The 55,630-nt window shown below is 71.3% G+C and carries 56 protein-coding genes and 2 tRNA genes (1 of these 58 only partly in view); 17 read left to right on the forward strand and 41 right to left on the reverse strand.

From position 1 onward, the window contains the following. A protein-coding gene (locus AB0N17_RS13540; RefSeq protein WP_366011417.1) for an arylamine N-acetyltransferase crosses the window boundary here: on the reverse strand, positions 1–822 show its 5' portion. It extends 15 nt beyond the left edge of the window; 822 of the gene's 837 nt are visible here — the first part of the coding sequence; its start codon is at positions 820–822; its stop codon lies off the left edge, out of view. 60 nt (positions 823–882) lie between these two features. After that, complete coding sequence (locus AB0N17_RS13545) at positions 883–3,588, reverse strand: ComEC/Rec2 family competence protein (protein WP_366011418.1); 2,706 nt, start codon at positions 3,586–3,588, stop codon at positions 883–885. A 165-nt stretch (positions 3,589–3,753) separates the two neighbouring features. Here AB0N17_RS13545 and AB0N17_RS13550 point away from each other — a divergent pair, with 165 nt between their 5' ends. The 10 genes from AB0N17_RS13550 to AB0N17_RS13595 all read left to right on the forward strand — a co-directional run bounded on the left by AB0N17_RS13550 (position 3,754) and on the right by AB0N17_RS13595 (position 9,235). Beyond that, positions 3,754–4,119, forward strand: coding sequence for a hypothetical protein (locus AB0N17_RS13550; RefSeq protein ID WP_366011419.1), 366 nt, complete (start codon positions 3,754–3,756; stop codon positions 4,117–4,119). Positions 4,120–4,234: 115 nt separating this feature from the next. Further along, entirely contained in the window at positions 4,235–4,576 is a 342-nt protein-coding gene (locus AB0N17_RS13555) for a hypothetical protein (RefSeq protein WP_366011420.1), read from the forward strand. Next, on the forward strand, positions 4,573–4,947 hold the full coding sequence (locus tag AB0N17_RS13560; RefSeq protein ID WP_366011421.1) for a hypothetical protein: 375 nt from the start codon (positions 4,573–4,575) through the stop codon (positions 4,945–4,947). The genes AB0N17_RS13555 and AB0N17_RS13560 overlap by 4 nt, the downstream gene beginning before the upstream one ends. Then, positions 4,944–5,144, forward strand: coding sequence for a hypothetical protein (locus tag AB0N17_RS13565; protein WP_366011422.1), 201 nt, complete (start codon positions 4,944–4,946; stop codon positions 5,142–5,144). The genes AB0N17_RS13560 and AB0N17_RS13565 overlap by 4 nt, the downstream gene beginning before the upstream one ends. Beyond that, the gene (locus AB0N17_RS13570; protein ID WP_366011423.1) at positions 5,141–5,395 is read left to right on the forward strand and encodes a hypothetical protein; all 255 of its coding nucleotides are present in this window, start codon (positions 5,141–5,143) and stop codon (positions 5,393–5,395) included. The genes AB0N17_RS13565 and AB0N17_RS13570 overlap by 4 nt, the downstream gene beginning before the upstream one ends. Next, a complete protein-coding gene (locus AB0N17_RS13575; protein ID WP_366011424.1) occupies positions 5,392–6,327 on the forward strand; it encodes a hypothetical protein in 936 nt (311 codons plus the stop codon). The genes AB0N17_RS13570 and AB0N17_RS13575 overlap by 4 nt, the downstream gene beginning before the upstream one ends. Then, positions 6,324–6,626, forward strand: coding sequence for a hypothetical protein (locus AB0N17_RS13580; RefSeq protein ID WP_366011425.1), 303 nt, complete (start codon positions 6,324–6,326; stop codon positions 6,624–6,626). The genes AB0N17_RS13575 and AB0N17_RS13580 overlap by 4 nt, the downstream gene beginning before the upstream one ends. Positions 6,627–6,628: 2 nt before the next feature. Beyond that, a complete protein-coding gene (locus AB0N17_RS13585) occupies positions 6,629–6,838 on the forward strand; it encodes a hypothetical protein (protein ID WP_366011426.1) in 210 nt (69 codons plus the stop codon). A gap of 1 nt (position 6,839) precedes the next feature. After that, on the forward strand, positions 6,840–7,025 hold the full coding sequence (locus AB0N17_RS13590) for a hypothetical protein (protein ID WP_366011427.1): 186 nt from the start codon (positions 6,840–6,842) through the stop codon (positions 7,023–7,025). Between the two features lie 86 nt (positions 7,026–7,111). After that, positions 7,112–9,235 carry a cell division protein FtsK gene (locus AB0N17_RS13595; protein ID WP_366011428.1) on the forward strand — a complete coding sequence of 708 codons (2,124 nt, stop codon included), beginning with the start codon at positions 7,112–7,114 and terminating at the stop codon, positions 9,233–9,235. A 178-nt stretch (positions 9,236–9,413) separates the two neighbouring features. On the opposite strand, the gene AB0N17_RS13600 is transcribed toward AB0N17_RS13595, so the two are convergent. After that, on the reverse strand, positions 9,414–10,160 hold the full coding sequence (locus AB0N17_RS13600; protein ID WP_366011429.1) for a GntR family transcriptional regulator: 747 nt from the start codon (positions 10,158–10,160) through the stop codon (positions 9,414–9,416). A 159-nt stretch (positions 10,161–10,319) separates the two neighbouring features. Between AB0N17_RS13600 and AB0N17_RS13605 the strand changes: the two genes are divergently transcribed. Continuing rightward, positions 10,320–10,703 carry a DUF6415 family natural product biosynthesis protein gene (locus AB0N17_RS13605; protein ID WP_366011430.1) on the forward strand — a complete coding sequence of 128 codons (384 nt, stop codon included), beginning with the start codon at positions 10,320–10,322 and terminating at the stop codon, positions 10,701–10,703. Here the strand turns inward: AB0N17_RS13605 and AB0N17_RS13610 are convergent. The 10 genes from AB0N17_RS13610 to AB0N17_RS13655 all read right to left on the reverse strand — a co-directional run bounded on the left by AB0N17_RS13610 (position 10,700) and on the right by AB0N17_RS13655 (position 17,832). Then, positions 10,700–10,987 carry a hypothetical protein gene (locus AB0N17_RS13610; RefSeq protein ID WP_366011431.1) on the reverse strand — a complete coding sequence of 96 codons (288 nt, stop codon included), beginning with the start codon at positions 10,985–10,987 and terminating at the stop codon, positions 10,700–10,702. The two genes, AB0N17_RS13605 and AB0N17_RS13610, sit on opposite strands and share 4 nt — an antisense overlap. A 244-nt stretch (positions 10,988–11,231) precedes the next feature. Continuing rightward, on the reverse strand, positions 11,232–11,522 hold the full coding sequence (locus tag AB0N17_RS13615) for a hypothetical protein (RefSeq protein ID WP_366011432.1): 291 nt from the start codon (positions 11,520–11,522) through the stop codon (positions 11,232–11,234). A 334-nt stretch (positions 11,523–11,856) separates the two neighbouring features. Further along, complete coding sequence (locus tag AB0N17_RS13620) at positions 11,857–12,567, reverse strand: hypothetical protein (protein ID WP_366011433.1); 711 nt, start codon at positions 12,565–12,567, stop codon at positions 11,857–11,859. 10 nt (positions 12,568–12,577) lie between these two features. Beyond that, positions 12,578–12,760 carry a hypothetical protein gene (locus tag AB0N17_RS13625; protein ID WP_366011434.1) on the reverse strand — a complete coding sequence of 61 codons (183 nt, stop codon included), beginning with the start codon at positions 12,758–12,760 and terminating at the stop codon, positions 12,578–12,580. A gap of 27 nt (positions 12,761–12,787) precedes the next feature. Then, complete coding sequence (locus tag AB0N17_RS13630) at positions 12,788–13,450, reverse strand: hypothetical protein (RefSeq protein ID WP_366011436.1); 663 nt, start codon at positions 13,448–13,450, stop codon at positions 12,788–12,790. Between the two features lie 172 nt (positions 13,451–13,622). Then, the gene (locus AB0N17_RS13635) at positions 13,623–13,793 is read right to left on the reverse strand and encodes a hypothetical protein (protein WP_366011437.1); all 171 of its coding nucleotides are present in this window, start codon (positions 13,791–13,793) and stop codon (positions 13,623–13,625) included. Further along, positions 13,790–14,422, reverse strand: a complete 633-nt coding sequence (locus tag AB0N17_RS13640) for an SEC-C metal-binding domain-containing protein (RefSeq protein WP_366011438.1) — start codon at positions 14,420–14,422, stop codon at positions 13,790–13,792. The genes AB0N17_RS13635 and AB0N17_RS13640 overlap by 4 nt, the downstream gene beginning before the upstream one ends. Continuing rightward, entirely contained in the window at positions 14,419–17,418 is a 3,000-nt protein-coding gene (locus AB0N17_RS13645) for a YfjI family protein (protein ID WP_366011439.1), read from the reverse strand. The genes AB0N17_RS13640 and AB0N17_RS13645 overlap by 4 nt, the downstream gene beginning before the upstream one ends. A 97-nt stretch (positions 17,419–17,515) precedes the next feature. Then, on the reverse strand, positions 17,516–17,641 hold the full coding sequence (locus AB0N17_RS13650; RefSeq protein ID WP_366011441.1) for a hypothetical protein: 126 nt from the start codon (positions 17,639–17,641) through the stop codon (positions 17,516–17,518). Beyond that, complete coding sequence (locus tag AB0N17_RS13655; protein ID WP_366011443.1) at positions 17,638–17,832, reverse strand: helix-turn-helix domain-containing protein; 195 nt, start codon at positions 17,830–17,832, stop codon at positions 17,638–17,640. The genes AB0N17_RS13650 and AB0N17_RS13655 overlap by 4 nt, the downstream gene beginning before the upstream one ends. Positions 17,833–17,972: 140 nt before the next feature. Between AB0N17_RS13655 and AB0N17_RS13660 the strand changes: the two genes are divergently transcribed. Continuing rightward, the gene (locus tag AB0N17_RS13660) at positions 17,973–18,458 is read left to right on the forward strand and encodes a hypothetical protein (protein WP_366011445.1); all 486 of its coding nucleotides are present in this window, start codon (positions 17,973–17,975) and stop codon (positions 18,456–18,458) included. A 42-nt stretch (positions 18,459–18,500) separates the two neighbouring features. On the opposite strand, the gene AB0N17_RS13665 is transcribed toward AB0N17_RS13660, so the two are convergent. The 5 genes from AB0N17_RS13665 to leuS form a co-directional block, all read right to left on the reverse strand. Then, on the reverse strand, positions 18,501–19,973 hold the full coding sequence (locus tag AB0N17_RS13665; protein ID WP_366011446.1) for a recombinase family protein: 1,473 nt from the start codon (positions 19,971–19,973) through the stop codon (positions 18,501–18,503). 10 nt (positions 19,974–19,983) lie between these two features. Further along, positions 19,984–21,141 (reverse strand): helix-hairpin-helix domain-containing protein, encoded by a 1,158-nt coding sequence (locus tag AB0N17_RS13670; RefSeq protein ID WP_366011448.1) that lies wholly within the window; start codon positions 21,139–21,141, stop codon positions 19,984–19,986. A 102-nt stretch (positions 21,142–21,243) separates the two neighbouring features. Further along, positions 21,244–22,089 (reverse strand): DegV family protein, encoded by an 846-nt coding sequence (locus AB0N17_RS13675; RefSeq protein ID WP_366011449.1) that lies wholly within the window; start codon positions 22,087–22,089, stop codon positions 21,244–21,246. A gap of 72 nt (positions 22,090–22,161) precedes the next feature. Then, a complete protein-coding gene (locus AB0N17_RS13680; protein WP_366011451.1) occupies positions 22,162–22,830 on the reverse strand; it encodes a hypothetical protein in 669 nt (222 codons plus the stop codon). A gap of 140 nt (positions 22,831–22,970) precedes the next feature. Beyond that, positions 22,971–25,853 carry a leucine--tRNA ligase gene (gene leuS, locus AB0N17_RS13685; protein ID WP_366011452.1) on the reverse strand — a complete coding sequence of 961 codons (2,883 nt, stop codon included), beginning with the start codon at positions 25,851–25,853 and terminating at the stop codon, positions 22,971–22,973. Positions 25,854–26,290: 437 nt separating this feature from the next. Between leuS and AB0N17_RS13690 the strand changes: the two genes are divergently transcribed. Further along, entirely contained in the window at positions 26,291–27,562 is a 1,272-nt protein-coding gene (locus tag AB0N17_RS13690) for a cytochrome b/b6 domain-containing protein (protein WP_366011453.1), read from the forward strand. Continuing rightward, the gene (locus tag AB0N17_RS13695) at positions 27,562–29,172 is read left to right on the forward strand and encodes an NADH-ubiquinone oxidoreductase-F iron-sulfur binding region domain-containing protein (protein WP_366011454.1); all 1,611 of its coding nucleotides are present in this window, start codon (positions 27,562–27,564) and stop codon (positions 29,170–29,172) included. Before AB0N17_RS13690 ends, AB0N17_RS13695 begins: the two co-directional genes overlap by 1 nt. Positions 29,173–29,288: 116 nt before the next feature. On the opposite strand, the gene AB0N17_RS13700 is transcribed toward AB0N17_RS13695, so the two are convergent. Beyond that, positions 29,289–29,361, reverse strand: a tRNA-Ala gene (locus AB0N17_RS13700). 103 nt (positions 29,362–29,464) lie between these two features. Here AB0N17_RS13700 and AB0N17_RS13705 point away from each other — a divergent pair. Next, the gene (locus tag AB0N17_RS13705; protein WP_366011455.1) at positions 29,465–30,709 is read left to right on the forward strand and encodes a glycosyltransferase 87 family protein; all 1,245 of its coding nucleotides are present in this window, start codon (positions 29,465–29,467) and stop codon (positions 30,707–30,709) included. On the opposite strand, the gene AB0N17_RS13710 is transcribed toward AB0N17_RS13705, so the two are convergent. The 9 genes from AB0N17_RS13710 to AB0N17_RS13750 form a co-directional block, all read right to left on the reverse strand. Continuing rightward, a complete protein-coding gene (locus AB0N17_RS13710; RefSeq protein WP_003976229.1) occupies positions 30,678–30,911 on the reverse strand; it encodes a hypothetical protein in 234 nt (77 codons plus the stop codon). The two genes, AB0N17_RS13705 and AB0N17_RS13710, sit on opposite strands and share 32 nt — an antisense overlap. A 3-nt stretch (positions 30,912–30,914) precedes the next feature. Next, the gene (locus AB0N17_RS13715) at positions 30,915–31,088 is read right to left on the reverse strand and encodes a hypothetical protein (RefSeq protein ID WP_014672673.1); all 174 of its coding nucleotides are present in this window, start codon (positions 31,086–31,088) and stop codon (positions 30,915–30,917) included. Positions 31,089–31,324: 236 nt separating this feature from the next. Beyond that, positions 31,325–31,397, reverse strand: a tRNA-Ala gene (locus AB0N17_RS13720). Positions 31,398–31,516: 119 nt separating this feature from the next. Beyond that, entirely contained in the window at positions 31,517–32,185 is a 669-nt protein-coding gene (locus tag AB0N17_RS13725) for a histidine phosphatase family protein (RefSeq protein ID WP_366011456.1), read from the reverse strand. Beyond that, positions 32,185–32,628, reverse strand: a complete 444-nt coding sequence (gene rsfS, locus AB0N17_RS13730; RefSeq protein WP_366011457.1) for a ribosome silencing factor — start codon at positions 32,626–32,628, stop codon at positions 32,185–32,187. Before rsfS ends, AB0N17_RS13725 begins: the two co-directional genes overlap by 1 nt. Positions 32,629–32,729: 101 nt before the next feature. Continuing rightward, positions 32,730–34,466, reverse strand: a complete 1,737-nt coding sequence (locus AB0N17_RS13735) for a LytR C-terminal domain-containing protein (protein WP_366011458.1) — start codon at positions 34,464–34,466, stop codon at positions 32,730–32,732. A 16-nt stretch (positions 34,467–34,482) separates the two neighbouring features. Further along, entirely contained in the window at positions 34,483–35,169 is a 687-nt protein-coding gene (gene nadD / locus AB0N17_RS13740) for a nicotinate-nucleotide adenylyltransferase (RefSeq protein WP_366011460.1), read from the reverse strand. Positions 35,170–35,224: 55 nt separating this feature from the next. Beyond that, a complete protein-coding gene (locus AB0N17_RS13745) occupies positions 35,225–35,380 on the reverse strand; it encodes a hypothetical protein (RefSeq protein WP_366011462.1) in 156 nt (51 codons plus the stop codon). Between the two features lie 121 nt (positions 35,381–35,501). Next, positions 35,502–35,666: a hypothetical protein gene (locus AB0N17_RS13750; RefSeq protein ID WP_366011463.1), complete on the reverse strand. Its 165-nt coding sequence runs from the start codon at positions 35,664–35,666 to the stop codon at positions 35,502–35,504. A gap of 101 nt (positions 35,667–35,767) precedes the next feature. Here AB0N17_RS13750 and AB0N17_RS13755 point away from each other — a divergent pair, with 101 nt between their 5' ends. Beyond that, positions 35,768–36,847, forward strand: a complete 1,080-nt coding sequence (locus tag AB0N17_RS13755; RefSeq protein WP_366011464.1) for a M48 family metallopeptidase — start codon at positions 35,768–35,770, stop codon at positions 36,845–36,847. Between the two features lie 497 nt (positions 36,848–37,344). On the opposite strand, the gene AB0N17_RS13760 is transcribed toward AB0N17_RS13755, so the two are convergent. The 5 genes from AB0N17_RS13760 to proB form a co-directional block, all read right to left on the reverse strand. Beyond that, positions 37,345–38,415: a hypothetical protein gene (locus tag AB0N17_RS13760; RefSeq protein ID WP_366011465.1), complete on the reverse strand. Its 1,071-nt coding sequence runs from the start codon at positions 38,413–38,415 to the stop codon at positions 37,345–37,347. Between the two features lie 89 nt (positions 38,416–38,504). Beyond that, positions 38,505–39,116, reverse strand: a complete 612-nt coding sequence (locus AB0N17_RS13765) for a hypothetical protein (protein WP_366011466.1) — start codon at positions 39,114–39,116, stop codon at positions 38,505–38,507. Between the two features lie 92 nt (positions 39,117–39,208). After that, positions 39,209–40,495, reverse strand: coding sequence for a glutamate-5-semialdehyde dehydrogenase (locus AB0N17_RS13770; RefSeq protein WP_366011467.1), 1,287 nt, complete (start codon positions 40,493–40,495; stop codon positions 39,209–39,211). Between the two features lie 178 nt (positions 40,496–40,673). Further along, positions 40,674–41,102, reverse strand: coding sequence for a hypothetical protein (locus tag AB0N17_RS13775; RefSeq protein ID WP_366011468.1), 429 nt, complete (start codon positions 41,100–41,102; stop codon positions 40,674–40,676). Positions 41,103–41,242: 140 nt separating this feature from the next. Beyond that, positions 41,243–42,403, reverse strand: a complete 1,161-nt coding sequence (gene proB, locus AB0N17_RS13780; protein WP_366011485.1) for a glutamate 5-kinase — start codon at positions 42,401–42,403, stop codon at positions 41,243–41,245. A 258-nt stretch (positions 42,404–42,661) separates the two neighbouring features. Between proB and AB0N17_RS13785 the strand changes: the two genes are divergently transcribed. Next, complete coding sequence (locus AB0N17_RS13785; protein WP_366011469.1) at positions 42,662–44,080, forward strand: polysaccharide pyruvyl transferase family protein; 1,419 nt, start codon at positions 42,662–42,664, stop codon at positions 44,078–44,080. Between the two features lie 4 nt (positions 44,081–44,084). Here AB0N17_RS13785 and AB0N17_RS13790 read toward each other — a convergent pair whose 3' ends face one another. The 8 genes from AB0N17_RS13790 to rplU all read right to left on the reverse strand — a co-directional run bounded on the left by AB0N17_RS13790 (position 44,085) and on the right by rplU (position 55,424). Continuing rightward, entirely contained in the window at positions 44,085–45,245 is a 1,161-nt protein-coding gene (locus AB0N17_RS13790) for a glycosyltransferase (RefSeq protein ID WP_366011486.1), read from the reverse strand. A gap of 357 nt (positions 45,246–45,602) precedes the next feature. Beyond that, positions 45,603–47,723 (reverse strand): hypothetical protein, encoded by a 2,121-nt coding sequence (locus tag AB0N17_RS13795; protein WP_366011470.1) that lies wholly within the window; start codon positions 47,721–47,723, stop codon positions 45,603–45,605. A 157-nt stretch (positions 47,724–47,880) separates the two neighbouring features. Next, positions 47,881–49,377: a bifunctional cytidylyltransferase/SDR family oxidoreductase gene (locus tag AB0N17_RS13800; RefSeq protein WP_366011471.1), complete on the reverse strand. Its 1,497-nt coding sequence runs from the start codon at positions 49,375–49,377 to the stop codon at positions 47,881–47,883. A 429-nt stretch (positions 49,378–49,806) separates the two neighbouring features. Further along, the gene (locus AB0N17_RS13805) at positions 49,807–51,351 is read right to left on the reverse strand and encodes an alkaline phosphatase D family protein (protein WP_366011472.1); all 1,545 of its coding nucleotides are present in this window, start codon (positions 51,349–51,351) and stop codon (positions 49,807–49,809) included. 243 nt (positions 51,352–51,594) lie between these two features. After that, the gene (locus AB0N17_RS13810; protein ID WP_366011474.1) at positions 51,595–53,070 is read right to left on the reverse strand and encodes an FG-GAP-like repeat-containing protein; all 1,476 of its coding nucleotides are present in this window, start codon (positions 53,068–53,070) and stop codon (positions 51,595–51,597) included. A gap of 195 nt (positions 53,071–53,265) precedes the next feature. Then, positions 53,266–54,714, reverse strand: coding sequence for a GTPase ObgE (obgE, locus tag AB0N17_RS13815; RefSeq protein WP_366011476.1), 1,449 nt, complete (start codon positions 54,712–54,714; stop codon positions 53,266–53,268). Positions 54,715–54,835: 121 nt separating this feature from the next. Next, positions 54,836–55,090 carry a 50S ribosomal protein L27 gene (gene rpmA, locus AB0N17_RS13820; protein ID WP_010041940.1) on the reverse strand — a complete coding sequence of 85 codons (255 nt, stop codon included), beginning with the start codon at positions 55,088–55,090 and terminating at the stop codon, positions 54,836–54,838. A gap of 13 nt (positions 55,091–55,103) precedes the next feature. Beyond that, positions 55,104–55,424 (reverse strand): 50S ribosomal protein L21, encoded by a 321-nt coding sequence (rplU, locus tag AB0N17_RS13825; protein WP_100826193.1) that lies wholly within the window; start codon positions 55,422–55,424, stop codon positions 55,104–55,106. Positions 55,425–55,630 lie beyond the last annotated feature (206 nt).

Below are 55,630 nucleotides of genomic sequence, written 5' to 3' on the forward strand. Positions count from 1 at the left end.
CGGGTCCCGCACGGCCGGCACGCGGCTCAGGTCGATCCCGAACCGCTCCCGGTACACCCGCAGCACCTCCTCGTCCGTGTCCAGCTCCCGCGTCCCGCGCGTGCCGTCGGCCGCCGTCGTCGTGAGCGTCCGCCCGCCGAGCGTGATCCTCCCTCCGTCCCCGGTGATCCGTGAGCAGACCAGCGACCGGGTGAAGTGCGACAGGGGCGAGGTGCTGTGCCACCAGGCACCGGCCGTGAAGTCCCCGAGCGCCCGGGGCCGCGTCTCCAGCCGGTACTGCGGGCTGCCGTTGCGCAGGACGTCCAGGTCACCGGAGCCCGCGTGGCCGCCGCCGCTCACCCCGGCCGCGTCCGGCCCGGCCGCCGTCACCAGGAACGTGCCGCCGGGATCCTTCTGCTCCACCCCTTCCTCCAGCGCCAGCGGATAGTGGCTGTGCGCCCCGAACCCCACGTCGGCCAGCCAGGCGGCCCCGTCCGCCGTCCGTACCCGCAGCGCGAGATGGTCGTAGGGAAGCCCGAGCCGCTCCTCGTCGCCGTACACGCGCCCCGCGAGCAGCTCCACCTCGTAGCCGAGGGCGGCGAGCAACGTTGCGAAGGCGCCGTTCAGTTCGTAGCAGAAGCCGCCCCGCCGGGCCGTGGTCACCTTCTCCAGCAGCCGCCCCTCCTCCAGCACGATCTCCTCGCCGAGGTGAATCGAGAGGTTCTCGAAGGGCACGGTCCGCAGGTGGCGCAGATGCAGCTCCCTGAGTGCCTCGCCGGTGGGCGCTGCCGGGTGTCCGGCCCCGAGCCGGCGGAGGTAGGCGTCGACCTGTGCTGAGTCCATGCGCCCAGTCTGCTGCCGGCTTCCGGTGTCTGTCGGTGGCTTTCTCCCTTCGGTGTCACGTCAGTGCTCGCTCGTCACCCGCACCTGTCCGCCGGCTCTCCCGGTCCCGCCGCCTGCCGCTCCTGTGCTGAGCGTGACCGCGAGTGCTCCGTCCCGGTCGGTGCGCAGCACCGTCGCGCCGCCGTCCCGCAGCGCGGCCACGGTGGCCGCTGCCGGGTGGCCGTAGGGGTTGCCGGCGCCGACGGAGACGAGGGCGACCCGGGGCGCCGCGAGCCGTATCAGCTCGGGGTCCTGGTAGGCGGAGCCGTGATGGGCCACCTTCAGGACGTCCACACCGGCCAGCTCGGCCGCCGCCGGGGTCCGCAACAGCGCCTGCTGCGCCGGGGGTTCGAGGTCGCCGAGCAGCAGCAGCCGCAGGCCGCCCGTGCGGACCAGCAGCGCCACACTGGCGTCGTTCGGACCGTCCGGCTCCGGTGCCGGACCCGGCCCGGCCGGGCCTGCCGACGCGTCCTGGGGAGACCCGGTGCCCGGCGGGGGCCACAGCACCCGCCAGGCGAGCGGCCCGGTGCGCCGCTCCTCGCCCGCGACGGCCTGTGTGACCGGGATGTGCCGTTCGGCCGCCTCCCTTCTGACGAACTCGGCCTGGTCCGCCGGTTCCTCGAACCCCGTCGTCTCGATGGCGGCCACCTGGCGGCCCCGCAGGACACCGGTCAGGCCCGCCACGTGGTCGGCGTGGAAGTGGGTCAGCACGAGGAGGGGGATGCGGGTGATGCCCAGCTGTCGCAGACAGCGGTCGACCGGCTCCGGGTCGGGTCCGGCGTCCACGACCACCCCGGCGCCCTCGCCCGCCGCCAGCACGGTCGCGTCCCCCTGCCCCACGTCGCACATCGCGAACCGCCAACCGGGCGGCGGCCACCCCGTGATCACGCGGGTCAACGGCACCGGCCGCACCACCGCCAGCAGGAGCAGCACCCCGAGCACCCCGCACCACCACGGGTGCCGCAGCAGCCTCCGTCCGGCCAGGACGACGGCCACGGTGACCGCCGCGAGCAGCAGCGCCCCCGGCCAGCTCCCCGGCCAGTCCAGCCCCGCGCCGGGCAGCGCCGCCCCGGTCCGGGCCACCCCGGCGATCCACCCGGCCGGCCAACTCGCGCACCATGCGCACGCCTTGGCCACCGGCATCACCACCGGGGCGGCCGCGAGCGCCGCGAACCCGAGCACCGTCGCCGGCGCCATCGCCAACTCGGCCAGCAGGTTGCACGGCACCGCGACCAGGCTCACCCGCGCCGACAGCACCGCCACGACCGGCGCGCACACCGCCTGCGCGGCGGCTGCCGCGCCCAGTGCCTCCGCCAGGCGCGGCGGCATCCCGCGGCGGCGCAGCGCCTCGCTCCAGCCGGGCGCCAGCACCAGCAGTGAGCCGGTGGCCAGCACGGAGAGCAGGAAGCCGTAACCGCGGGCCAGCCACGGGTCGTACAGCACCAGCAACAGGACGGCCGTGGCCAGCGCCGGGACCAGTGATCTGCGGCGCCCGCTCGCCAGGGCGAGCAGGGCGACCGCCCCACAGGCGGCGGCCCGCAGCACGCTCGGGTCCGGCCGGCACACGACGACGAATCCCAGCGTGAGTCCCCCCGCGAGCAGGGCGGTCCCGCGCAGCGAAAGCCCGAGGCGGGGCGCCAGCCCTCGGCGTTCGACCAGCTGGGCCAGGCCGGGCGGCCCGATGAGCAGGGCGAGCAGGACGGTGAGGTTGCTGCCGGACACCGCGAGCGTGTGCGCGAGGTCCGTCTCCTTGAAAGCGTCGTCCAGCTCGGGCGTGATCCGTGAGGTGTCCCCGACGACCAGCCCCGGGAGCAGCGCCCGCGCGTCCCCGGACAGGCCCTCGGTCGCCTCCCGCAGCCCGGCCCTGAGCCGCCCCGCCAGCCGCTGCGCCCCGCTCGGCCCCGCCACGATCCGCGGCCCGGGCCGACCGCGCACCCGCAGCATGGCCGCGGTCCCGTCCCCACCTGCGAGCGCGGGCGCCAACCGCCCGCCCACCCGCAGCCGCGTCGACGGCAACAGCCCGAGCCAGGCCGCACGCCCGCTCCCGGCTCTCCGGCCTGCCGGGCCTTTCGTGCCCTCCGGGCCGGCCCGCACCGGCTGCGACCCGGAACTCCCGCCCCGGACCGCGTCCCCGTGCGGCTGCCCCACACTCCCCTCGGGCGCCGGGACGTCCGCGTCGACGACCATCAGCACCGGAGTCCGTGTCCGTACGCTCCTCCCCTCGCTCTCCTCGACGCGCCGCACCTCCGCCCGGACCAGCACCGCCACGGGTGCCGCGTGATCGCCGCGCACCCGCGGCCGGCTCAGCCAGGGATCGCCGGTCACCTCGACCTCGGCGGTCACGGTCGTGAACCGCCGGGCCAGCTCGGGCACCGGCCCGCGCCGTACGTCCGCCCCGTGCAGCCCGGCGGACACCGCGGCAGCGGCTACGCAGAGCAGCACGGCGGCCCCTGAGGCACGGGCCCAGGCGAGCGGGCCCCCTCCTGCCGTCCCGGTGCGCACGACCTGCGGATTCCGCCGGGGCCTTTTCCGTATCGACAGCAGCACGACCCCGCCGGCCAGTCCGGCGACCGCGATCGCGGTGGTCCAGCCCGCCGGTGTGTCCAGTGTCAGAGCCGCCGTGGCCCAGGCCGCGAGCGCGGGTGGCACAAGACGCAGGTCCATGGGGTTGGGGCCGGCTTCCGCTCCCTCCGCCCCCGGCCGCGCGTCGTCGAGCACCCGGCTCATGGCCGTACCAGGTCGCGCAGGTCCGTGAAGCGGCGGTCGCCGAGGGTTCTATGGGTATCTAGCAAACCGCAAAGTCCGCACCTCAGAACGTGCGGCGGCCCCACCAGGTGTTACCAGCACCGTGATGGGGCCTAACGGATCTACCTGCAGCAACAGGAGACCGCTATGGCACAGTCTGCCATCAGCCAGCACATCGCCGCTCTGACCAGCATCCCCTCGCAGCCGACGGCCGCCGACATGTCGCGCGCCGAGGCGAAGCCGTCCGTCGACCACCTGATGGACACCCCGCTGCCCGTGCTCGTCAACGAGTTGGGCGTCACGCTCATCGACTCCGAGATCACCGACCGGGAGTTCTTCGGCGCGGTCGTCCAGCGGAAGACCGGTGAGCTGCTGCTGACCATGCCGCGCGACCGCAGCGAGCTGGAGCACGACACCGTCGCCCGCTACCTGCTGGCCCAGGCGCTCGGTGTGGACGTACCGCCGATGTCGGCGCCGCTCACCACGACTCGCCTCGAGGGCGGTGCAGTCTGATGCCGCGCCGTAACGGGAACGTCGTCCGGACCCGTGAACGGGTCGACGTCGACCAGCTGCCGAAGCGGGACGCGCGCCGTCTGGCCGCGAAGGCTCGCCGCAGGCGGTGGTCGGTGTGAGCGAGCAGCTGCCCGTGTACGGGCCGTCCGAGGTGTTCAACGTCTACGACACCGACCCGGCTGTCATCGTGCGTGTGGCGATCGCCCTGTCGCGTGAGCAGTTGATGGCGGCCCTCTCGATCGGTTTCACGGAGATCGCCCCCGATCGCAGCGCCGACTCGCTGACGGTCGAGGAGACCCGCGCGGAGGTCGAGGGCTGGCTCGCATCGACGGCCATCGTGGAGCTCGATCGCTACGTCCGGCAGGGCCAGCTGACGGCGTATCCGCCGGAGGCGCAGCCGACGATGGATGCTCTCGCCGAGGCGCTTCTGCGGGCGTACCCGGAGGCGGGCCGGTGAGCGCGGCCCTGCGTCGGTGGACGCTGGACACGGTCGACTACGGCCCGGTTGAGGTCGAGTGCCCGGCCTGGTGTGTGGGGCACGGCTCCGAGCGGGACGGCGAGACGTACCGCGGCGATATCACGCACAACAGCGTGCGGGTGAAGGCCGGTACGGCGCTGGATGACGACGAGTGGGTGCCGGTCATGACGGCGTGCATCTCGTGGGCGCCGTTCCGTGAGCTGGTGCCGGTGATCTCGCTGGTGCTGGAGGCGGAGGGCGACTTCGCCGCCGAGGACGGCCGCCATATCGCTGAGGGACTGCGCCTGGCCGCCACCCGCGTCGAGGCCCTGGCCGTGGAGGCGATCCGCCTGCGGGAGGGGATCGCGTGACCGCCAAATGGCCGGTGCGCCGGCCGACCGAGCATGCCGCCCTGCGTGCGGTGTGCCGGTCGGCCCGGCCCCTCCCCCCTGTACCTGCCCTGATGGCCGCGCTGGTCGACGCCGTCGACCGCAGCGACCTCGAGGGCGTCTGCCTCGCCGCGCACCGCGTGGTGCGCCGTGCTGCCCCCAAGGAGTTGGGCGAATGAGCCTCCGAGACCGGGCCCGCGACGCCCTGTACGGCGCGATGAACACCAGCGACGGATCGCCGGCTTCGGCCCGTCGCGCCACCCAGGCCGCGTCGACGCTGGCGCAGGCCGCCGCGCACCACGGGCACACCGGGACGGCCGCAGCGATCGCCACGCTCGGCGCTGCCGCCGTGGCCGCCGAGGGCGCCCTGACCAACTACGTCTACCCGCCCGGCGAGTACGCCGGATTCCGAGAGGACGGGAAGAAGTGAACCGTCTGAAGAAGGCGGCGCCGTGGGTGCTGCCGTCCGTCCTCACGGCGATCGCGGTGGCGTGGGCTGTCGACGCGATCGGCGGGATCCTCGCCGACCAGGCTGCGCCGCCGTTCGCGTACAGCGTGGCCGTTCTGTACGACGCCGTGTGGCTGTACGCCCTGGCGCAGGAGACCGCGCACCGCCGGCAGGGCTCCAACGCCCGGCTGCCGAAGGCGATCGGCTGGGTGTTCCTGCCCCTGACGGTCGCTGTGCTGGCCGCCCGCGGGCTGCTTGCCGGTGACGTCCTGGCCGCCGTGGTCGGCGCCCTGATCCCGGTGCTGGCGAAGGTGACGCTGGTGATGGCCATCGACCGGGACCGTACCCGGATCAGTGCCCGGGCGCAGGCCGCCATCGACCGGACCCGTGCCGCGACCCGTGACCGCATCGCCGTCTCCCGTGCCGTGGCCATGGCGCACGCCGACGAGACGAAGGCCGCCGCCGACATCCTGAAGGCTACCCGTGAGGCCGAGGCGGAGGCCGTCACGGTCACCCATGACGCCTACGAGCGGTACGCCGAGGTCATCGACCGGCACCCCCTGCCGGAGCCTGCCGGGGAGTTGCCCGGGCTCATCTCCGACACTGAGCTGAACGCCCTCCTCGCCGGGGGCGTGCCGGAGGGTGTTCCCGCACTTGGCACGGGGGGTGACGCCACGTCCGGCACGGGTGGCGGCACGCCCTCGGCACAGGCGGCGAAGGCCGCCAACGACCAGGCGGTGGCGCTGCTCGCCGCGCAGCTGTACGCGACGAACCCGCCGCCGTCGAAGCGGAAGTTCCGGGAGGCCATGCGCGCCGAGATGAACGCCCGCCAGCTGACCGGGTCGTGGGAGACCATCGACGCCCTGTACGACCGGGAGAAGGCCCTCGCCGGCCCGGGCGGGAGCCAGCCGTGAGCAACCTGGAGAAGGCCGCCCGCGACGCCGTCGAGGCCGCCGACAACACCGAACTGACCCGGCAGATCGTGGCGATCCTCGCCGCGCAGCAGCTGCTCAACCAGCAGCAGCCCGCGCAGCCGGCCGCACCGGCTCAGCCGTTCGACGCGAAGAAGTGGGTCGTCATCGGCGGGGTGGTCGTCTCCGTCGGCCTGGTCGGCGCCCTGTTCGCCATCGCCATCGCCATCGGCGCCACGTGCGCGACCGCCTGCCTGCTGATCCTCCGATCCCTGTACCGCGACTACCTGAAGGGGAAGTGACCATGACTCGTGAACAGGCCCTCGCTGAGGCCATCGATGCCGCCGCCACGGCCAAGCGTCTCGCCAACAAGGCCGCGGACGCCGCCTACGGGACCGAGAGCATGCAGCGGACGACGCTGTACGCCACCGCGAGCGGCGCCTGGTCGGACGTGGCCCGCGCATACACCGGCCTCGCCGCCCAGCTGACCGCCGCCGAGAAGCCGGAGGCCTGACATGCCGGTCTCCAAGCACGACCCGTACAACGCCCGCGAGATCGCGCAGATCATCACCCTCGGTCTCCGCATCGAGCGACGCCGCGCCTACGGCAAGCCGACCGCGGCCCTCGAGAAGCAGGCCGACCGAATCCGCGAGAAGGCGCAGGCCCGCGAGGACGACCGCACCAAGGCCCGCAGGAAGTAGCTACGCCACGGGGCGGCCGTCACCGGCCAAGGACAGCCGGCCGCCCCGTGCCTCCCATCACTCCGCAGAGAGAAGGAACCATCATCATGACGGAGACCCTGCCGTCGCCCGTCGTCAACGGGCACGCCAAGCCGAAGGTGACCCTGGTCAAGTGGGAACCCGAGCTTGAGCCGGAGGCCGTCGAGGCGCCGGAAGTCGAGGCCGTCGACCAGCCCAACAACCCGCTCGCCGACTGGCTGACCGTGCCCGACGTGCCGATCCTCCCGGTGTGGGCCCGGTCGGCGCAGTCCATCCAGGCGAACGTCACCGCGTTCGGGCGACTGTGCGTGTGGCACTGCCAGTACCACGCGTTGCGCGTCCCGAAGTACGCGTTCCGCATGGCGTGGCTGGCTCTCAAGGGCATGTGGCGGGCCGTTCGCGGCCTGTGGCCCACCCTCGCCGCATCCGACCGCAGCGCGGCCGTCAAAGCCCTGCGTGCCCAGGTCAAGGCGCAGCCGGAAGACGTCGACCTGGCCGTCCGCCTGGCGCTGCTGCACCGCGAGCGCACCGTGGCCCGCCGCTGGCGGTGGGGAGCTGCAGCAACTGCCGTCGCCGCCACGGCTGTCGGCTGGGAGCTGGCGCCGCCGCTCGTACAGGCCGCGATGGCTGCGGCCGTCGTGGTGCCGCTCGCCCACCTGGGGCGCGGCGAGGGCGCGCAGCTGCTCGACAACCCGACCCCGCCGCTGCGGGTGGACATGTCCGCGCAGCAGCTCAACGACGCCCTGCGGGCGGCCGGCCTGCTCAAGCAGGGCAAGGGCGACGACGAAGGCCCGCGCGTCACCTGTGTGATGGGTCCCGTGAGGGACGGCCGCGGCTGGTCCGTCATCTTCGACCTGCCCAAGGGCGGCGGGAAGACCGCTGCCGACGTCCTCGCGAAGCGCACGGCGATCGCCGCCGAGCTCGGCGTCGACGAGATCCAGGTCATCATGAGCCGTGTCCGCGCTGCCGGCGGCGGCCACGCCGGACGGGTGTCCCTGTGGGTCGCCGACGATGACCCCTACCTGGGCGATCCGGTGAAGTCTCCGCTGGAGAAGGCCGAGACGTTCAGCGTGTGGGATCCGATCCCGTTCGGGCAGGACGCCCGCGGTGCCCGGATCACTGTTCCGGTCATGTGGCAGTCCCTGTTCTTCGGCGGCCTGCCCCGCCGCGGCAAGACGTTCACGCAGCGCCTGATGACCGCGGCCGGGCTGCTGGACCCTTTCGTCAGGCACTACGTCGCCGACGGCAAGGGCGGCGCCGACTGGATGCCGATGAAGGCCGTTGCGCACCGGCTGGTGATGGGCGCCGAGGACGACGCCGTCGAGGCGCTGAAGGCGATGCTGAAGGAGCTGCTGGCAGAGATGGAGCGCCGGTTCGTGCTGCTGCGCGGCCTGCCCGTCTCCGTCTGCCCCGAGGGCAAGCTGACCCCGGGGATCGTGGAGCGGTACAACCTGCCGGTCATCTTCGTCACAATCGATGAGCTGCAGGAATACTTCACGGCGATGGAGCGCGACGACCGGGAGCAGGTCATCAACGACCTGTGCCGGATCGCCCGCCGTGGGCCGGCAGCCGGGTTCGTGAGCAACTTCGCCTCCCAGCGGCCCGACGCGGAGAGCGTCCCGACGAAGCTTCGGGAGATCATCACCCTGCGGTACTGCACGCAGGTCGTCGACCAGACCAGCTCTGACATGGTGCTGGGCAAGGGGAAGGCTGCGCAGGGCGCGGACGCCTCGGTGCTGTCCGAGGACCACCGCGGTACCGGTGTCCTGGTGACCGGCCCGGCGTCGTTCGTCACGGTGCGGGCCGACTTCCTCGACGGCCCGGCATTCGCCGAGCTGTGCCAGCGTGGCCGCGTGCTGCGGCAGAAGAATGGCCAGCTCACCGGCGATGCGGTCGCCGACGTCACCGCCGCGGCCGACCAGGCCGGCGTCAGCATCGCCCCCGTGCTCTCTGACTGCCTCACCGTGATGCGGCACACCGCCCGCCTGCACACCGTCGACCTGCTGCAGCGCCTGGAGAACCTCGACGAGGACTATGGCGACTGGGACGCCGAGCGCCTGGCCCGCGAGCTGGAGGCGGCGGGCGTGAAGCGGACCACGAAGCAGGTGAACATCGGTGGGAAGAACCTCGCCGGCTACCGCCGCGAAGACCTCGAGGCGGCCGTTCCTCCCGAGCTGCTCGACGCCCGGTAGACCCCCGCCCCTCTACAATCGGCGCCCGGAACACCCCGCGGCCCCCCTCTATCCACTCCGGTGGATCTAGAGGGGGGCCGCTATTCGCATATAGGGGGGTGTAGTGGCCGCTGACCTGCGAAGTAGCGGCCCTAGAGGGGGTGACGCGAGGCCTAGAGGACGGGGGCCTTGCGTGTTTTCAGGGCGCGTCGGGTGCGGCGTCGAAGCTGTATTCGTAGCCGATCGCCAGCCGGAACGGCAGGCACCACTCGCCGTACTCGATGACGCCCTGGTCGTCCCAGAGCCGGTGTACGCCGGCCAGGATGGGCGATCCGATCCGCAGCCCGAGGAAGTTGGCCTCCCGGGCGTCGGCGTCCCGGCCGTGGACGTCGTCACGGCCCGCCTGGACACGGCGTCCGGTGGCCTGCTGGATCTTCAGCAGCAGACCGGGCGACGACTGCCGTGACGTGGACAGCAACTCGGGTACGGCCGCGGCGAAGTGCGCCGGATACCAGGTGACGAACAGACCGGTGCGCTGCTGGCCCTTGCCGGTGTGCCACTGCCGGCGCACCACCTGGTCGCCGTCGTCGAGGTCGAACAGCTCGGCCACGTACTGCGGAGGCTTGACCAGCTCGGCGGCCGTCACGATCATCGTCTCGCCGTCGGCGAGGATCGAGCCGGTGCGCAGCACGCGGGTGATCCGGTCGTACCCCGACGGAGCGATCTCGGGGGCGTTGGCTACGAACGTTCCTCGGCGTGAGGTGGTGATGTAGCCCTCGACCTGCAGTTGGTCGAGGCTGCGTCCCAGGGTGGCGACGGATACGCCTTCCTGCTTGGCCAGTTCGCGGACGGGCGGGAGTTTCTCGCCCTCCTTCAGCTTGCCGTCGAGGATGCGGCGCCGGATGCGTTCGGCGACCTGCATGTACGGGTGTTCGTTGTCCGGCATGGCGTCTCCTGCGGGGCGCGTCCTAGGTCACAGGCGACTGTACTAGGACACGCGTAATCCGTGCGAGGGAAGTGATGCCACGACGTGGCGCCCTGTCCTAGGTCACGCTACGGTCTGACCTAGGACACGCTCGGAATCGACGCCGACAGGAGCGCCAGCATGGCCACGCCCGCCACAGGTTCGACTACCAGCGAAGAGCTTGACCAGCTTCCGCCGGACATCGCCACGATGCGCGCCACGGCCCGCCGGCTGCTCGCCGAGGACGCGGCACCGATCGGCCCCGACGAGCTGGAGACGCTCCGGCTCACCCTGCGCGGGCACCTGCAGCTACTCATCCCCGTCATCGAGGCGATGACCCTCGGCCTACCGAAGGACGACGTACCCAGGGCGTGCGCGCTGGCCGGAGCGCGCGAGGCCACCATGCGGCTGCGGCTGGGCGTCGGCGACTACCCGCCCGTGCGCATGTCCGTAACCATGAAACTGGCCCGCTCGGTCAACGCACTGTGCGACCACTACGAAAACCTCAGCGCCTCTCGAGCCTAGGACGGCCGCGGCCGGCGCAGGATGCGGTGCGGTTCCTCGCGCTCGATCCGCTTGAACTCGTGGTACTGCACGTTCACACCGTCGATGACCAGGCCACGCTCGTTCAGCCACCGGCGGCACCGCTCACGCCACTCCTGGTACGCCTCGTAGCGGCCCTCGACAGAGCCGCCATGGTCGCGGACCCAGCGCCGCGCCCTGAACTCATCACCCCACACCCAGTCCGGGACGTCTCCAACAGGTTCCGCGGCAGGCTGCATACGCGCCCTGCGGCGCTCGGAAACCATCAGGGGCTCACCATCCCCGGTCGGGCATCCGACTGCCCGCTCTCGGCCAGCCAGCGCTTACGGGCAGCCTGGCGACGGCGACGAGCCCGAATCTCCTGCCACAGCCACACGGGGGAACTCTCCCAGTAGGGCGGCGGCTTCTCGTCAGGGTCCAGCCAGTCCGCCAGCTCCCAACTCGGTGCCGGGGACACCGGCACCACCTCGGCGGCCTCCGCCATACGGGCCGCACGCCGGGCCGACACCATCACGCCCCCCGCAGCGGCACCACCGGGGCCGGCGCCGACGGCGGCAACTGCCAGCCGAGCGCCGCCATGCCCTGCGGTGTGAGGCCGAGGCGGTCGCCCAGATGCCGCGCTTCCTGCGCGTGCCAGGCCGAGGCCTGCGAGCTGAACACCGCGAACGTGTGGGATACGTACATGGCCACGGCCATGATGAACGAGTCGTCCCACTCGTTGGCCTGCGGGCCCTCCCACAGCATCTCCCACATCTCCCGCTCGGCATCCGACCAGTCACGGCCGGGCGGCAGGTCGGGCACGGGGTCGGTACATACGGGCGGCAGAACGATCCGGCGACGGTTCCCGCCGGCTCGCTCGCTACTGCGGCTGGCGGTGTACCGGGAACGGTCTTTCCCTGGATTCGGCAGGGGTCCGGGCATCCGAGACACCTCACTTTCCGTTACTGATCAGCTATGGGCCGGAAACCGGCTTGGTCTATCTGGGATCGCGACCAGCGACAGCCCTCCCCGGCGGTCCGGAGCGCGACGCCCTGGACCGTCCCTCCCCACCCCTCTGGGTCCTCGCTGGTCACGGAGGGTGGCGGCCGGCGCAGAGGAGGAGTAGGGCCCCGCGCCGGCCGCCGGTCTGTGGGTGTCAGGCGACCCGGGCGCGGGTTATGGCCTGCGGGTGGTAGCGGTGGTAGGCCTCGGTCTGCTGGTCGGCGGTGGGCAGCCAGATCTTGCCGCCGTTGTCGAGGAGCCAGCCGAGCTTGATGTGCAGGTTGTGGGAGTGCCACGGCCACGGGGCCTGGCCGGCGTGGGACTTCCTCCAGTCGGCGTGCAGGTCGACGATGTTGGCGACCTCGGCGAGCGGGCTCAGCGTGCCGAGCGGGTCGCTGGTCTCCTGCATCGAGCGGCGGCGACAGATCTCCCAGCTGGTGCGCAGGGCGCCGTAGCGGGGCACGAGGCTGTGCAGGCGGACGATGGCTGCGCGCACGTCGTCGGGCTGCTCGAGCATGTCGATGCTGGGCGTCTCCTGCATGGCGTACTTGGCTGCGGTCTGGCGGTCGGCGCGGACCTGGTCGAGGAGTTCGGCGAGTGCGGGCTGCAGGTGCTGGGTGATGACCTGGTTGGCGCCGCCCCAGGCGAGGAAGCCGATGACCTTGCTGGCCATGGGCTCGATCTCGCGCTGCTGCTTGGCGTTGAGGTGGACTTGGCTGCGTCCGTCGCGGTGGGCTTCGAGGTACTGCTCGACGGCCGCGTAGTCGTCGAGCATTGCGTCGGGCAGCGTGTGGTAGCCGAAGCGGGCGTTGCCGAGCAGAGCGGTGGTGCCGCTGTCGTTGAGGTCCTGGACGACGTCGTACATGGTGGTCTCCTCAGTGTTCGGGGCGGTATGCGCCGGTGTGGCGGCCGTACTGCGCGAGGGCGTCGGCGACTTCCCACGTGGGGGTGTTGTCGCGGGCGTAGTAGCCGTCGGGGACGAGCTCGGACTGGGGGCCGTCCGCTTCGGGAATCGCCTCGACGACTTCCTTCATGGCCGCGTAGTGCTCGGCTTTCATGGGGGTCTCCTGTTCAGTCGACGAACGTCAGGTGGCTGGCGTGATGGTCAGTCCGCGGGTGTCGACGGCGTATTCGTCGAAGCCGTCGGTGGACCAGGCGGTCGCGCGGCACATGAGGGCTGTGGGCGGGGCGAGGGTGCGCCACAGCTGGCCGGTCCGGGCCGTGACGTAGCGCTCGGCGTAGGCGCGGTGGGAGGTCCAGTAGTGGCCTGCCCGGGTGGCTGTCGGTGCGCCTCGCCAGAGTTCGACAGGCTTGCGGGGGCGCGGGACTGCGTGGCCGTCGTCGGTGTATCCGGCCTCGGCGAACAGCTGTCGCCATTGGTCGAACGGCAAGGATCCGGGTAGGGAGTAGCACCACGCGCCGCCGATGATTGGGGTGAGCGTGCCCGGGGCGAGTCTGTTGCTGGTGAACGCTTCCCAGAGAACCGCTGGTTTCGTGGCCAGGTTGGCGCGTTGGAGATACCGGATGAGGCGTTCCTGGTCGATGAAAGGTTCGCGTGCGACGTCCCGGAGCAGCCTCGCCTGCAGTTGCTCGTCGTCCCAGAGTTGGACCACGGACCGGGCGTGAGCGTCGGCGTCTTGCCCTGGCTTCCTGGGGGGAGCGAATGCCAGGGCGATTGCCCCGGCCGGCGCCCGGCGAGTGGAGTCCCGCGCGTCGTCGACCAGCTGCTGTACAGCGTCGGTGGTCATGGCGTCTCCGTGAGGTCGGGGAGTTGAAGGTTCGGGCACATGCCGCCGTGCAGGTCGTTGCACGGCGGTCGGTGAGGTGCGCGGCACAGTTGGGCACCGCAGCTGCGGACGCACGGCCTGCCGCGTCCGGCCTTCAGCGGGCGGTCGCAGACGGCGCAGCGGCTGCGGGCGGTCACTCGGGGTCCTCGTCCTTCTGCCAGCGGGCGAGCTTGGCGGTGTGCCGGGCCTGCAGCCCGTGTGCGCGGGCCTCGGCCAGCTCGGCGCGCTGCCTCCTGCGCCGTGCCTGCTTCTGCTTCGCCGCGGCTATGCGCGCGGCCACGGCCGCGTCGACATGACTGGTCATGGGGTCTCCTGTCGGCCGTGGCAGCGCTTGTAGCGCCGGCCGGAGCCGCAAGGGCACGGGCTCTTGCGGGTGATGGCGTGGACGTACTCGGCGGCCTGTACGGCGTCCTCTGCCATCAGGGCAGTGCAGGCGCGGCACAGGTGTCCGCTGATGCTGAGCGGGCCGAGGGAGGTCAGGTGCGGGGTGACGGTCTCGGTGTGCTGGCCGCAGCAGTCGCAGTGGTGGTCCCACAGGAACTGGGTGGCTTCTCGGCTCTGCTGCAGGCGGGTGATGCACGCGGGCTGCATGCAGACGAGGGTCGGCGGGTCGCACAGGATGAGCACGGGGCGGATCTGCCGTGTGTGATCGCACAGGTGGGTGACGTGGCCGGTGCTGAAGGCGGCGAGCAGCATCCGCAGTCTGGGCTTGACCATGCGCCGGATGAGGGCGACGTCCTTCGGGGCGTCACCGAGGAAGGCCCATCCGCCGCGGGCGATCGCCGCTAGGGCCATGTTCTGGCCGAGGGCGCTGGCTTCGCGGGTGGCCGCCTGCAGCTGGTCGAGCGTGGCGACGGGCAGCGCGTCCGGCCCGGGCATCGTGCCCATGATCTCGTCGAGTTGTTCGTCGGTGAGGAAGTGGCGGGCGGTCACGCTGACTCCTTGGGCGGGTCGTAAATCCAGGGGTGCACGTCGTACTTCGGAGAGGGCTTGCGACCGGTCTTGCCCTCCCTGTCGGGGTCGGGTTTCCGTGCGACCCAGCCGAGGTCTTCCAGGTGGTTGACGGCTGCGTGGATGGCGTCGGCGCCGCCGTCCAGGGCCCACTTCTTCTGGACGCCGCGCTGTACGTCGCGCAGGGAGAAGGGCTCTGCGGGCTTCTCTCGGCTTCGCAGCCACGTCAGTACGTCACGACCCGGGGTGAGTTGGGCGTCCCGGTTGGCGCCCATCAGGTCGAGGCAGAGACGGGCGTGCGCGATGAAGTACGGCGCCATGCTGATGGCCGCAGCGATGTACGGGCCGGTGACCTCGGTTGCGTCAGAATTGTCATAGAGGGTCAGCGCTGCCGCGATGCGCGCGAGCTTCGCCGGCAGCTTCGACGCCCACGACATGATCGAGCGCAGGTCACCGAGGTTCCCCATACGCGGCTCGAGGTGTTCCTCGAACCGGTACATGAACTCATTGGCCTCCGGCGTGAAGGCCAGGACGCGCGGCGCCTCGGCCTCCCACAGCTTCGACACCAGGTTCTTGATGCGCAGGCTGTAGTCGGCCTCGATCGTGTCCGGCACGGGCACGGCCGCCCTCGGGTCGCGCTGCCCGAGATTCGACTCGGGGTAGCTGTAGAGGGGCCGCTGCACGAACCCGTTGTGCAGAACCTCGTCGTCCTCGCTGCGGGCCAGGCCCTGCAGGATGACGGGCTGCACCAGCAGACCGAGCGTCAGGTGCGCGGCCGTCAGCTCGGTGCTGCCGCGCTGGACACGGTGAACCGGTACGGCTTTGCCGTCGTAGGCCTGCAGGGCGAACGTCGTATCGGGCGAGCCGTTTCCGAACCGGCGTCCGGTGACGTTCGCGAAGAACACGCCCTCGCTGTCGAGGACGGCGCCGCGTCCCGCATTCTCGGAGGCCTTCACCGGCATCGCGGCCGGCGTGATGTCTCCCCAGAACAGCGAGGGAAGCGCGGGAGGCTGGCCGATGTCCTGAAGCGACTTCAATGCGATCACCGCGTCATCGGCCGCCAGCTGGGCATTCTCGGGCTTTGCCTTGATGGCGTTCTTCTCGGCGTCCTTCAGCCGTTCCTCGGCGATGCGGATGCGCTGCTTCGTCTGCTCGATGACGGGTTCCGTCTCGGCGCGCAACCGGATCTCTTCCTCGCGCAGAGGGCCGGTGAGCCGTTCCTCTACGCCGGTCTTGCGCTCGCCGGGCAGGGCGACGCCGACAGTCCACAGGGTGACGGGCTCACTCCAGCCGGGCCGGATCCGCACGTAAGCGCGTCCGCCGATGGCTGCGGTGATGCACGGCAGCGCCATCATCGCCGGCAGGTCGGGCGCCACCTGGGTGGCCTTTGCGACCGCCTCGACCATGCCGGAGAGGCTCTTGCCAAGCAGCATCAGGGGGAAGCCAGGCAGGGGCGGCCGGTCGATGGGGACAGGGGCATCCCACGCGGGCTCAACTCCACTGACAGAACTGACAGAACTGCCGTCGTAGTCCGCATCGTGGTCCCCGGCACGGGTTGCGTCAGTTTTGTCAGGCACTCGGGTCCTCTCGGTGGTCGCTTCGCGGACCTCGGCCAGAACCTCGGCAGGAAGCGCCGCGGCGGCCGAGGTCGACGACCGGCCGTGCGCAGCGCGCAGGATGTCCCGGGCCGCCTCGGACTCGCTGCCGTTGTGGTGCAGATGCGCGAACAGCTGGCCGGCACTCATCACGTGGCCGGTAGGCAGCCCGGGGGTTTCGGACCACACGGTGATCGCCGCACCGTCCTTGTGGACGTTGGCGCCGGTCCCGGAGGTGTGGGCGTCCCAGCCGGGATAGCTCCAGAGCTGGTCGGAGCCGCCGCAGTAGCCGCAGCTTCCGGGCGCCTGCTCGCGGTACGTCCAGCCGGCCGCCTGCAGCACGTCGGGCACGGCGTTGTGTTCGCCGAGGATGCCGAGCGGTCCCCGATTCCCACTGACAGAACTGACAGAACCCTGCTTGCGGTCCGTCTGACGAGACGCCACCGGAGTTGTGTCAGTTTTGTCAGAGCGTCGCGGGCTCGGCGTTTTCGGCAGCAGCCCGTCGACGGTCTCGCGGAGCTCGGCGAAGCTGTAGCGGGGGCCGCCCGTCTCGATGACCCTGCAGGGCCGCGGGTCGGTGACAATCTTCCGGTTGACCGTGCCGGGGACGCGCAGGACGCGGGAGAGGTCTCCGACCCCGGTTCCGTAGCTGACTCCCAACCGCTCAGCGGACAGGCCGAGGACGCGCTGCCAGTCCGCGGCGAGCCGCGCGGCTTCCTCGAGGTCGACGTCCTCGCCGACGATGAGCGGCACGGTGAAGCTGGTCCGCACGTACAGGCCGCCACCGGAATGGATGAGCTGCGTGTGCGGCGGCAGGCCGGACTCGGTGTAGACCTTCAGCGCCTGGTCGTCGTCGACGGGCAGGCGCTGGTCCTTGTGCCCGGGGCCGGCGATGTCGATGTCCGACCACATGTCGATCAGGGTGTGCGTGTCGGCCGCGCCCCCGCGCTTCCCCGGGGCGAGCCGTTCCCGCACGGTGGTCGCGCGGGCGTAGATGCCGGTCACGCCCTGGCCGTTCCAGCGGGAGATGACGTTCAGCGCCTGGTCGACGGACTCGACCTGCACGCCGGACCAGTCGCCCACGCAGCTGAGGGCGATGAGGCCGCCGGCCTGCCCGAACTGGGTCTTCAGCCACTCGCCGGTCACGCTGTTGTCGGCCAGCGCGGATGCCGTCTTGAGCCTGGTCATGCTGTCACCGCCTGCGGGCGCAGGACGACGACGTACTCGAGGCCGCACGGTGCGAGCTTCAGGACGGACGCCACCAGGGCCAACGGCGCCCGGTGCAGGTGGGGGTGGCCGCAGCGCGGGCAGCGCTCGACCTTGACCTGCCTGTGAAACCTGGCGGAGCGCGACCGGTACGTGTCGAGTCGACCCGCTACGCATGGCGGGCCTGCCTGCGATACGGTGGGCTCAGCTTCGCCCGCCGCGAGGTTTTCCTGAGAGGGTGCCGGTCCGAACGGCACCCTCTCCGCGTTTGTGGTCATGCAGCCTGCTGCCCTTCTTGCGGGGGCTCTTCCGGCAGCTGTCGCAGTCCCATCAGGGCCGCTATGCGCCGCAGTTGCTCGTCGGTGGGTTCGCCGATCGCGTCGGCCAAAGGGTTGTTCATGCCGCACGCCCGCTCTGCTCTTCGAGGCGACGCTCGAAGTAGGCGCGCACGCTGGCAGCGATGACCAGCCGCCGGCTTCCCTCCTTGACGCTCTGGAGGTCACCGGAGCGGATCAGCTCGTAGACCTTCGACCTGCTCAGGCCGGATGCCTGAACGGTGTCGTCCACGGACATGCCGATCTTCTCGACCATGGATCCCTCCCAATGAGTCCACGGAGCCTCATGGCCCGTTCTCGGCAGAGTACACGCGAGATCATGCCTAAGTCCACGGAGTCTCATGTACACACTCACGGACGTTGACGCACACGAGTGGACGCCCGTACCGTTCCGGCATGGCTGATCAGTGGCAGGACATGGATGAGGGCCAGATCGAAACGGCCCTCACCAGGGCTTTCGGCGGCATGTGGCGGTCGTGGGTGTCAGAGAAGGCGCCGTTCAAGCGAGCTGCCGCGCAGTTCACTGAGGGCAAGGACGGCCGTCTGGTCATGTCCGGTCTTCTGGTGCTCGACGACGCGATCACGACGGACCGCCTCAAGTCGGTGCCGGTCCGGGCGCTCGAGAACAGTTGGAATCTGACGAAGAGCGAGGCCGCCCGCGAGGAGATCAGGGGTCTCCCCAAACTGGAGCGCGGCGGCAGGGCCCCGGAAGAGTTCGCCCAGTTGGTCGCCGAGCACTACAAGGCGTGGGCCGCGATCGTGCCGCATCCCGTGGCCGCCATGGCGGCGGACGCTGGCGTGAAGCCACCTACCGTTCACGGATGGGTGAGAGAGGCGAGGCTCCGCGGGTTCCTGCCGCCAGCGTCGCGCGGGAAGGGCTGACCCACTGCAGCAAAAAGCCCCCGGCCTGCGCCGGGGGCTTCGCTATTTGGACTTGATCGGTACGAGTCGATCCGGGTTGAACTTGTTCCCGTAGCTGCGATCGTGCGGCAGGACGTCGTACCCAGGGATGAGAGCGAGGATGACTTCACGCTTGTCTGCTGGGGTCAGCCGCTCCCATCCGGCCTGAACGTCGCCAGCAAGCAGGCCGCGAAGAATCCGCGGGGTAGCGGACACGACCAGGGCGCGCGACGCCTTCACGCGTTCGTCGATGAGAGATCGGGCCTCCCTGTACTCGGCGAACGTGATCTCGCGCTTCGCCCACATGCGGGCGAGCTCCTTCAGTTGCTCTTCGTCTTCTGCGAGCTCCTGACGGGCAGTCTCGGACACCTCAGTCGTGGCGACCCGCTGCAGCCGGTGCAGGATCTTCGGACGTGACAGCAGGTCGAGAACCTGGCGCTCAACCTCGTCCTCGACGAACGACGCCTTGACCGCGATCTTCCCGCAGCCGCCGCGGGGCGTGGCGCACCAGTAGCGAGGGCCGCCGTTGCCGTGCGAACCCTCGAGCATCCGGCCGCACTTGGAGCAGCGCAGAACCCCGTTGAGCCACCGCTGCAGCGTCAGATCTGTCGTACCGGCCCGCTGCGCGAGACGCAGACAGATCTCTTCCCATCGGTCCTTGGGGATGATGGCGTCCCAGACGGCCGGCCCTACCACCTCACCCTTGTGCGAGCGCAGGCCCGCGACGGATGCCTTGGAGACCACGGAGCCGACGCTGCGGCCAGACCAGGGCACGCCCGTAGCGGTAGGCACTTCCCGATGGTTGAGGTCTTCGGCGATGGAGTGCAGGCTCTCGCCGAGCTCTGGGTCGATGCGCCCCCTCTGCTCGTCGGTCCAGCCGTCCCAGTCGCCGAGGATGCGCGCGCCGATCTCCCGCAGCACCTTCGCCTCGTCCTCGACGACCTGGTGCCCTTCCGCAGTGAAGCCGTAGCCGCGGAACCCTCCCCCGCCCGGCTTGCCCTCGGCGGCGAGTGCCTCATGCTTCCGGGCGACTCGGCGCGCAGTGTCTCGGCTCGACTTGTTGGCCACAGCCACGAGGACGCGCGCCATGGTGATGTCGCCGTCGGTGTCGAGCCTGAGCGAGCCCGTGACGGACGTGACGGGGATGCGGGGAGTGCGTGATTCGACGATGTCGATCAGGTCTTCGAGGTCGCGGGGATCGCGGGCGGTGCGGTCGAGGTCCCAGGCGAGCAGTCCGTCACGCTCCCCCGACGCCAGTTTGTCGAGCGCGCTTCGGAATCCGGGGCGCACGGTGCGGAGGGCTGTCGTACCGTCAGGAAGGCGTACCTTCCGCCTCTTGTAGGCGCTCGTGTCGTTCTCGACGATGACCTCGGCGATAGTCCATCCGAGCCGGTCAGCAAGGGTGCGGCCGTCATCTTCCTGCCGTCCAACCCCAGCAGCATCACCAGCTTTGTCGTCAGAGATCCGCACGAGGAGGATCGCGGCTCTTGGCTTCATGGTTCGTAGATTAGCATTGACATCTCGGATCGCCGATGCCGTTGACCTCGCGCAGTTCGTCCACCGAGCGGAAACCGCCGTGCCGGGTGCGGTAGTCGACGATGTGCCGGGCCAGCACGGGGCCGACGCCGGGAAGGGTGTCGAGCTGGTCCACGGTGGCCGTGTTGAGGGACACCGGTGCCGTGGGGCCGGGGCCCGCCGGTCCGGAGGCCGCCCCGTCCGCCGGGCCGGGCGGGGGCACGGCCCCGGCGGGTGCGCCGACGACCACCTGTTCGCCGTCGACCAGGAAGCGCGCCCGGTTGAGCCCCTCGGTGCTCACGCCCGGCCGGACCCCGCCCGCCGCCCGCAGCGCGTCCGCCACCCGGGACCCGGCCGGCAACCGTCGGATCCCCGGTGTGCGGACCTTGCCGCTGACGTCCACCACGATCTCTCCTCCGGGCTTCGCCGAGGGCTCCACGGCCGCACCGTGCTTCGCGCCGTCGTCCTTCCTTGCGAACGGCTCCTCGGCGCGCACCACTTGAGGGGCGCTCACGGACTGGGTCCGGCCCGTCCAGAAGTGCTGCGCGGCGAACACGGCGGCGGCCACGAGCACCACCGCGAGCGCCACGACTCCGCGCCGCTCCACACCGCACCGCGCCTGCAGCCACACGGGCATCCGCTCCCGCAGCGCCAGCCCGGCCCGCTCCCGCCAGCCGGGGCCGGTGGAGCCCTCCGACTCCACGGGGACGCCGAGGCCTTCCGGGGCCGCCGGTCCGGGACCGGTGGACGGGCTCGGCGCCGGCGTCGGCTCGGTCGCGGTCACGGGCGGACCGGGTGACGCACTGACCACCGTGGCCACCGTGTTCGGAGGTCCCTGCGCCGCGCTCGGCCGGGGTGCCCGACCCGTGACCGGCGTCGCCGCCGCCGTCGCCGGCGGGCCCAGGGCCGGGGTCGCCTGGCTCGCGAGGCCCTCTCCGTCCGGCGGGCCGTTCCCCGACTCCCGGCGGCGCACGGCTCGTTCGCCGAAGAGGAGCTCCGCTCGGCGGCGCAGTTCCTCACCCGGTGCCGGCGGGTGGTCGCCCAGGCGGCGGCCGACGCCACGGCGGTGGCGGACACGGCCGTCGGAGGCGGGACCGCGGCCGGGGCCGCTGGTCGCGGTGGCGGTGCGTGAACGTGATCGAAGTGCCATGCGACGAGGATGGAGGAATCCCCCGCCTCGCGATGATCTTGGTCAATTTCCGGGGATCAGCGCCCCGTTGTGGAAAACTCCGCCACCCACACGAGTGAGACGTCAGCGGGGCGAGACCACCGCGCCGAGCAGCCCGGGCCCGGTGTGGGCCCCGATCACCGCGCCGACTTCGCTGACATGCAGGGCGGCCAGGCCCGGCACCCGGACCCGCAGCCGGTCGGCGAGCGCGGCGGCGCGGTCGGGGGCCGCGAGATGGTGGACGGCGATGTCGACCTCGGCGCCGCCCGCCCGCTCGGCGGCGATCTCCTCCAGGCGCGCGATCGCCCTGGACGCCGTACGGACCTTCTCCAGCAGCTCGATGCGGCCACCGTCCAGCTGCAGCAGGGGTTTGACGGCGAGCGCGGAACCGAGCAGGGCCTGTGCGGCGCCGATGCGGCCACCGCGGCGCAGATAGTCGAGGGTGTCGACGTAGAAGTAGGCGGACGTGCCCGCGGCCCGTTTCTCGGCGGCCGTGACGGCCTCGTCGACGGTGCCGCCGGCCTCCGCGACCTCGGCGGCGGCGAGCGCGCAGAAGCCGAGCGCCATCGCGACCATGCCGGTGTCCACCACACGGACCGGCACCGGCGCCTCGCGGGCCGCGAGGACCGCCGCGTCGTAGGTGCCGGACAGCTCGGCGGACAGGTGCAGGGAGACGATGCCGCTCGCGCCGGACTCGGCGACCTGGCGGTAGGTCTCCGCGAACACCTGGGGGCTCGGCCGCGAGGTGGTGACGGCGCGCCGCTTCTGCAGCGCCTGGGCCAGGGAACGGGTGGAGATCTCGGTGCCCTCTTCGAAGGCCCGGTCGCCGAGGACCACCGTCAGGGGTACCGCTGTGATGCCGTGGCGCTCCATCGTCCGTGGCGGCAGGTAGGCCGTTGAATCGGTGACGATCGCGACATGGCGGGACATGAGCTGGAGGTTACCTGCCGTAGTGCGCGCGCGGCAGCCCGGCCCCTGTGCCGCGATGCCCGCGGGGTGTGCTCAAGCCGTGCTCTCGGGGCGGGGCTTCTTCTGCCAGGGGTGGGCGGGACGCCGCGAGGGCGGGGTGATCGCCTGCGGGGCCGGCTCCCCGGAGGTCCGCTCAGGGGGTGTCTGGGCGGGGCCGGCCGGGGTCCAGTGGCGCAGGGCGTCCGCCTCGATGTCGATCTGGCTGCTGAGCGCGCTCAGGTCGTCGTCGCCGAAGCGGCGGGCGCGGTCGCGGACGGCCCGGCGCAGGGAGTCCGCGGACCGGGTGACGCGCTCGGTGCGGGCACGCAGCTCGGGCACCCGGGCCGCGAGCTCGGCCCGGTCCGGCTCGGACTCCAGGCGTCTGAGGTCGGCGTCCAGCTCGTGTCCGTGCGCGCTGAGCCGCCCGAAGAGGCTGAGGGACTCCTTCAGCGACTCGTCCTCGGCCGCGCCCGCGTGCAGCACGTCCTGGGTGGCCCGCATGGAGGTGCGCAGCGTCAGCCGCAGCTGCGCGATCTCGGCGGCCGGGCCGGTCAGGGTGAACGACTTGGCGCGCAGGGTGTGGTCCTCCACCGTGCGGCGGGCCTGCGCGATGGTCCGGTCCACGCCGCGCTTGGCGGCACCGACCGCTCTGACCGTGGCGTACGCGCCCAGGCCGATGAACAGCACGAAGAGCAGGGCGAACACGGCGATCACTGCTTCCACGACGCTCCTCCTCCGCGGGCCCGGCACAAGCCTCTGCGCTCTCCACGGTAAACGCAGCGGGCAGGCCCGGAGTTCCGGAAGAACCCCGAACCTGCCCGTAGGGGACTACCCCGATGCCGGACGCGCCCGGCGTCCGGTCGTCACGCGGGAACGATGTTGACCAGCTTCGGGGCGCGCACGATCACCTTGCGGATGCCCGCGCCGTCCAGTGCCGCGACGACCTTCTCGTCGGACAGGGCCACCTTCTCCAGCTCCTCCTCGGAGATGGCCGGCGGCACCTCCAGGCGGGCCTTGACCTTGCCCTTGATCTGCACGACGCAGGTCACGGTCTCGTCCACCACGTAGTCCGGGTCGGCGACCGGGAAGTCGCGGTGGACGACCGAGTCGGTGTGGCCCAGCCTGCGCCACAGCTCCTCGGCGATGTGCGGGGCCAGCGGCGCGGCCAGCAGCACCAGCGGCTCGGCCACGGACCGCGGCAGGGCACCGCCGGCCTTGGTCAGGTGGTTGTTCAGCTCGGTGACCTTGGCGATGGCCGTGTTGAAGCGCAGCCCCTCCAGGTCCTGGCGGACGCCGTCGATCGCCTTGTGCAGGGCGCGCAGGGTCTCCTCGTCCGGCTCCGCGCCGGTGACGGTGACCTCGCCGGTGTTCTCGTCGACGATGTTGCGCCACAGCCGCTGCAGCAGCCGGAACTGGCCGACCACCGCGCGCGTGTCCCACGGGCGGGAGACGTCCAGCGGACCCATGGCCATCTCGTACAGGCGCAGGGTGTCGGCGCCGTACTCGGCGCAGATCTCGTCCGGGGTCACCGCGTTCTTCAGGGACTTGCCCATCTTGCCCAGCAGGCGGCTGACCTTCTCGCCCTCGTGGTAGTAGGCGCCGTCGCGCTCCTCCACCTCGGCGGCCGGCACGGCGATGCCCCGGCTGTCGCGGTAGACGTAGGCCTGGATCATGCCCTGGTTGAACAGCTTGTGGAACGGCTCGGCGGAGGAGACGTGCCCCAGGTCGTACAGGACCTTGGACCAGAAGCGGGCGTACAGCAGGTGCAGCACGGCGTGCTCGGCGCCGCCGACGTACAGGTCGACACCGCCGTGCGGCAGGCCCTCGCGCGGTCCCATCCAGTACTGCTCGATCTCGGGGTCGACCAGCTGCCCGTCGTTGTGCGGGTCCAGGTAGCGGAACTCGTACCAGCAGGAACCGGCCCAGTTGGGCATGGTGTTGGTCTCGCGGCGGTACTTCTTCGGGCCGTCGCCCAGGTCCAGGGTGACGTTGACCCATTCCTCGTTGCGCGACAGCGGCGTCTCGGGCTGGGTGTCCGCGTCGTCCGGGTCGAAGGTGCGCGGGCTGTAGTCCTCGACCTCGGGCAGCTCCAGCGGCAGCATCGACTCGGGCAGCGCGTGGGCGGTGCCGTCCTCGTCGTAGACGATCGGGAACGGCTCGCCCCAGTAGCGCTGGCGGCTGAACAGCCAGTCGCGCAGGCGGAAGTTGACGGTGCCTTCGCCGATGCCCTTGTCCTGCAGCCACCCGGTGATGCGGGCCTTGGCCTCGGCGACGCCCAGGCCGTCCAGGCTGATCTCGTCGTTGGACGAGTTGATGATCTTCGCGTCATAGGACGTGAAGGCGTCCTCCCACGTCGAGGTGTCGGTGCCGCGGCCGTCGGTCGGCTCGACGATGCAGTGGATCGGCAGCTCGAAGGCGCGCGCGAACTCGAAGTCGCGCTGGTCGCCCGCCGGGACGGCCATGATCGCGCCGGTGCCGTAGCCCATCAGCACGTAGTCGGAGATGAAGACCGGGACCTTCTCACCGTTGACCGGGTTAGTGGCGTAGGCGCCGATGAAGACGCCGGTCTTGTCCTTGGCCTCGGCCTGGCGCTCCACGTCGGACTTCGAGGCGGCCTGCGCGCGGTAGGCGCCGACGGCCTCGGCCGGGGTGGCGTGGCCGCCGGTCCACACCTCGTGCGTGCCCTCGGGCCAGGCCTCGGGGGTGAACTTCTCGACCAGCGGGTGCTCGGGCGCCAGCACCATGTAGGTGGCGCCGAACAGAGTGTCCGGGCGGGTGGTGAAGACCGTGATCCGCTCGCCGTCGATCGGGAAGTCGACGCGGGCGCCCTCGCTGCGGCCGATCCAGTTGCGCTGCTGCAGCTTGATGGCCTCGGGCCAGTCCAGCTCCTCCAGGTCCTCCAGCAGCCGGTCGGCGTAGGCGGTGATGCGCATGTTCCACTGGCGCAGCTTGGCCTTGAAGACCGGGTAGTTGCCGCGCTCGGAGCGGCCGTCGGCGGTGACCTCCTCGTTGGCCAGCACGGTGCCCAGACCGGGGCACCAGTTGACCGGCGCGTCGGAGGCGTAGGCCAGGCGGTACTCGCCCAGGACGTCGGCGCGCTCGGCGGCGGTCAGCTCGCTCCACGCGCGCGTGGTGCCCGGGACCGCGCGCTCACCGGACTCGAACCGGGCGATCAGCTCGGCGATCGGACGGGCCTTCTTCGCCTCGTCGTCGTACCAGGAGTTGAAGATCTGCAGGAAGATCCACTGGGTCCACTTGTAGTAGTCCGGGTCGATCGTGGCGAAGGACCGGCGCTTGTCGTGGCCCAGGCCCAGCCGGCGCAGCTGGGCCTTCATGTTCTCGATGTTGGCCTCGGTGGACACGCGCGGGTGCGTGCCGGTCTGCACGGCGTACTGCTCGGCGGGCAGGCCGAAGGCGTCGAAGCCCAGGGTGTGCAGGACGTTGTGGCCGGTCATGCGCTGGAACCGGGCGTAGACGTCGGTGGCGATGTAGCCCAGCGGGTGGCCGACGTGCAGGCCCGCACCGGAGGGGTAGGGGAACATGTCCATGATGAACTTCTTGGGCCTGGCGACCAGCTCGGCGTCGCCCGCCAGGTCGCCCTTGGGGTTGGGCGCCCCGTAGGTGCCCTCGGCGTCCCAGAAGTCCTGCCAGCGTGCCTCGATGTCGGCTGCCATGGCGGCCGTGTAGCGGTGCGGCGCGGCCTCCGCGGACGTAGCAGCGGTGGCAGCGGGGTTCGTCTCGCTCATGATCCTCAAAGCTCCATCGATCGTCTCTGCCTGCGGCTGTGACATTCCAAGAAACGAAAAATCCCCTCGCACAGGAGGGGACGCCGCGCCGATGCCGACCTCACGGTTCGACCGGGGGTCGGTACTGATCAGCGCGGCCCGCTAAGCAGAAGGCGTACGGCACGCATGGCGCTAGGGTACCGCAGGCCTCGAGCAAGCCGCGACGGGCTTGAGCAAGCGGCGCCGCGCTTCCGTATCCCTTGTGGACATGCCAGGAACCCGCCCGGCACTGAACCAAGGTCAGGGATTACTTCGCGTACCACCCACTAAGGGACACCCAGCAATCAGATAGTGCGTTGATAACAACGCAATAACGCAAACACACGTACTGATCGGTATGACGCCACTTAGAGTTCGGCAGCGGGACCGCTTTCCCGAAACTGCTCGGAGTTGCCCCCATGAACCCTCGTCGTAGTACCAGCTCCCTCCCCAAACCCGGCCGCTCGGCCTATGGGGTGGCGTCGGCTGTCGTCCTGCTGCTGATACCCGTGGTCGTGCTGGTCGGAGGCAACCAGTTCCGCGACTTCCTGAACTTCGGCGCAGGCGTGCTGTCCCTCGTCTCGCTCAGCTGCTCGGTGATCTGGGGCCTGTTCGCCCAGGACCGCATCTTCCTGAACACGCGGCAGCGCATCGTCGGCCAGGCGGTGCACCGCACGACCGCGGTCGCCTCGATCGCGTTCCTGCTGCTGCACATCACCACGAAGATCGCGATGGGTCACACGGAGGTGATCGCCGCGATCATCCCGTTCTCACTGGGCGTGACCGGGATCGGCGGCCTGATCGGGCTCGGTTCGCTCGCGGGCCTGCTGATGATCTTCGTGGGTGTCACCGGCGCCCTGCGCAGCAACTTCGCCACCCCGGCCCCGGTCGCCGCCCGCTGGCGGGCCATGCACATGCTGGCCTACCCGGCCTGGTGCGCCGCCCTGATCCACGGTCTCTACGCGGGTCGCTCGGCCAAGCCGGTCTTCGTGATCCTCTACAGCCTGTCCCTGCTCGGCGTCATGGGCGCCCTCGCGCTGCGGGCCGCCCCGCGCCCGGTCAAGCGCAAGGTCGCCGACCGCCTGGTGACGATGTTCGGCAGCTCGGAGCGGCCGGGTCTGGAGGACCTGGACGCGAGCCGCTCCCGGGTCGCCGAGTCGGGGCTGCCGGGCTACGAGGGCCGGCGCGAGCCCAGGGAGAGGGCCACCTCGTCCACTCCGCTGTACCAGTCCCCCGTCGCCCCGGCCCCGGAGCCCGCCTCAGGCTTCGCCGCCGCCTACCGCGCGGTGTCCACTCCGGGCCGCTCCCCGCAGTCGTACGCGGTCGGCCGGAACACCCGGACGGACCTGCCGCTGGACCTGCAGGCCACGGAGGCCATGCCGCGCGTGGACGGGCCCTCCAGCACCTCGGGCAGCTGGCCGGTCCCGTCCCCGCCGCCGGTCGGCGAGGCCCCGCCGTCCGCGTACGACCCGCTCCAGGACACCGGATACACCATCCCGGCCTATGGCAATCCGGGCGCCGCCGGATACGGCGGAGGTGACATGTACGACACCGGTGAGACAAACGGCTTCTACGGCACGTACAACGCCAGTGACACGTACAGCGGTCCCGCCACCGAAACACTGCCCGGCACGTCCTTCGACGGACCGGGTACGGGCGAACCTTGGAACACGCCGTCCGGAGGCTTTTAGTGAACGAGGCCCTGCCCGACGTCCCCGAAGTCCGCGTGGTCGGCCTTCCCCAGCTCACGTCGGGCTTCGACCTTGTGGAGCGGCTCGATCTGCCCATGCACCTGAAGGTGCACGGACCGCTCGACCCGCTCGGCGGCGAACAGCTCGCCCAGCTCGCCGAAGGCATCAACCTCCGGGGCCGCGGCGGCGCCGGTTTCCCCTTCCACAAGAAGCTGCGCTCGGTCGCCGAATCGGCGATCAAGCGCGGGGTGCGGCCGGTCGTCGTGGTCAACGGCAGCGAGGACGAGCCGGCGTGCCGCAAGGACACGGTGCTCATCAACCGTGCCCCGCACCTGATCCTGGACGGCGCGCTGCTGTGCGCGGAGGCGCTCGGCGCGCGCACCCTCGTGATCGGTGTGACGCGCGAGTCCACGCAGCGCTCCATGGAGGCCGCGCTCGCCGAACGCGGGCTGAGCAACAGCCGTAGATCGGCGCTGCGCGCGTGGGTGCAGCGCAATCCGGTGCGCATGGTGACCGGCGCCGCCGCCTCGCTGATCCGCTCGGTCGACGGCGGCCCGGCGATCCCGCCCGGCCGCAAGATCAGCGCCTCGCAGAGCGGTGTCGGCGGCGCGCCCACGCTGCTGTCGAACGCGGAGACGTTCGCGCAGCTGGCCATCGCCGCCCGCATCGGCCCCGAGCGCTACGGCAACACCGGCCTGTACGACGAGCCGGGCACCGTCATGCTCACGGTGTCCGGCGCGGTCGCCCGCCCGATGGTGATCGAGGTCCCCACGGGCGTGCCGCTGCGCTACGTGCTGCAGCTGGCGGGCGCCCCGCCGGTGCCGCAGGGCGTGCTGACCGGCGGCTACCACGGCAAGTGGATCGACGCGGCGACCGTGAACGAGGCGATCGTCTCCCGCAACTCGCTGGACGCGGTGGGCGGTTCGCTGGGCGCGGGCGCGATCCTGCCGATCACCCAGGAGACCTGCCCGCTGGGCGAGTCGCTGCGGGTGGCGCAGTGGCTGGCCGAGGAGAGCGCCGGCCAGTGCGGCCCCTGCTACCTCGGGCTGCCCGCCGCCGCGCGCGGCATGGAGGACATTCTCAACGGCGGCGGACCGGCCGCCCTGGAGGCGCTGAAGCAGGTCGCGAAGAACGTCAAGCGGCGCGGGGCGTGTTCGCACCCGGACGGCTCGGCGATGTTCCTGGAGTCGACCATCAAGGCGTTCACCGACGACCTGGCCGCCCATGTCCTCGGAAACGGCTGCGGACGGCCTGTGGAGGGCGTTCTGCCGCTCTTCGAGGGAGGCAGGGCCCCCACGGGCATCCCGGGCGGCGGCGAGCCCGAGGAGACCGGCGGCAGCCGCCAGAAGATCTACGTCGACTGGACGCTGTGCCGGGGCCACGGACTGTGCGCCGACATCCTCCCGGAGGTGTTCGAACTCGGCGCCGACGGTTTCCCGACGGTCGCCCAGGCGCAGGTGCCGCGCTATGCGGAGGCGAAGGCCCTGCGCGCGGTGCGCCGCTGCCCGGCGCTCGCCCTGCGCATCGAGGAGGACACGCGCGGACAGGCACCCTCCCGCAATCTGCCGGTCGTCTCCCAGGGCCGCGGCCGGCGCGCGCTCGGCCGCTGAGCACACAGCAAGGGCGGGTCACCCGGCTCGGTGACCCGCCCCCTTCATCCAGCCGCGTGGACGCGCAACACGCCGAAGGCGGACCATCCATAGGAATGATCCGCCTTCGATTTCTGTGGAGCTAAGGAGAATTGAACTCCTGACCTCCTGCATGCCATGCAGGCGCTCTACCAACTGAGCTATAGCCCCTTGTTTTGTTGTTTCGCCCGGTTCCCCCGGCGACGTCGTAAACATTACAGGCCCGGGGACGCAGCGCAAAATCGGTTTCAGGTTCGCACCGATACGGCAGCTAATGTCGGCTTTCGTGACCGTGATCGCGCCCTCCGCACCCCGCCGCCGCGTACCGATGGCGGCGTGCGTGTGCCTGCTGTCGTTCACGGCGTTCTGGGCCGCACAGCGGGCCGCGCACGTGTCGATGATCGACCTGATGGTCTACCGGGCCGAGGGCGCCACCGTGCGCGCCGGCGGCGACCTGTACGCCCTGCGTGCGACGGCCGCGCACCTGCCGACCACCTACCCGCCGTTCGCGGCCCTGCTGTTCACCCCGCTGACGCTGCTGGACACCGCGCCCCTGCGCGCGCTGGCGACGGCCGGGAACCTGGCGCTCCTGCTGGTGTTCGTACGGCTGTCGCTGAAACTCGTCGGCCACGCGCGGGGGGAGACCGTCTGGTGGGTCGCGGCGCCGGCCGTGTGGTGCGAACCGGTGTGGACGACCCTGCGCTACGGCCAGATCAACCTGCTGCTGGCCGTCCTCGTGCTGTGGGACCTGTGCCGCCGTCCCGCCGGCGGCCACGACCGCTGGACGGGAGTGGGACTGGGCCTGGCCTCCGCGGTCAAGCTGACGCCCGCGCTGTTCCCGGTGTTCCTGCTCGCCACGGGCGTCGTCGCCCACCTGGGGGGCGGGAACGGGCGGCCGTGGCTGCGGCACGCGCGCGGGGCGGCCGCCGTGTTCGCCGGGGCGACGCTGTCGGCGGCGGCGGCCCTGCCGTACGACTCGTGGCGGTTCTGGACGGACATGGTGTTCCGCGTGGGCCGGGTCGGGCACGCCGAGGAGACCGCCAACCAGGCCCTGCGGGGCGTGCTGGCCCGCTCGCTGCACACCCCCGACCCGGGAGCCCTGTGGACCGTCTGTGCCGCCGTGGTGGCCGCTCTGGGCCTCGCGTCGGCCGTGCGGGCGGAGTTGCGCGGGCGGCGGCCCTGGGCGGTGTGCGCCTGCGCGGTCACCGCCCTGCTGGTCAGCCCGGTGTCCTGGACGCACCACTGGGTGTGGTGCGTGCCGGTGGTGCTGCTGCTGTGGACCCGGGGGCACCGGGCGCCCGCCCTGGGCACGCTGCTGGTCTTCTGCTCGTACGTCCCCTGGTGGGTGCCGCACGGATCCGGACGGCCGGAACTGCGGCAAGGGGGCGTGGAGTTCGCCCTGTCGGCCCTCTACGGAGCGGCCGGTGCGCTTCTCCTCGTTTTGGCATGGACATCGTTGCCGAAGCCCGGACGTGGGGTGGAGCGCGTCAAGCCGTCACGAAGGAGTAGAACCTCTTGAGCGTGCAGTGTTCCTCGAGGAGCCGGCCGTAGATGGGCTCGCCCTCCAGCTCCCGGTACGTCTCGATCGGGTCGCCTTTTATGATCAGCGCCCGCGCGCATTCCTCGCACCAGTACTGGTAGTCGGGGTTGACCGGTTCCATGTCACGCACGATCGGCGTGCCGCTGCCGCACCAGTCGCACTTTCGCCTGTGTGCACCCATCGATCAGCTCCAGCTGTGGCCGCAGGCCGTGCACACGTAGGAGATCCCGCCGTTGTCGCCGAGGACCTGGGCGACGTGCGCGGAACCGCAGGAAGGGCAGCTGAGCCGGGTGGTCGTGTCCCGTATCAACGCCGCACCGAGGAGGTGGCCGACCTCCTCAAGGATGCTCGCAGGCATCGCTACTCCCTCCCGTCGGGCCGCGCCCCCTTCCGGCCGTTTGATTCTGCCACGGCCGGACCAATACGGTCAGCGACGCCTCAGTACCAGTCCGGACACAGCGCCGAGAACGCCTCCGCAGGGGTATACGCGCGCGGGGCCACGAGTCACTCAACCCGGGGCGGGAGCGGCACGCGGTCCGGCCCCGGCCGCACATGCAGAAGATCCCGCCCCCTCAGGGGACGGGATCTTATCTGTGGAGCTAAGGAGAATTGAACTCCTGACCTCCTGCATGCCATGCAGGCGCTCTACCAACTGAGCTATAGCCCCTCGTGCCACGCGACCGGAGCCGCATGGTTTCTCGCCCCGCTCGGCGGGGCGAACAAGAAGAACTTTAGCCTGTGACCTGCCAGAAAGTGAAATCCGGGGTCCTGAGGGCCTCGGGACGGTCAGTCGTCGTCGCCGAGGACGGGCTCCGGGAGGGTGCCCGCGTTGTGCTCCAGCAGGCGCCAGCCGCGGGCGCCCTCGCCCAGCACGGACCAGCAGCAGTTGGAGAGACCGCCGAGGCTCTCCCAGTGCCGGGCCTCCAGGCCCAGGAGCCGGCCGATGGTGGTGCGGATGGTGCCGCCGTGGCTGACCACGACGAGGGTGCCGTCCTCGGGCAGCTTCTCGGCGTGCCGCAGCACGACCGGCGCGGCCCGCTCGGCGACCTCGGTCTCCAGTTCGCCGCCGCCGCGGCGGACCGGCTCGCCGCGCTTCCAGGCGGCGTACTCCTCGCCGTGGCGGGCGATGATCTCCTCGTGCGTCAGCCCCTGCCAGACGCCCGCGTACGTCTCCCGCAGGCCCTCCTCGCGGGTGACGTCGAGGCCGGTGAGGGCGGCCAGCTCGGCGGCCGTGTGCGCGGCCCGCACGAGGTCCGAGGAGACGATCGCGTCGGGCCGCAGCGAGGCGAGCAGCCGGGCGGCGCGGCGCGCCTGGCCGATGCCGGTCTCGGTCAGCTCGACGTCCGTGCTGCCCTGGAAGCGGCGCTCCACGTTCCACGACGTCTGGCCGTGCCGCCACAGGATGACGCGGCGGCCGCGGTCCTTGCGGTCGGTCACCTCACCGGTGGCGCTCATCACCACTCCCCGCCCGGCTCCTGATCGGCCTCGGCGGCCTGCAGCCTGGCGTGCTCCTGGGCCTTGCCGCGGGTGGCCTTGGCGTCGGCGGGCAGCTCGAGCTCGGGGCAGTCCTTCCACAGCCGCTCCAGGGCGTAGAAGACGCGCTCCTCGCTGTGCTGGACGTGGACGACGATGTCGACGTAGTCGAGCAGCACCCAGCGGGCCTCGCGGTCGCCCTCGCGGCGGACCGGCTTGGCGCCGAGGTCCTTCAGCAGGCGCTCCTCGATCTCGTCGACGATGGCCTTGACCTGGCGGTCGTTCGGCGCGGACGCCAGCAGGAAGGCGTCGGTGATGGACAGCACGTCGCTGACGTCGTAGGCGATGACGTCGTGGGCAAGCTTGTCTGCCGCCGCCTGCGCGGCGGTGTTGATCAGCTGGAGGGAACGATCAGTGGCGGTCACTACATGGCTTTCCGTCGGCGGTCCTTTGCCCTCAAGGGTCTCACGGACCGCCGGGGGCACCCCACGTGATTACCGCGGCACGTGGGGCGCCCGGGCCGCGCTCAGGAGGAGCCGGGCCGGTAGTCGCCGCCCAGGACGACCGAGACGTCGGCGCCGGAGGAGACCGTGCCCTTGGTCACGGACCCGGCGGGCAGGCCGAGGGTCTTGGCGACCTCGGCGGCGTCGGCCTTGTGGGAGACGTCGGCGTACGTGACCTTCGAGACGGCCTGCGCGCCGGAGGCGCTGCCGCCCTCCAGGAAGGTGAAGCCGCCGTTGAGGAGCACCACGCGGGCCTTCTCCGTGTCGTCCTTCACGCCGGTGGCGTTCTGGACGGAGACCCGGACCGCCGCGCCCGCGTCGGGGCTCTTGGCGGTGCCGCCGAGGATGTCCTTCACCACGCTGTCGCTGGTCCCCGCGCTGAGGGTGCCGTCGGACTGCACCGGGAGCAGGGCGCTCCGGTAGGCGCCGCCCTTGGCGAGGTCGGCGAGCTTGGCGAGGAAGGTGCCGAGGTCCTTGTCGGTGAGCGACGGGTCCAGGATCTGCGCGAGGGTCTGCACGGTGGTCGTGGCCGACGACGGGTCGGAGGACATCTTGCGCAGCACGCCCTGCATGACCTGGCCGAACCGCTGCAGCTGCGCGTTCTGGGACTCGCCGGCGGCGCGGTAGGTGGCGTAGGCGACGGCCATCTTGCCGCTGAGGGTCTGGGCGCTGCCCTTGTGGACGAGCGGCTCGGTGCCCTTCTTCTTGGTGTCCGGGTCGGGTACGTCGGTGTCGGTGTCGATCTCGATGTTGCCGACCAGGTCGACGAGGTTCTGCAGGTAGGGGGTGTCGAGGCGCCAGGTGCCCTGGATGCTGGTGCCGAGGACGGTGTCAAGCTGGTCGCGGGTGCCGGAGGAGCCGTCGTCGTCGACCGACTTGGCGAGGGTCGTGGTGGAGCCGTCGTCGTCGGTGAGCGCGAGGGAGTTGGGCAGCAGGACGGTGGTGCCCCGCTTGGTGGTGGTGTTGTCGACCAGCAGGGCCGTGGAGGTTCCGCCCTTGCCGGTGTTGTGCAGGTGGACGACGATCACGTCGCGCTTCTGGGCGGCCACGGGCGTGCCCGCGCCGGTGGTGCCGCCGGAGGAAGACAGACCGGGCAGCTTTCCGGCGTACCACAGGTAGCCGACGCCGCCGGCGGCGACGACGGCGAGGACGACGAGGAGGGCGATGATCCGGCTGCGGGCGCGGCGGCGGGCCTCCTCGCGGCGCTCGGTGCGGTTCTCGGTGAACTTCAGCCAGTCGATGACGTCCTCGGAGTCGCCGTCCGGCTCCTCGACGAAGGCGAACTGCTCGGTGTGGTAATCCGGTTCGCCCTCGTCCCCCGGCCGCTCGCTCCGCTCCGGGGCGTGGGTGCCGCCGGCGGCCGGGCCGGGCTGCTGCGGGATGTGGGCGGTCTGCTCGGCGACACGGGGCTGCTGTCCGCCGGTCGCGGCCTGCCCGTAGGGGTCGTGGCCGCCCGCGTTCCGGGTGCCGGTGCCGGTGCCGGTGCCGGTGCCGTAGGCGTCGTACGGGGCCTGGGAGCCGTACCCGTCGTACGCGGGCGGCTGCTGCCCGGGGCCGTACGGCTGCACCGGCGGCTGCTGGCCGGTGGCGTAGGGGTCGTAGCCGTAGCCCTGCTGCCGGCCGTACGGGTCGTAGGTCTGCTGCGGTGCCTGTTGTGCCGGGACCTGCCGGTACACGGGCTGCCCGTACTCGTCGTAGCCGACGAGTTCGTACGGGCCGGCGCCGTAGCCGGCGTCACCCGCGTCGTATCGGTCGTTCACCGGTGCCCCTCTCGGCTCACTCGCCGCGGTACAGCTCGCGCTTGTCGATGTAGCGCACGACTCCGTCCGGCACCATGTACCAGATGGGGTCTCCCTTGGCGACTCTCGCACGGCAGTCCGTGGAGGAGATGGCGAGGGCCGGCACCTCGACGAGCGAGACGCCGCCTTCCGGCAGGCCCGGGTCGGTCAGGTGGTGGCCGGGGCGGGTGACGCCGATGAAGTGCGCGAGGGAGAACAGTTCCGCGCTGTCGCGCCAGGTCAGCAGCTGGGCGAGGGCGTCGGCACCGGTGATGAAGAACAGGTCCGTGTCCGGATTGAGGGCGCGCAGGTCGCGCAGGGTGTCCACGGTGTAGGTGGGGCCGCCACGGTCGATGTCGATGCGGCTGACGGAGAACTGGGGGTTCTCGGCGGTCGCGATGACCGTCATCAGATAGCGGTCCTCGGCCGGGGAGACCTTGCGGTGGGACTTCTGCCACGGCTGGCCGGTGGGGACGAACACCACCTCGTCCAGCTGGAACTGTGCGGCGACCTCGCTGGCCGCCACGAGGTGCCCGTGGTGGATCGGGTCGAAGGTCCCGCCCATGACGCCCAGGCGCCGCTTGCCCGTGTGGACGGGGCCGTTGCCCGGTCCGTACTGCGGCCGCTTCACCGTGCCGTCGGCGTGCTCGTGCGCCGGACCGGTAGGCATGTCCTGCTCTCCCATGCGTGCAGACCCTACCGGCCCGGTCTCGGACGTCCGGCCGGGGACGGGGTCCAGGTCAGCGGTCGCGGTTGAAGCGGGTGGTGATCCACAGCAGGAGCAGCAGGATGCCGAGGGCGACACCGCCGGTGACGGCCGGGTTGAGGCTGTTGTGGTGGCCGCCCTCGGCTTCGGCGAGGGTGACCAGCTGGGTTGCGGCGCGGTGAAGGCTCATCTTCGGCAGGACCTAACGCGTGTGGGCGGGATAAAGATGTCGGCTCATCGTATGCGGGCGGCCTCGCAGCGATCACGCCGACTCCGCCGACGGCGGCGGCGGGCGGAACTTGTGCCGCTTCTCAGTCGTCTTTCCGCTTGTAGCCGCTGAGCAGGAACCAGGCGGTCAGTGCACAGCCCAGGAACATCACGATCAGGACGATGCGGAGCAGATTGCCCGAACCGTGCTGCTGGACGGCGCTCGCGGTGGCCTCGGTCAGCCAGGCGGCTGCGGGGTGGTGCTCCATGGCGTGGACTCCTTCGGCTGTACTGCCCGTCCACGGTATCTCCGCCTAGGCTGGGCCCTGCTTCGGGGGCACGGTGAGCACTCATACGCATGGGGGAAGACATGTCCGACGACGGCCGGCAGCACAACGGGCACGAGCGCGTGCCCAGCAGGCAGCGCAGGCGGTTCCCCGGGATCTCGTCGCGCGCGTACGAGCATCCGGCCGACCGGTCGGCCCTGGTGGCGCTGCGCAAGCTGAGCGGATTCGACACCGTTTTCAAGGCGCTCAGCGGGCTGCTGCCGGAGCGGAGCCTGAGACTGCTGTTCCTGTCCGACTCGGTGCGGGTCTCCGAGCGGCAGTTCCAGCACCTGCACGACATGCTGCTGGACGCCTGCTACATCCTGGACCTGGAGAAGGTCCCGCCGATGTACGTCACGCAGGACCCGCAGCCGAACGCGATGTGCATCGGCCTGGACGAGCCGATCATCGTGGTGACGACGGGGCTCGTGGAGCTGCTCGACGAGGAGGAGATGCGGGCGGTCGTGGGCCACGAGGTGGGTCACGCGCTGTCCGGCCACTCCGTCTACCGCACGATCCTGCTGTTCCTGACGACCATCGCGCTGAAGGTGGCCTGGATCCCGCTGGGCAACCTGGCGATCATGGCGCTCGTCACGGCGCTGCGGGAGTGGTTCCGCAAGTCGGAGCTGTCCGCGGACCGGGCGGGGCTGCTGGTGGGGCAGGACGTGCGGGCGTCGATGCGGGGCCTGATGAAGACAGCGGGCGGTAACCACCTGCACGAGATGAACGTGGACGCGTTCCTGGAGCAGGCCGAGGAGTACGAGTCCGGGGGCGATCTGCGCGACTCCGTGCTGAAGATCCTGAACGTGCTGCCGCGCTCGCACCCGTTCACCACCGTGCGGGCGGCCGAGCTGAAGAAGTGGGCCGAGTCCCGGGACTTCCAGCGGCTCATGGACGGCCACTACCCGCGGCGCAGCGAGGACAAGGACACCTCCGTCAGCGACTCCTTCCGGGAGTCCGCGGCCAGCTACGCGAGCGATGTGAAGGGTTCCAAGGACCCGCTGATGAAGCTGGTCACGGACCTCGCGGGCGGCGCGGGCGACCTGGGCGGCCGGGTGCGGCGCGGCTTCGACGGCTTCAAGAGCCCGCCTCCGGCGAAGGAGGGCCCGACGGACGCGGAGTAGAGCGGACCGGCGGCGGTACGGCACCCGCTGAGCCGGTCAGGGCGTTCCTGGGCTCGGCACCGCGGGGCTGTCCATCGCGGGCTCCGGCACCGCCGAATGCCACTGGGCTGAGCACCGTAGGGCGGCGTCGCGGGGCTGGACGCCACCCGACCCGGCATCGCCGGGCCGTTCGCCGCAGGGCCGCCCGTCGCGGGGCGTACCGCCGGATCCGGCCGCGCCCCACTCCGCCTCACCGCGCTGCGCGCCGCCGGACTGTGCGTCACAGGGCTCGGCCCCACCCGATCCGGCGCCACCGGATTCGGCACCGCAGACCCGGCATCGCGGGGCCCGGCACCACCGGATTCGGCCCAGCGGGCCGGGCGCTGCCCGGCTGACCGTCACGGGTTGGGCGCTGCCGTACCCCGGCTCCGCCCGCCCGCCGGCGTACGGTCCCCCTCCCGAGCGTCTTCCGGACGAGTTCCGTCAGCCCCGGCAACCCCTCCTCCCCCGGTTCCGTCCTAACCCCTCGGCTGAGCCGCAGTGGCCAGCGTTCCGCACAGGGCCGTCGGGCTGTCCGTGGCGTAGGGGTCCGTGCCCGCGGGGCCGCCTGCTCGGGGGGTCTGGCCTGCCAGGAGGGGGCGGAGGTAGGACGTGGAGTCCTCGGCGCAGGACAGCGGGCCCGCCTGGACGGAGGACGTGACCAGCTGGACCTGGTGGGTGCGCAGGTCGTCGCGGCTGAAGTGGAAGGTCAGCTCGCGGCGGACGGTGAAGAGGGAGACCGCCGCGTCCGCACCGGCGCCGGTGCGGCGCAGGGCGTAGACGAAGGTGTGGTCGGCGCTGACTTCCAGCGTGGCCGCGTCGCTCTCGGTGGCCCGGAGGTCGCCCTGGACGCGGATCCTGTCGTCGGCCAGCTGGGCACGGGAGGGGTCGAGGCGGACCAGCCAGCCGGTCGCGGCGTGCCGGCCGTCCGCCGCCGGGTGGTCGAAGCTCTGGTCGAACTGGTCCAGCTGGTCGGGGTCGAGCAGGGACCGGGCGGGCTCCGCCTGGCGGCCGGTGAGCACCTCGGGGTAGAGCGAGGAGCGGACGAGGTAGTCCTTGGCGGTGGTGAGCGCGGCCACGATCTGGCTCTCGGAGAAGTGGGCGGTGCTGCGGGAGGCCGGCAGCGGGATCCCCTCGGCGCCGATGTCGTAATGGGCGGCGGGGCTGTGCCGGTACAGGGTCTCGGCGTCGGCGCCGCCGGGCACCTTGCCCCGCGGGGCGAGCGGGATGACCGTCATCCGCAGGGGCTCCACGGGCCGCCGGGTCTGCGGGGAGCTGTAGGGGTGGCGGACGCCCATGTAGATCGCGGTGCCGAAGGCGATGGCGATCAGCAGGACGAGGACCAGGGCCTGCCGGGTGAGGCCCCGGTGCAGGGACGAGCGGCGGCGTACGGCGGGGGCGTGGTCGGCCATCCGCTCCCGGGCGGAGTACTCCTGCAGGCGGGCAGCACGGACGAACGATTCGTCGAAGACGACGGATCGGTACTCGTCCTCTGCACCGCCGGGGCCGCCCTCGGGTGTCCCCTCCGGTGGGTCTCCAGGCCCGCCCATACTTTCAGGGTAGGTCTCGGGCGCCTCGGGTAAACGCCGTGGTACACGACAAGTTCTGACAGGTTCTCACCAGGCGGCGCCCCCGGCGCTCAGGGGGAGCGCGGGATGGCCGAGGCGGCGGGCTGGGCCGGCTGGGAGTAGTCGGCGGAGACGGAGGGAGCCGCGGCGCTGCCCTGCTCCAGACCGGTGGAGGCGGGGGTCGGGACCCCGTCGCGGGTGCTGGAGGAGGTCCCCCGGTAGACGGCGGCGAACGCCAGGGCGACCATGCCGATGCCCATGACGACGGCGAGCACCCAGGCGACCGGGCGGTGCCAGCGGACCTGCTTGCCGTAGGAGCCGAAGGGGCCGTGGCGGTCGCCGAGGACGTAGGTGTCGTCCAGCTCGTCGTCGTCCGGATCTTGGCCGAATCCGGCGCCGTCCGGGCCGTAGGCGTCGTCGTAGCGCTCGCCCGCGGTGTGGGCGCGGCGGGCGGCCTCCGCCTCCGACGCCTCGGCTCTGGCCTGGGCGGCGGCCAGGAGGCGCTCGACGGCGGTCGGCTCATGGAAGGCGGCCGCCTGTACGAAGGCCTCGTCGAAGACCACGGAGGCGAACTCTTCGTCCGACACCCCGCGGTCGTGGTCGTCGTCGGGCTCCCAGCCGTCAGGGAACGGCGTGCCCCCCACGTCCTCCGGCACGCGTCCAGAGTAGTCCTGGGGGGTCAATTTGGGCAGACGGTAGGGAAATTCGTCTGACTGGTGAGACACCTTTCGGACGTCCCGGGGCAGCCCGGCGGGTCCGCCCGGCCGGGTGGACCTCAGCGGCGTACGTGCCCGTCGCCGGTGACGATGTACTTCGTGCTGGTCAGCTCCGGCAGGCCCATGGGGCCGCGGGCGTGCAGCTTCTGGGTGGAGATGCCGATCTCCGCGCCGAAGCCGAACTGGCCGCCGTCGGTGAACCGGGTGGAGGCGTTCACGGCGACGGTGGTGGAGTCGACCAGCTGGGTGAAGCGGCGGGCGGCCTGCTGGGAGGTGGTGACGATCGCCTCGGTGTGGCCGGAGGTCCACAGCCGGATGTGCTCGACGGCCTTGTCCAGCGAGTCCACCACCGCGGCGGCGATGTCGTAGGACAGGTACTCGGTCTCCCAGTCCTCGGCCACGGCCTCGACGACGGTCGCCTTGGAGTCCTTGGCGTAGGCCATGACCCGCTCGTCGGCGTGCACGGTGACGCCGGCCTCGGCGAGGGCGTCGAGGGCGCGGGGCAGGAACTCGGGGGCGATGTCCTGGTGGACGAGGAGGGTCTCGGCGGCGTTGCAGACGCTGACCCGGTGGGCCTTGGAGTTGATCAGGATGTCGACGGCCATGTCGATGTCGGCACGGGCGTCGACGTAGACGTGGCAGTTGCCGGTGCCGGTCTCGATGACGGGCACGGTCGACTCGTTCACGACCGTCTGGATCAGGGAGGCGCCGCCGCGCGGGATGAGGACGTCGACGAGGCCGCGGGCGCGCATCAGCTCGCGGACGGAGTCGCGGCTCTCGCCGGGCACCAGCTGGACGGCGTCGGCGGGCAGCCCGGCGCCGCCCACGGCGTCCCGGACGACCCGGACGAGGGCGGTGTTCGACTCGTAGGCGGAGGCGGAGCCGCGCAGCAGGACGGCGTTGCCGGACTTCAGGCAGAGGGCGGCGGCGTCGACGGTGACGTTCGGGCGGGCCTCGTAGATGATGCCGACGACGCCGAGCGGGACGCGGACCTGGCGCAGGTCGATGCCGTTGGGGAGGGTGGAGCCGCGGACCACCTCACCGACCGGGTCGGGCAGCTTGGCGACGTCGCGGACGTCGGAGGCGATGGCGCGGACCCGCTCGGGGGTGAGGGTGAGCCGGTCGACGATGGCCTCGCTGGTGCCGTTCTCCCGGGCCTTGGCCACGTCCTTGGCGTTGGCCTCGACGATCTCGGCGGTCCGTACTTCCAGGGCGTCGGCGACGGCGAGCAGCGCGTCGTCCTTCACGGCGCGCGGGAGCGGCGCGAGGTCGGCGGCGGCGGCCTTGGCCCGGTAGGCGGCCTGGGTGACCGGGGACATCGAGTCGTACGGCGAGAGCGTGGTCATGAGGGAAGGGTAGTGCGCCGGGCGGGCCGCCCACCGCTCGTCCCACAGCACGAGACGAGCCCCGGGGCGCGCGGACGGACGCTCGGACAGGTGCTCGGACCGACGCTCGGACAGGTGCTCGGACCGACGCTCGGACAGGTGCTCGGACCGACGCCCGGAACGGTGCTCGGGCGGCCGCTCAGAAGGGGTGCACGCCCACCGGGGTCGCCGGCGCGGGGCCGTATCCCGCGGCGATCCGCTGGTGGTAGGTCTCGCGGTCGATGACCTCCAGGCCGACGATCTCCCAGGGCGGCAGCCCGGCGCTCTGCCGGTGCTCGCCCCACAGGCGCAGGGCGACCGCGGCGGCGTCGTGCAGGTCGCGGGCCTCTTCCCAGTACCGGATCTCGGCGTGGTCGGTGGCGTATCTGCTGGTCAGCAGGAAGGGGTGGTCGTGGGCGAGCTGTTCCAGGGACCGCCGCAGGTCCGCGAGCGGGACCGTCTCCCCGGAGACGCTGAGGGTGACGTGCCACAGGCGGGGCAGATCCTGGGGTTCCTCGTAGGCGTCCCCGGCCGCGACACTCGTCAGAGCACCGCGGGACGCCGCCGTCCCAGGGCGCACTCGTCTCACGACGGCCTCCTTCACACACCGCTCGGGAACGTGTTCCTGAGTCACAGTTGAGCAGGCCCTATGGCTCCGTGGGGCGGTTTTACGGAACGTCCCCCACCGGGGGCCGCCGGCACGCCCCGTTTACGAGCGGTTTTGCGAGGTCACGCGTGCAGCAGAACCAGGTCGTCCCTGTGTACGACCTCGCGTTCGTACGCCGGGCCCAGTTCCCGCGCCAGCTCGTGGGTCGAGCGGCCGATGAGCCGGGGGATCTCCTTGGCGTCGAAGTTGACGAGTCCGCGGGCGACGGCGTGGCCCGTCGTGTCGCGCAGTTCGACCGGGTCGCCGGCGCTGAACTCGCCCTCGACGGCGGCGATTCCGGCGGGCAGCAGCGACGTGCGGCGCTTGACGACCGCGTCCACGGCCCCGTCGTCCAGGGTCAGGGCGCCCTGCGGGGTGGAGGCGTGCTGGAGCCAGAGCAGCCGGTCGGCGGAGCGCTTGCCGGTGGGGTGGAAGTAGGTGCCGGTGTCGCCGCCGGACAGTGCCTCGGCGGCGTGCACGGCGCTGGTCAGCACGACCGGGACGCCGGCGGCGGCGGCGATCCGGGCGGCCTCGACCTTGGTGACCATGCCGCCGGTGCCGACGCCGGCCTTGCCCGCGCTGCCGATCTCCACGCCGGCGAGGTCGGAGGTGTCCCGCACCTCCGCTATCCGGGAGGTGCCGGGCTTGCTCGGGTCGCCGTCGTAGACGCCGTCGACGTCGGAGAGGAGGACGAGGAGGTCGGCGTGGACGAGGTGGGCGACGAGGGCGGCGAGGCGGTCGTTGTCGCCGAAGCGGATCTCGTCGGTGGCGACGGTGTCGTTCTCGTTGACGATCGGGAACGCACCCATCGCGAGGAGCTTGTCGAGGGTGCGGGAGGCGTTGCGGTGGTGGGCGCGGCGGCTCATGTCGTCGGAGGTGAGCAGCACTTGGCCGACACGGACGCCGTAGCGGGCGAAGGAGGCGGTGTAGCGGGCGACGAGCAGGCCCTGGCCGACGCTGGCGGCGGCCTGCTGCCTGGCGAGGTCCTTGGGGCGGCGGCGCAGGCCCAGCGGCGCGAGCCCGGCGGCGATGGCACCGGAGGAGACGAGGACGATCTCCCGCTCTCCCCCGCCCACCCGTCTCCCGCCACCACCCTCAACGGAGGCCCTTCGGGCCGCCCACGCCTTCCGGCTCTTGGCGAGGACGTCGACCAGAGCGTCGACGCGGTCGGCGTCCAGGCCGCCCGCGGCGGTGGTCAGCGACGAGGAGCCGACCTTGACGACGATCCTGCGGGCCTCACCCACGGCCTGCCTTGCGCTTGCCACCTTGCCTGCTGTCCCCTCTGTGCCCGCGACCCCGTCCCCGCGTCCGCGTCCCGCGAGCGGTTCCGGCTGCCTTCCGGCAATCTACGCGAAGTGGATCGTGCGGCGCGCGCCGGTCCAGCCTCCGGACATGCGGGAACGGGCACGAGCGTAATGGTTTGCTCACGCGTTGCGTACGGCAAAAAGGTTGTACTGGTTGCCTATAGAAATTAAATCCCTGACAAACTTAACTTGACCATCGTGTCACCTACTGTTCGCCAGCCGAAGCGCATTCTGCTCAGATCGGGCAAGAGCCCGTACGACGTGCTGTCCGTGGAGGAGGCCCTCCACCAGGACGTCATCGCCACCAACTCGGGCAACCTCATCTTCCAGGACGCCGCGCACAAGATCCTGGAAACGCCGGACACCGAGGTCGTCTCGAACGGCGGACGGACCGAGGTGGCGGCTGCCGCGCGCATCAACGAGGAGTACGACGCGTTCGTCGTCCCGCTGGCGAACGCCTTCCGGCCGTCCTTCGAGACCGCGCTGCAGCGGCTGACCCGGCTCATCTCCCGGCTGCGGATCCCGGTCGTGGTGCTCGGCGTCGGCGCGCAGACCGGGGTGAGCTACGACCCGGCGCGGCTGAAGCGGATCGAGCCGACCGTGCGCGCGTTCTGCTCGGCGGTGCTGGAGCACAGCGCGTCGATCGGCGTGCGCGGTGAGTTCACCGAGCAGTACCTGCGGGACATGGGCTTCCGTGACGTGGAGGTCATCGGCTGCCCGTCGCTGTTCCTGTACGGCCGCGACCTCGACGTGCGCAAGCGGACGCCGGAGCTGACGGCCGGCTCGCGGATCGCGGTGAACGGCTCACACAGCGCGGTGCAGAAGCAGGGGCTGGGCACGGTGATCGGCCGGGCCCACGCGCAGTACCCGAACCTGCGGTTCATCGGCCAGAACCTGAGCGACGCACGACAGCTGCACTGGCGGGACCTGTCGGATCCCAACTCCCGGGTGACCGCGATGCCGACGCATCCGGACCACCCGATGTACCGGGAGGACAAGGTGCGGGTCTACGTCGACCCGATCACCTGGATCGACGACCTGCGCTCCTTCGACTTCTCCTTCGGCTCCCGCATCCACGGCAACATCGCCGCGCTGCTGGCGGGCACCCCCGCGACCGTGCTGTGCGGCGACTCGCGGACGCTGGAGCTGTGCCGCTACTTCGAGATCCCGCACCGGCGGCTGGACCAGGCCGTCAAGGACCCGGAGTCCGTCGGCCCGGCGCGGCTGTACGAGCAGGCGGACTTCGGCGGGCTCGTCGGCAACCACCTCGAGCGCTTCGAGCGGTTCATCGGCTTCCTGGACAAGAACGGACTGCAGAACACCTTCACGCACGGCGACGGCGGGGCCGCCTTCGAGCAGCGGATGCGCTCGCTGCCGTTCCCGCCGGGCGTCCGGCCGTGGAACGACACCGACCTCGCCTCGCTCAGCAGCCGGTTCGGCTGGCTGCACACCCGGGTCAGCGAACTGACCGAGGACAACGTCCAGTTGCGCAAGGACCTGGCGCGGGCCCGGAAGGCGCAGGGCGGCGTCCCGGCCCCTGCCGCCTCCGTCTACCGCCGCGCCCGCCGGGTGGTGGGGCGGCCGCTGCGCCGGGCCCTGCAGTCCGGCAAGCAGTAGGGCGTCAGGCCGCCGCCGCTCCCGCTCCCCCGCTCCGCAGCATCCTGCGCACCTTGCGCAGGGCCCGGCGCAGGAAGGAGTTGGCGGCGGCCTCGCGGTAGCCGGGGAAGGCCCGGGCCTCGCGGGGCTGGGCCAGGTAGACCTCGTCGGGGACGCCGGCCGCCGCGGCCCGGAAGTGCGGGTAGTCGAGGTAGACCCGGGTGCCGCGCTTCTCCAGGACGGCGTCGGGCTGCTTCTTCGCCTTGACGAACTCCACGACGTCCACGAGGAGTTCGGGCCGCTGCATGGCCACCAGGTGCAGTCGCAGCCGCTCGTGGACCCTCAGGCGCCGGGCCACTCCGGGCGTCCAGTAGGCGTCCATCAGCGGCTTGGCCAGCTCGAACTTGTGGCGCCGCACGTCCTCGCCGTCCTTCAGGAACTTGGGCCCGAACTGCGGCAGCAGGGTGATCAGGAAGGGCCGGACCATGAGGGTGTCGCGTTTGGCGCCGGCCGGCACCATGTCGGCGATCAGCTTCATCAGGGCGCGCGCGGAGTCGAAGCGGAGCGTGTAGCTGCCGGTCTTGGTCACGTGCTTGCCGTCGTCGCGGCCGACCAGGTAGTAGCAGGTGTGGTCGGCGAGCACGGAGACGCCGTCCGCCCGCAGGTAGGCCTCCATGGTGAAGAGGGCGTCCTCGCCGGTCCACAGCGACTCGTCGAACCGCATGCCGTGTCTGTCGAGCAGCTCCCGGCGGAACAGCTTCTGCGCGCTGAGCGTGAACTTGATGTTGGAGGAGAAGACGTCGGTCCGGCCGAGGGTCTTGCCCCACATGGACTTCGGCGGGGTGCGGTTGATGCCCTCGACCCGGCCGAGGACGACGTCCGTGCCGTTCTCGTCGGCCATGGCGACCATACGCTGAAGGGCCTCGGGCCCGAGCCGGTCGTCGGCGTCGAGGAAGAAGACGTAGCGGCCGGACGCCTTGGCGAGACCGACGTTGCGCGGGCCGCTGGGGCCGCCGGAGTTCTCCTGGCGGATCACGGTGACGTGCGCGGGGACGCGGGCCGCGAACTCCTCCAGGCACTCGCCGGTGCCGTCCGTGGATCCGTCGTCGACCGCGATGACCTCCAGGCGCGCCGGGTCGATGGTCTGCGCCTCGACGGATGCCAGGCATTCGACCAGGTACGGCATCGCTTCGTACGCCCCGATGATCACGGTCACATCAGGCTGCGTCACGCCGGTCACTCTTCCCCTCGGTCAACGGAAATTTCCCCCGTATCGCCTCAATCGCAACCTGTAAGACGGGTAACCGCTTGCGCCGGTTGCCTGAGGGCACGAAGCCCGTGGTTCACGTCACAGGGTTCCCCGTCGACGGCGGACGCCACCGGACAGTACGCGGGGGCGGTAAGAGACGCTCACCCCCAGAGCGTGCCCGCGGTAAGACCGGACGGTAAGAATCCTGAAACGGGACCGTGAGAGAAGCACGGGAAAGGGCCCGGCCCCGGGGAGTCTCCCGGGGCCGGGCCCTTGTCGAGGCGGTCCGTGCGGTCAGCCCGCGTTCACGCCGTCCGTCTCTCCGGCGGTCGCCGTGCGCTGGCCGGGCAGCGCGTTGGTCAGCTCGGCGGCCTCGGCGGGGTCCGCGTTCGCGGCGCCCAGCCGGGCCTCCTGGCCGACGTTGCGGGCCTCGGCCTTGAGGGCCAGGCCGGCCACGGCGCCGTTGAACTGGTCGATGGACGTCGGCTCGTCCGGGCCGAGCAGGTAGCGCTTCAGCTCCTTGCGGTCGTCCCTCAGCGGGTCGCCGGACGGGTCGCGCACGGCGTCCAGCAGCCCGCCCAGCTCGGCCGCGTCGTTGGACAGGATCACCGCGGCGCGCACGGCGGTGTTCTGCCGCTTGAACTCCTCGTGGCCCATCTCGCCGGAGTCGGTGACCGCGTACGGCTTGCCGCTCGCGATGAAGTCGGAGACCACGGAGGAGATGTCGGAGACCATCGCGTCGGAGACGTTGAAGCAGTCGTACAGACGCGGCTCGGCGCCGGTGATGACACGGTGCTCGTACGACGGGAAGGAGCCCCAGTAGGCGGTGTTCCACTCGGCGCGCAGCCGGGCGACCTCCTCGTGCCGGGCCACGTCGACGATGCCGTCACGGGTGGCCTCGGCCTCGTCGCCCTTGTCGCCGCCGGTGCCGGACAGCTGGGCGAGGCGGGCCTCGATCCGGGCCAGCTCGGCCTTGGCCCGGTCCTGGGCGGCGGAGTCGGGGGTGAAGCGGGTCTCGGCGGCGCGCTCGGCGGCGGCCTTCTCGACCAGGGCGGTGATCCGCTTGTGGGCGGCGCCCGCCTCCTTGCTGACCGTGCCGGTGAACGGGTGCGGCTTGTACAGGACGCGAACCGGCGGGTCGGCCTTGACCAGCTTCTTCACGATGTTCTCGCCGGCGAGCACGATGGAGGTGTTGCCGGGGTTGCCGTCCCAGCCCTCCCAGGTCGGGGCGTAGAGCACGGTGGGGACGCGGCCGTCGGGCACGCCCTGCCAGGACTGGATGGGCGCGAGCTGCGGGCGGCCGACCTCCACGATGTCGTCGTCGCGGACACCGACGTCGGCGATCGCGTAGCGGTCGCGGCCCGCGCGGCCGGCGGTCCACACCTCGTCGTACACCTTGCTGTACGGGTTGACGCTGGCGAGCTTGTCGCTGTCGCCGTGGCCGATGAAGACGTGCTTCATGGTGGGCACGCGCAGCAGGTGGATGTTCTTGCCGACGTTCGCCGCGTACAGGGCCACCCGCACGGCCGACAGGTCCAGGTTCATCAGGTGCACCCCTCCGGGCACGCAGATGACGGGGACGGTGGTGGGCGCGAGGTTGTTCAGGATGGCGCGCTCGCGCAGGATGATCAGGGGCCGGGTGTTCAGCTGCTCCATCGTCTCCAGCCACATGTTGACCTGGTACGCGGAGTCCTTGGAGCCGGAGAAGTAGAGCACGGTCTCCGGCTTGTAGCCGGCCAGCCAGTCGTCGAGGGCGGCGAGGACGACGTCGGCCCTCGGCGGGATCTTCCCGCTCCGGACGTACGGCACGAGTCCGAGCACGTAGAGGACGCCGAGGGCGGCGGTGAGCCCGATGCCGACGAAGCCGGCGACGGAGGAGCCCACCTGCGCGGAGACCAGGATGCCGACGACCGCGAACAGGTCGAGGTGCAGCATCTTCTCCGCGGAGCGGTGCAGCAGCCGGCGCGGCGGGGCGTCCGGGATGCGGATGCGGGACTGCAGGTCGATGTTGCGGGTGGCGACCGGCATCCGGCGGCGGTTGCGGATGAGGGTGACCAGGGCGCCGTGCGGGGCCTGGAGGCCGTAGAAGGCGATGAAGCAGGCGACCGTGCCGTAGAAGATCAGGTCGTTCGCGTGGGACAGGCGGGCGAGCAGCAGGATCAGCAGGAACTGCCGGATCAGGAAGCGGATCGACAGACCGGCCCGGACCTTGCTGAGGCGGTTGATCAGGTAGCTGCCCTTGCGGTGCAGATAGTGGTCCGCCAGGTACGTCACGGCGGCCGCGGCCGCGAAGGCGGGAACGCTCGGGACGAGCGCGGCCAGCATGAGCGCCGGGAAGCCCAGGATCATGAGGGCCGCCGCGGCCAGCTCGGCCGCGCTGCCCACCCGGGCGACGCGAATAGCGGTGGATATCACGGAGAAACCTGCTCTGGGAGGGGGAGTGCCGGTTTTGTTGGGTAATGCCGGGCGTATCCGGGTTTTTGCGAGGTGTACGGATTCAGGCCTCTGCAAATACCCGGTGAACGGGTACCCACAGAGGCCTGAATTTCGAAAGCTTAATTACTTCCGATTATTACACGCCATCCTGACGGTCCAGCACCGAGGCCAGCGCCTGCTCGAAGCCGGAGGCCTTGGCGGCACCGGCGGTCGGGTCCTGCTGGCGGACGTCGATGACGTGACCGGTCAGCTCCGACAGCAGCACGTCCAGGGAGGTGCGGGCCACGGCCTCGGAGGAGAGCAGGCTGCCCGCGGGCTCCTGCCCGAAGGCCTTGGTGCGCATCGGGGTGGCGGTGCGCTCGGGGTTGATGCAGTTGACGCGGATGCCGTCGCCCGCCCACTCGTCCGACAGCGCCTGGGTGAGGTTCACCATGGCGGCCTTGGTGGAGGAGTAGAGGGAGTACTCGGCACGGCCGCGGGTGTAGCTGCTGGAGGTGTAGAGCAGCAGCTGGCCGCCCGTCTCGGCGAGGTACTTGTAGCTGGAACGGGCGATCTGCACCGGGGCCAGGTAGTTGACCTTCAGCGCCTCTTCGATGGTGGCGTTGTCGGTCTCGGCGAGCTTGCCGATGCGCAGCACGCCCGCGGTGTTGACGACGTAGTCGATCCGGCCGGTCTCCGCGTACGCCTTGGACAGCGCGTCGTCGACCTCCTCCGGGTTCTCCACGTGGGTGCCGGTGGTGGAGCGGCCCAGCGCGTAGACCTTCGCGCCGTAGGACTCGGCGAGTTCGGCGATGTCCTGGCCGATGCCGTAGGAGCCGCCGAAGATGACCACCGTCTTGCCGGTCAGCAGCTCGCGGTAGGCCTCCTCGCCGTTCTGCTCCGGGGCGGCCGTCGAGGCCAGCTGGAACAGCTTGTCGGCGATGAAGACGTCGACCGGCTGGGTCACCTTCATGTTGTACTCGTCACCCGCGACGACGTGGATCGGCACGTCCGGCAGGTACTTGAGGACCACCGAGCAGTCGTCCGTCGCCTGGAAGTTGGGGTCGCCGGCGGCGACCTCGTAGGCGCGGCGGATCGTGGACAGCTTGAAGGCCTGCGGGGTCTGGCCGCGGCGCAGCCGGGAGCGGTCCGGGATCTCGGTGATGAACTCGCCGTCCTCGCCGTGCGTGCGCGTGACGATGATGGTGTCCGCGGACGGGATGGCGACGTCGACGGCCTGGTAGCGCTCCAGCGCGGTCACGCAGTCGTCGATGACGCGCTGCGAGAGCAGCGGGCGCACGGCGTCGTGGAAGAGGACGTTGCGGTCCTCGCCCTCGGCCAGGCCCTCGCCGAGGGCGGAGATGGCGCGCTCGGTGGTCTCGTTGCGGGTCGAGCCGCCCTCGATGATCTTCTTGACCTTGGTGAACCCGGCCTTGGCGACGATCTTCTCGATGTCCGGCACGTAGCCCGGCGCCATCAGCACGATGATGTCGTCGATCGAGTCGGCGTTCTCGAAGGTGGTCAGGGTGTGCTCGATGACTGCCTTGCCGGCGATCTTCAGCAGCTGCTTGGGGATCGACAGACCCACCCGCTGACCGGTGCCACCGGCCAGGATCACTGCGGTGGTACGGGGCTTGGCTATGTGCTGGGACACAGGCTGACCTACCTTGCGGCGACAGGGAACCGTGAAATGGTCCCACTCTGGGTAAGCGCAGTGCAAGGTGAGCGACATCCCATGCATATGTGAGCGCAACCTGTCATTCACCTGGCACACCTGGTGATTGGGCGCGGGTCCCGTGAACCCCCGTGAATTTGCTGTGAGTAAGTCCACAGGTGGGACGGGGGGTGTCTCCGGTGCCGTCACGGCAAGCCCCCGCCCCCGGCCCCGTCCGGCGCGGGGCCCACTCCGCAGCCGGCGCCGAGGGGGTGGGAACGCCGGGAATACCGCCTCCCCGGGGGTCCATTGCCGCGGAATTCCACATCAAGATTCCGCAGCATTTTGATCTCGGCCGGAGTAAGAGACCGATTCCCCGGGTCCGGGGCGTTCACCGCGCGGTCGTGATCCCCGCCGGCGGCGAAAGCCTCACACGAGCCGGACGCCGGGCTCGTCCGGCTCCACCCGCAGCCGGGCCAGGGTGCTCGCCGTGGCCTGCGGCGCGGTGACCGTGTCGACGACCCTCACCCGGGCGTCGATGCCGTCGCCGTCGATGTCGAAGAGGTGGTAGCCGCGGTGGGCGTCGATCAGCTTCCAGTGCGGGTTGTCCGCCTTCAGCGGGTCCCACTCGGCGTGGAAGGCGGCCTGGTCCTGGTCGCCGCCGCTGGAGATGGAGGTGCCGACGAACTCGGCGCCGACGACATCGGAGCCGGGGTCGGCGAAGTCCTCCTTCAGGTCGCTGATCATCGTCAGGTGCCGGTCGCCGCTGAGCACGACCGGGTTGCGGACGTCGGCGAACTCCTCCAGCAGGGCGTTCCGTTCGACCTGGTAGCCGTCCCAGGCGTCGTAGTACCAGAGCTTGCCGTCGCCGGGCAGCAGATCCGTCTCGGCCATCATGATCTGCGAGGCGATCAGGTTCCAGCGGGCCGGGGAGTCGCGCAGCCCGTCGAGCAGCCACCGCTTCTGCCCGGCGCCGAGCATGGTCGCCGACGGCGACTCGGCACCCTCCTGGCCGGTCGCCTGGTCGCTGCGGAACTGCCGGGTGTCCAGGACGTTGAGCCGCGCCAGCCGGCCGAACTCCAGGCGCCGGTACATCTGGATGTGCGGGCCCGTGGGGATCGCGGAGGCACGGACCGGCATGTGCTCGTAGTACGCCTGGAAGGCCGCGGTCAGCCGGGCCACGAACGCGTCGTGCGACTGCTTGTCCGGGTCCTGGGGGACCTCGCCGGCCCAGTCGTTGTCCACCTCGTGGTCGTCGAAGGTGACCACCCAGGGCGCGCTCGCGTGCATGGCGGCCAGGTCGGGGTCGGTGCGGTACTGGGCGTACCGGTTGCGGTACTGCACCAGGCTGTACGGCTCGCCCTTGCCCTCGTGCCGGCGCACCGCCGTCGCGGACGGGGCGGACTCGTAGATGTAGTCGCCGACGAAGAGGACGACGTCGGGGTCCTGGGCGCGCATGTCGGCGTAGGGCGTGAAGTAGCCGTGCTGCCAGTTCTGGCAGGAGGCGAGGGCCACGCGCAGCGAGCCGCCGCGCCGGTGCGGGTGCGGTGCGGTGCGGGTGCGGCCGGTGGGCGAGAGCCGGCCGTCGGCCCGGAAGCGGTACCAGTACGGGCGGTCCGGGCGCAGGCCGCGGACGTCCACGTGGACGCTGTGGCCGAGATCGGGGCGGGCCTGGGCGACGCCCCGGCGGACGGTCCGCTGGAACCGCTCGTCCTCGGCCAGCTCCCACTCCACGGTGTACACCGCGTCGGGCATGCCGCCGCCGTTCAGCGGATCCGGCGCGAGTCTCGTCCACAGCACGATGCCGTCGGGCAGCGGGTCGCCCGAGGCGACGCCGAGGGTGAACACCTCGTCCGGGAGCGGGGTGCCGGCCGCGCGGGCGATGCCCGGCAGCCACAGCTGGGCGGAGGCCGCGGCGCCGAGGACGGCGGCACCGGCGGTCAGAAGGCGGCGTCGGTCGGGCGATGCGGTCATTCGCTGACTCCCTTGCCACGGTGGCCTCTTCGGACTCTGGGAAGCTCCCACGGCCGGACGGTCCGCCTGCTGAACGAAACCAATCACGAGCGTGACAAATGGGCAGACAGCGAGAGATCCGTTGCGGCACGGGAAAACCCTCGCGCCACAACGGATCTGACGGTAGTTCAGAACGCGCCGCGGGCCGGCGGCCGACAGGCGACCTGATCGGGGTACGGGTCGGCCCAGGAGCCGAACAGGGGTTCAGGAACCGAAGGAGTAACCCAGCTGGGCGCCGGTGGCCACCGTGCCGAGGGTGCTGCTCGCGAAGCTGAACGAGCCGCTCGGGGTGATCCCCGCGGAGCCGCCGCGCAGCACCCACACCGCCCCGGCCTTGCTGTTCTCCCCCGGTGCGCCGACGGCCAGATCGGCCCGCCCGTCGCCGCCTGCGTCGACCAGCCGGACGGCCGTGCCGAACGCGTCCCCGCTCTCGCCGGCCCCGGGCACACCCGCGGTGTCCTGGTCGAACGCCTTCGCGCCACTGCCCGTCGGACCGGCCGCGGTGCCGCGCAGGATGACGACCCGGCCACCGCCGCTCGTACCGGGCACGCCCACCGCGACGTCCGCGTAGCCGTCGCCGTCGATGTCCGCGACCGACACGGAGGTGCCGAACCCGGACCACGGCTTGGCGGTGCCCGGGACGCCGGCGCTGTCCTGGTTGAGGATCACGGCCTTCGTCCCGTCGGGACCGTTCGCGGTGCCCGGGATCCAGGCGATCCGGCCGCCCTTGGCGAGCGGGGTGTCCACGTCGCTGTCGGCGCCCTCGACGGCCCGGCCCACCACGAGGTCGGCGTAGCCGTCCCGGTTCACGTCCCCGACGGCGAGGTGCTCGCCGCCCTCCAGTCCGTAGGGACTGGTGCCGCGCACCATCGTGTACGGCGTGAGCCCGGTGTGCGTGCCCGTCCAGTACACGACGCGGCGCGCGTCCCACTCGTCGCCGTCGTTCTTGGTGGCGGCGATGTCGGTGATGCCGTCGCCGTTGAGGTCACCCGCGGCCAGGTCCAGGTAGCGGCTGTCGAACTGGTCCTGGACCAGCTGACCGGCCTGTCCCGTCGAGCCGTCGCGGCGGAACGGCCCGTTCAGCACCCGCAGGTCGTGCGCGTTCTCCACGGTGACGACGTCGGGCGCGCCGTTGCCGTCGACGTCCCCGACGGTCAGGTGTCCCCGGTCGCCGAACCCGTCGTACGCCTTCCCGCCGGCCAGGGTCGCGCCGCCGGACAGCCCCTTCGGACCGCCCCAGATCACCTCGACGGTCCCGGCGTCGGTGCCGGCCGTGGTGTCCTCGCCGCCCGCTCCGACGACCAGGTCGGCGTAGCCGTCCCGGTCCAGGTCGGCGGTGGCGACCGCGCTGCCGAACCGGTCGTCGGCCTCGGCGCTGCCCGGCACCCCGGCGCTGTTCTGGCTGAAGACCTGCTTGGTCGAGGTCTTCAGCCCGCTCGCCGAGCCGTAGAGGACGGCGACGTAGCCGGCGCCCTTCTTGCCGCTCACGGTCGCCGAGGGCGCGGCGACGGCGAGGTCGGCGTAGCCGTCGCCGTTGAAGTCGTCGTGCAGGTGCTTGCCGCTGAGGGCGGTGGCCGGGGCCGCGGCGAGGGCGGCGGGGGCCGCGAGGGCACCGGCGGCGAGGGCGATGCCGGTGGCGATCGCGAGGGAGCGCCGGCGGAAGGGGCGGGACAGGGGCACGTCGGCTCCGGGAGTCAGAGAGAGGTGTGCGACGCGGCGAGGTGCAAGATCCTCTCCGCGTCGCACGGTACGACTCACCGGGAAGGGCCGGGGTTGCCCTCACCGCCGCCTCTGATTTTCCCGACGTTCATTTTTACGGTTTCCCGGTTCTCCGGTGCCGGGAGACTCGGCTCGCCGGTCCTGCGGAGCGCGTCCTCACTCGAAGGGGTCGAAGTCGTCGTACTCGCGCAGGGACTCGTCCCGCTCGGCCTGCTTGTCCCGGCGGCGCTGGGCCGCGGGCCGCGGCTCCTCGAAGCGGTGGTCCTCGCCCCGGCGGCCGAGCATCTCCGCACCGGCCATGACGGTCGGCTCCCAGTCGAAGACGACCGCGTTCTCCTCCGGGCCGATGGCGACGGCGTCGCCGGCCCGGGCGCCCGCCTTCATCAACCGCTCCTCGATGCCGAGGCGGTTGAGGCGGTCGGCGAGGTAGCCGACGGCCTCGTCGTTGTTGAAGTCGGTCTGGCGCACCCAGCGCTCCGGCTTCTCGCCGCGCACCCGGAACAGCGGCTCGCCGCCGATGTCCTCGCGGACGACGGTGAAGCCCGCGTCGTCCACGGCCTTGGGCCGGATGACGATCCGGGTCGCCTCCTCCTTCGGCTTGGCCGCACGCGCCTTGGCGACCAGGTCACCGAGCGCGAAGGACAGCTCCCTGAGACCGATGTGGGCGACGGCCGACACCTCGAAGACGCGGTAGCCACGGGCCTCCAGGTCGGGGCGGACCATCTCGGCGAGGTCCTTGCCGTCGGGCACGTCGACCTTGTTCAGGACGATCATCCGGGGGCGGTTGTCGAGGCCGCCGTACTCGCGCAGTTCCGCCTCGATGATGTCCAGGTCGGAGAGCGGGTCGCGGTCGGACTCCAGGGTCGCGGTGTCCAGCACGTGCACCAGCACGCTGCACCGCTCCACGTGCCGCAGGAACTCCAGGCCCAGGCCCTTGCCCTGGCTGGCACCCGGGATCAGACCGGGCACGTCGGCGATGGTGTACACGGTGGAACCGGCGGTCACCACGCCCAGGTTGGGCACGAGCGTCGTGAACGGGTAGTCCGCGATCTTCGGCTTGGCCGCGCTGAGCACGGAGATCAGCGAGGACTTGCCGGCGCTCGGGTAGCCGACCAGCGCCACGTCGGCGACGGTCTTCAGCTCCAGGACGATGTCCTGCAGTTCACCGGGCACGCCGAGCAGCGCGAAACCGGGCGCCTTGCGGCGGGCGGAGGCCAGCGCCGCGTTGCCAAGGCCGCCCCGGCCGCCCTGCGCGGCGACGTACGACGTCCCGTGGCCGACCAGGTCGGCGAGCACGTTGCCCGCCTTGTCCAGCACGACCGTCCCGTCCGGCACCGTCAGGACCAGGTCCTCGCCGTCTTTGCCGGAGCGGTTGCCGCCCTCGCCGGGCTTGCCGTTGGTGGCCTTGCGGTGCGGCGAGTGGTGGTAGTCGAGCAGCGTGGTGACCGACTGGTCGACGGTCAGGATGATGTCGCCGCCCCGGCCGCCGTTGCCGCCGTCCGGGCCGCCGAGCGGCTTGAACTTCTCACGGTGGACGGAGGCACAGCCGTGGCCCCCGTTACCCGCGGCGACGTGCAGCTCGACGCGGTCCACGAAGGTGGTCATGGTTCAGTGCCTCCAGGGAAGTACGGGTTTGTCCTTGCTCAACACGCGAAAGGCGGACCTGCCTTCCCGACTGGGAAGTGAGGTCCGCCTCGCGAAAAAACGTTCGGTCGTAAGCCTTGGATCAGGCGACCGGAACGATGTTCACGACCTTGCGGCCACGGTGGGTGCCGAACTGCACCGAACCGGCCTGCAGCGCGAACAGCGTGTCGTCGCCGCCGCGGCCGACGCCCGCGCCCGGGTGGAAGTGGGTGCCACGCTGACGGACCAGGATCTCACCCGCGTTGACGACCTGACCGCCGAAGCGCTTCACGCCGAGCCGCTGGGCATTGGAGTCGCGACCGTTCCGGGTGGACGATGCGCCCTTCTTGTGTGCCATGTCTCCTCAGTCCTTACTTCGCAGCCGCGGGGATCGCGGTGACCTTGATCGCCGTGTACTGCTGGCGGTGGCCCTGACGACGACGGTAGCCGGTCTTGTTCTTGTAGCGCAGAATGTCGATCTTCTGGCCCTTGTGGTGGTCCACGACCTCGGCCTGGACCTTGATGCCGGCCAGCACCCACGGGTCGCTGGTCACAGCGTCGCCGTCGACAACGAGCAGGGTCGAGAGCTCGACCGTGTCGCCAACCTTGGCAGTGGAAATCTTGTCAACCTCAACGATGTCGCCGACAGCAACCTTGTGCTGGCGACCACCGCTGCGCACGATGGCGTACACGCGGATCTCTCTTTCGCTCGAGAACGGCACCCCCGCAGGCCAGCCGCCCAAAACGTCATGGGCGACCTCTCCCGGCCCGCCTTGCGCCCAGGAGGAAGAGGTTTACGGGGATGTGGCGTGCTCAGTGCGCACGCCGACGGTCAAGGTTACGGGGCCACGGCCGAAGGGGTCAAACCGGGCCCCGCGGCTGTGGGGCCGGTCACGCG

It is taken from the genome of Streptomyces sp. NPDC051133 (genome assembly GCF_040682635.1).
In the GTDB taxonomy this organism is placed as follows: domain Bacteria; phylum Actinomycetota; class Actinomycetes; order Streptomycetales; family Streptomycetaceae; genus Streptomyces.

What these genes read in the sequence shown, in the direction of transcription:
- AB0N17_RS13675 (WP_366011449.1), bottom strand. Translation starts at nt 22,089, where the DNA reads ATGTCCCGCCATGTCGCGATCGTCACCGATTCAACGGCCTACCTGCCG.
- AB0N17_RS13585 (WP_366011426.1), top strand. Translation starts at nt 6,629, where the DNA reads ATGACTCGTGAACAGGCCCTCGCTGAGGCCATCGATGCCGCCGCCACG.
- AB0N17_RS13670 (WP_366011448.1), bottom strand. Translation starts at nt 21,141, where the DNA reads ATGGCACTTCGATCACGTTCACGCACCGCCACCGCGACCAGCGGCCCC.
- AB0N17_RS13645 (WP_366011439.1), bottom strand. Translation starts at nt 17,418, where the DNA reads ATGCGTAGCGGGTCGACTCGACACGTACCGGTCGCGCTCCGCCAGGTT.
- nadD (WP_366011460.1), bottom strand. Translation starts at nt 35,169, where the DNA reads ATGGGAGAGCAGGACATGCCTACCGGTCCGGCGCACGAGCACGCCGAC.
- rpmA (WP_010041940.1), bottom strand. Translation starts at nt 55,090, where the DNA reads ATGGCACACAAGAAGGGCGCATCGTCCACCCGGAACGGTCGCGACTCC.
- AB0N17_RS13610 (WP_366011431.1), bottom strand. Translation starts at nt 10,987, where the DNA reads ATGGTTTCCGAGCGCCGCAGGGCGCGTATGCAGCCTGCCGCGGAACCT.
- AB0N17_RS13655 (WP_366011443.1), bottom strand. Translation starts at nt 17,832, where the DNA reads ATGGTCGAGAAGATCGGCATGTCCGTGGACGACACCGTTCAGGCATCC.
- leuS (WP_366011452.1), bottom strand. Translation starts at nt 25,853, where the DNA reads ATGAGCGAGACGAACCCCGCTGCCACCGCTGCTACGTCCGCGGAGGCC.
- AB0N17_RS13770 (WP_366011467.1), bottom strand. Translation starts at nt 40,495, where the DNA reads ATGACCACGCTCTCGCCGTACGACTCGATGTCCCCGGTCACCCAGGCC.
- AB0N17_RS13590 (WP_366011427.1), top strand. Translation starts at nt 6,840, where the DNA reads ATGCCGGTCTCCAAGCACGACCCGTACAACGCCCGCGAGATCGCGCAG.
- AB0N17_RS13605 (WP_366011430.1), top strand. Translation starts at nt 10,320, where the DNA reads ATGGCCACGCCCGCCACAGGTTCGACTACCAGCGAAGAGCTTGACCAG.
- AB0N17_RS13630 (WP_366011436.1), bottom strand. Translation starts at nt 13,450, where the DNA reads ATGACCACCGACGCTGTACAGCAGCTGGTCGACGACGCGCGGGACTCC.
- AB0N17_RS13550 (WP_366011419.1), top strand. Translation starts at nt 3,754, where the DNA reads ATGGCACAGTCTGCCATCAGCCAGCACATCGCCGCTCTGACCAGCATC.
- AB0N17_RS13620 (WP_366011433.1), bottom strand. Translation starts at nt 12,567, where the DNA reads ATGTACGACGTCGTCCAGGACCTCAACGACAGCGGCACCACCGCTCTG.
- AB0N17_RS13600 (WP_366011429.1), bottom strand. Translation starts at nt 10,160, where the DNA reads ATGCCGGACAACGAACACCCGTACATGCAGGTCGCCGAACGCATCCGG.
- AB0N17_RS13790 (WP_366011486.1), bottom strand. Translation starts at nt 45,245, where the DNA reads ATGCCGTACCTGGTCGAATGCCTGGCATCCGTCGAGGCGCAGACCATC.
- AB0N17_RS13665 (WP_366011446.1), bottom strand. Translation starts at nt 19,973, where the DNA reads ATGAAGCCAAGAGCCGCGATCCTCCTCGTGCGGATCTCTGACGACAAA.
- AB0N17_RS13760 (WP_366011465.1), bottom strand. Translation starts at nt 38,415, where the DNA reads ATGGGCGGGCCTGGAGACCCACCGGAGGGGACACCCGAGGGCGGCCCC.
- AB0N17_RS13805 (WP_366011472.1), bottom strand. Translation starts at nt 51,351, where the DNA reads ATGACCGCATCGCCCGACCGACGCCGCCTTCTGACCGCCGGTGCCGCC.
- AB0N17_RS13705 (WP_366011455.1), top strand. Translation starts at nt 29,465, where the DNA reads ATGTCGGCTTTCGTGACCGTGATCGCGCCCTCCGCACCCCGCCGCCGC.
- AB0N17_RS13660 (WP_366011445.1), top strand. Translation starts at nt 17,973, where the DNA reads ATGGCTGATCAGTGGCAGGACATGGATGAGGGCCAGATCGAAACGGCC.
- AB0N17_RS13635 (WP_366011437.1), bottom strand. Translation starts at nt 13,793, where the DNA reads ATGACCAGTCATGTCGACGCGGCCGTGGCCGCGCGCATAGCCGCGGCG.
- AB0N17_RS13570 (WP_366011423.1), top strand. Translation starts at nt 5,141, where the DNA reads ATGAGCCTCCGAGACCGGGCCCGCGACGCCCTGTACGGCGCGATGAAC.
- AB0N17_RS13545 (WP_366011418.1), bottom strand. Translation starts at nt 3,588, where the DNA reads ATGAGCCGGGTGCTCGACGACGCGCGGCCGGGGGCGGAGGGAGCGGAA.
- AB0N17_RS13650 (WP_366011441.1), bottom strand. Translation starts at nt 17,641, where the DNA reads ATGAACAACCCTTTGGCCGACGCGATCGGCGAACCCACCGACGAGCAA.
- AB0N17_RS13625 (WP_366011434.1), bottom strand. Translation starts at nt 12,760, where the DNA reads ATGAAAGCCGAGCACTACGCGGCCATGAAGGAAGTCGTCGAGGCGATT.
- AB0N17_RS13725 (WP_366011456.1), bottom strand. Translation starts at nt 32,185, where the DNA reads ATGAGCGCCACCGGTGAGGTGACCGACCGCAAGGACCGCGGCCGCCGC.
- AB0N17_RS13690 (WP_366011453.1), top strand. Translation starts at nt 26,291, where the DNA reads ATGAACCCTCGTCGTAGTACCAGCTCCCTCCCCAAACCCGGCCGCTCG.
- AB0N17_RS13745 (WP_366011462.1), bottom strand. Translation starts at nt 35,380, where the DNA reads ATGAGCCTTCACCGCGCCGCAACCCAGCTGGTCACCCTCGCCGAAGCC.
- AB0N17_RS13710 (WP_003976229.1), bottom strand. Translation starts at nt 30,911, where the DNA reads ATGGGTGCACACAGGCGAAAGTGCGACTGGTGCGGCAGCGGCACGCCG.
- AB0N17_RS13715 (WP_014672673.1), bottom strand. Translation starts at nt 31,088, where the DNA reads ATGCCTGCGAGCATCCTTGAGGAGGTCGGCCACCTCCTCGGTGCGGCG.
- AB0N17_RS13755 (WP_366011464.1), top strand. Translation starts at nt 35,768, where the DNA reads ATGTCCGACGACGGCCGGCAGCACAACGGGCACGAGCGCGTGCCCAGC.
- obgE (WP_366011476.1), bottom strand. Translation starts at nt 54,714, where the DNA reads ATGACCACCTTCGTGGACCGCGTCGAGCTGCACGTCGCCGCGGGTAAC.
- AB0N17_RS13595 (WP_366011428.1), top strand. Translation starts at nt 7,112, where the DNA reads ATGACGGAGACCCTGCCGTCGCCCGTCGTCAACGGGCACGCCAAGCCG.
- AB0N17_RS13750 (WP_366011463.1), bottom strand. Translation starts at nt 35,666, where the DNA reads ATGGAGCACCACCCCGCAGCCGCCTGGCTGACCGAGGCCACCGCGAGC.